This window comes from Kitasatospora sp. NPDC094015, from assembly GCF_040304075.1.
Lineage (GTDB): Bacteria > Actinomycetota > Actinomycetes > Streptomycetales > Streptomycetaceae > Kitasatospora.
The window spans coordinates 1-52,820 of the sequence record NZ_JBEOUL010000040.1 but is presented as its reverse complement, the minus strand read 5'-3'; the positions used below and the strand labels follow the sequence as shown (position 1 = coordinate 52,820).

Here is a 52,820-nt window from a genome sequence, read left to right as displayed (position 1 = left end):
CGCCGATGGTACTGCAGGGGGGACCCTGTGGGAGAGTAGGACGCCGCCGAACAATCTTTCAGAGAAGCCCCTCCGGGTCACCCGGAGGGGCTTCTCGCATTTCCCCGTCGGTCACGTGCGTTCCGGGGGTGGACCTAGCACCACCCCGGTTGTGGTCCCCGGGCCAGTGATCTCCGTGGGGCGCCCCGACAGACTGGTGGCAGCAAGGCGGACAGCAGGTACAGGGAGGACCACGGATGGCGACTCAGAGCATGCCCGTAACGGGAGCGGCCCGGGCGGAACGGTTGCGGGCGTGGGGCCGCCGCGGGCTGGAGGCCCAGGGCCGTCTGTTGGTGCTGGCCGCGCGCGCGGTGCTGGTGCCGGTGCTGCTGATCTGGGCCGGGGTCTGCGTCGCCGCGCTGACGTCGGAGTGGTCGACCCCGGAGCAGACCTTCCTGGCGTTCGTGGGGCTGGTGCTCTGGCTGCCGGCGCTGATCGGCGCCGCGCGGCTGTCCGCCCGCTGGTCGCGCCGCTCGGTCGCGGACTGGTACGGGGTGAGCGTGTCGGCCGCGTACGCCGTGGTGCCCGAGCCAACGGTGGACGAGCGGGGCCACTGGTGGACCGGCCGCTCGTACCATCGGGGCCGGTGGAGCGCCGAGGCGGTGCTGTACGCCCGGTCGGTGGCCGGCGACGCGGAGACCTGGCGGGACGTCAGGCGCCTCGCCGCGAACGTGGTGCTGGTGACGGTGCTGGCGCTGCCCTGCCTGGGGCTGCTGGCCGTCGGGGTCGGCGTGCTGCTGGCCTGGGTGGCGCAGGTACTGGGCGACTGGCAGACCGACCTGGGCAGCTTGGGTGGCCTGGTGGCCGACCTCCCGCAGCTGGTGGCGCGGGGCGTCCCGGCGACCGTCGCGATCGGGCTCGGGCTGGCCCTCGCCCCGCACGCGGTGCGGATGTACGGGGACTGGCTGCGGCGGTCGTTCGACCCGCAGGCCGGCGGGCGGCAGGAGAAGGCCCGGCTGACCCGCCGGGTCGAGCAGCTCACCGCCACCCGGGCGGACGCGGTCGGCACCCAGGCCGCGGAGCTCCGCCGGATCGAGCGGGACCTGCACGACGGCGCCCAGGCGCGGCTGGTGGCGATCGGGCTGACCCTGGGCACCATCGAGCACCTGCTGGACACCGACCCCGCCGCGGCCCGCACCCTGCTCGGGGACGCCCGGCAGTCCTCGGCCAAGGCCCTGCAGGAGCTGCGTGACCTGGTGCGGGGCATCCACCCGCCGGTGCTGGCCGAGCGCGGCCTGGCGGACGCCGTCCGCGAGTTGGCCCTGGAGGCTCCGCTGGCGACCGAGGTGACGGTGAGCCTGCCGGGCCGCCCGGAGGCTCCGGTCGAGGCGGCGGTGTACTTCTGCGTGAGCGAGCTGATGGTGAACGCGGCCAAGCACTCGGGCGCCGGGCAGGTGTGGGTGGACATCCTGTACCGGGCCGGCGAGCTGCGGGTGACGGTCACCGACGACGGCCACGGCGGGGCGGCCCCGGAGCGGGGGAGCGGGCTGCGCGGGATCGAGCGCCGGTTGGGTACCTTCGACGGAGTCCTCACGCTCGACAGCCCGTCGGGCGGCCCGACGACGATCACTCTGGAGCTGCCGTGCGAGTTGTCCTCGCCGAGGATCTCTACCTTCTCCGCGAAGGCCTGACCCGGCTGCTGGAGGCGCACGGATTCACCATCGCCGCGGCGGTGGAGACCGGGCCCGACCTGTTGCAGGCCCTGTTGGAGCACCGGCCGGACGTCGCGGTGGTCGACGTCCGGCTGCCGCCCACGCTGACCGACGAGGGGCTGCAGGCGGCGCTCGCGGCGCGGCGTCAGATCCCCGGCCTGCCGGTGCTGGTGCTCTCGCAGCACGTCCAGCAGCTGTACGCGCGCGAACTGCTCGCCGACGGCTCCGGCGGGGTGGGGTACCTGCTGAAGGACCGGGTGTTCAACGCCGACCAGTTCATCGACGCGGTCCGCCGGGTGGCGGCCGGCGGGACGGCGATGGACCCGGACGTGATCGCCAAGCTGCTGCGGAGCAACGCCCGTTCCCAGCCGCTCCAGCGGTTGTCCCCGCGGGAGCGGGAGGTGCTCGGGCTGATGGCCGAAGGCTGTTCCAACTCGGCGGTGGCCGCCAGACTGCTCGTCAGTGACGGGGCGGTGGCCAAGCATATTGCCAATATCTTCACCAAACTGGGCCTGGCGCCCGCCGAGGACGCCAACCGCCGTGTCCTGGCTGTGCTCGCGCACCTGAACGGTGCCGCCGAGGGCTAGCGGGAGCCCTGGGCGGCGGCCAGGATGAAACGCGCGTACGAGTAGTATCCGGTGGGCCGAACCGGTCCGACGCGCAGCCATCCTGCGCCCGGCAGCGATTCCGGGCCCGACGAGGATGTCGGGCCGGAGCGGATCCGGCGGCCACGGTCGCGTACGGCAGCAGCCGAGTCCCTGGGGTTGATCAACGAATGTCACGTCCATCCCTCACCCGTGCCCACCGGGTCCTGCTCGGCCTGGTGGCCGCCGGTGCCTGTCTGATCTCGGGCATCGGCTTCGCGGGCTCGTACTCGGCGGTGCGCGAACTCGCCCTGGAGAAGGGCTTCGGCACCTTCTCGTACGCCTTCCCGATCGGCGTGGACGCGGGCATCGTGGTGCTGCTGGCGCTCGACCTGGTGCTGACCTGGCTGCGGATACCCTTCCCGCTGCTGCGGCAGACGGCCTGGCTGCTGACCGCCGCCACCATCGCCTTCAACGCGGCGGCCTCCTGGGGCGACTCGCTGGGCATGGCGATGCACGCGGTGATCCCGGTGCTGTTCGTGGTCGTGGTGGAGGCGTCCCGGCACGCGGTCGGCCGGATCGCGGCGATCACCGCGGACCGGCACATGGAGTCGGTCCGCCTGATGCGCTGGCTGCTCTCGCCGGTGCCGACGTTCCGGCTGTGGCGCCGGATGAAGCTCTGGGAGCTGCGGTCGTACGACGAGACCGTCCGGCTGGAGCAGAACCGGCTGGTCTACCGCGCGCAGCTGCGCTTCCGGTACGGGCGGGGCTGGCGGCGCGCGGCGCCGTTCCAGGCGCTGCTGCCGTTGAAGCTCGCCAAGTACGGGGTGCCGCTGGACCCGAGCATCCTGGACCGGATCGACGGGCCGCTGCACGCCGTGCAGGGTGGCCAGCCCGGCCGGTCCACGCTGACCACCGCGAGCGTGCAGGCGCCGGTCGGGGCCGGGCCGGTGGCCGTGGCGCCGACCGAGGAGCCGGCCGGGGCCGAGCAGGACCAGTCGGCGGTGCCGGCGGTGTCGGCGGCCGTGGCGGTGCCGACGCTGGCCAAGCTCGCAGCCGTCCGGCTGCGGGACGCCCAGGATCCGCACGCGGACGAGCAGGCCGGCCCGGTGGTGGAGCAGAGCGAGCTGAACGTCTGGACCGCGCGCGCGGTCCGCGCCCACACCGAGCAGATGGAGGAGGCGGCCCGGACGGCCCGGGTGCCGGGGCAGGCCTCGCCGTGGTTCAAGCCGCCGCGCGGCGCCCAGCCGCACGAGCAGGTCGAGCCCCAGCCCCAGCCCCAGGCCCAGCCGCGCCGGGAGCAGCAGCCGCAGGGCCCCGGCCGCCGGATGCCGGTCGGCGCGGGTGCCCCGGTGCCGGCCGGTCCCGAGCAGCCGCAGGTGGCCGGGCAGGCGCACGGCGGCGAGCCGATCCGGATCGGCCACCGGCCGGTCCGGCTCGACGGCGAGCTGCACGCCGCGCCGGCGGCCGTGGTCGCGGAGCCGCTGCCGTTCGAGCCGGCGGAGGGCGCCGGGCCGGACGCGGAGGCGGAGGCGGCGGCCGGGCGGGCCGAGGAGCTGGACGAGCAGTGGGCGGCGGCCCGTCGGCCGGCGAACGAGCCGCTGGACCCGGACCTCTGCTTCGACGCGTTGATCAGCTACATGGACGTCTACGGGCACCAGCCGGACCCGAAGCGGTTCGCCGACTACCTGACCCGGGAGTGGGGCGTGGTCGGTTCCCGCCCGGACGGCTCGGTGAGCCACGCGGAGCTCGGCACGATCTGGCAGCACCTGCAGGACCGCTACGTCGCGACCGGCCGGGAGTAGGCCGCCGCGGGGCCGTCCCGACTGGTGGATCCGCCAAGCCGGCGGCCATTGACGCCCCTGGCCACCGCCACTACGTTCACATCAACAATCTGTTGAACGTGTCGTCGGTGCCGTGGAGGAGTCCGGATGTCGCAGGCCCAGGTGGACGGTAGCAACCCCGGAGGCGGCGCCTCGTTCTCGGCGGCCGCCCGGGCCGCGGTGGACGCGCTGCTGGCGCCCGTCGACGCGGACCTGGCCCGCCGCTACCCGGGTGACTCCGGCTCCCGCCAGCCGGTGCACACCGTGTACGTGCCGGCCGACGCCTTCGCCGCCGACACCGTGGCCTCCTGGGGCCGGCAGGCCCTGGAGGCCTTCGACACCCACGCGGCCACCCCCGCGCAGCTGGCCGGGGCGCTCGGCGTACCGGACGGTGAGCTGCTGGCGGACGTGCACGCCCGGGTGCGGGCCAAGCTGGAGCGCGAGCCGGTCGAGGACCTGCGGATCGACTTCGAGGACGGTTACGGGCCGCGCCCCGACGCCGAGGAGGACGCCGCCGCCGTGCGCGCCGCCGAGCTGGTGGCCGCCGCGGTGGCGGACGGCTCGGCGCCGCCGTACATCGGCATCCGGATCAAGTGCATGGAGGCCGCGGTCCGCGACCGGGGGATCCGCACCCTGGAGCTGTTCCTGGCCACCCTGCTGGCTTCGGGCGGCCTGCCCGAGGGCCTGGTCCTCACCCTGCCGAAGGTCACCTACGCCGAGCAGGTGACGGCGCTGGTCCGGCTGCTGGAGGACTTCGAGCGGCGGGCCGGGCTGCCGGCCGGCCGGATCGGCTTCGAGATCCAGATCGAGACCACCCAGGCGATCCTGGGCGCGGACGGCCGGGCCACGGTGGCCCGGATGATCGAGGCGGCCGAGGGCCGGGCCACCGGACTGCACTACGGGACCTTCGACTACAGCGCGGCCTGCGGGGTCGGGGCCGCGTACCAGAGCATGGACCACCCGGTGGCGGACCACGCCAAGGCCGTGATGCAGGTGGCGGCGGCGGGCACCGGGGTCCGGCTCTCCGACGGTTCGACCAACGTGATCCCGACCGGCCCGACCGAGCAGGTGCACGCCGCCTGGAAGCTCCACCACGACCTGGTCCGCCGCTCGCTGGCTCGCGCCTACTACCAGGGCTGGGACATGCACCCGGCGCACCTGCCCACCCGGTACGTGGCGGTGTACACCTTCTACCGCGAGGGTCTGGTGGCCGCGGCGGCCCGGCTCGCCGCCTACGTGGCCAAGGCCGGCGGCGACGTGATGGACGAGCCCGCCACCGCCCGGGCGCTCAGCGGCTACCTGCTGCGCGGCCTGGACTGCGGGGCCGTCGACCCGGCCGAGGTCACCGCGCTGACCGGCCTGGACCGCGGGCAGCTGGACGCGCTGGCCGGCCGCTGACCGCGGCCGCCCGGGGGCCGCAGGACGCGGGTTAGGCTGGCGGGGCCGGTCCGACCCGCCGGTCGCCCGTGTTCCCGGGCCCGGGCCGCGCCCCCGTGCGTACGGCCCGGCCCTGCACGCGGACCGCACCCCGAACGCCCCTGGAGACCCCGCACCATGCCGGAGCCCGGCCCGAAGCCGTACCTCACCGTCCGGCGCTCCGTCAGCCACGAGACCGAGATCAAGAAGTCCCGGTTCATCTGCCACCTGGCCCGGGTGGGCGACGAGGACGAGGCGCAGGCCTTCGTGGCGGGCATCCGCAAGCAGTACTGGGACGCGCGGCACAACTGCACCGCGTTCGTGATCGGCGAGGACCAGCGCCGGGAGCGCTCCAGCGACGACGGCGAGCCCGGCGGCACGGCGGGCGTCCCGATGCTGGAGGTGCTGCGGCGGCGCGGCGTGACGGACACCGTCGCGGTGGTCACCCGCTACTTCGGCGGGATCAAGCTCGGGGCCGGCGGCCTGGTACGGGCGTACGGGAGCGCCGTCTCGCAGGCGCTGGACGAGGCCGGGCTGCTGGAGCGGCGGCCGGTGGCCCTGCTGGCCGTCACCGCCGGGCACACCCGGGCCGGCCGGCTGGAGAACGACCTGCGGGCGGCCGGCTACGTGGTCCGCGAGCTGGCCTACCAGGCCGACGGGGTGCGGATCGAGGTCGGCGTCGAGCAGGACGCGGTGACGGGCTTTCACACCTGGCTGGCGGAGACCACCGGCGGCAGTGCGCACGCCGAGGCGGCCGGACGCACCTTCGTGGAGATTCCGGTCTGACCGCACCACGCCATCGGCACAGCAGGCAAGAAAAGCTCCTCGGTAACACTCGAACGAATTAACCATGCCCGGTAGCGGAACTTCCGCTCCGGGCCGATTCGTCTTCTCCCACAAGGAGTGCGGACCGGCGCGACCACCTCCGGCCCCGACCGGGCCGGTGCGGCCACCCGGCCCGCACGGACCACCGACCCACGCAGAGCAGGCCGGCCGACCGGGCCGGCCGACCCAGATGGAGGACTTCAGGCCCCACCGCCGCACCTTGGGAGGTACCGCGCATGACACCCGAGCACGCCCCGCCGCCCTATCGGATGACCGTCACCACTCCCCGGACGCACCGGGACACGGTCGCTCTGGCCGACCAGCTGCTGGCCTCGTGGCTGAAGGAGGAGGGCCACGAGGAGCCCCCGCCGCCCCCACCCCCGGCCGGGCCCGCGCCCGATGCCGCCGGGCCGCCGGGAGAATCAGGGCAGGGAAGGGCAGGACGGCCGGACGGGCCGCTCGCCGAACGCCTGCGACTGGGCGACCGGGTCCTGCTGGACCGGGACACCGGCAGCCTCCGCGGGCGGATCCCCGGAGCGCGGTACAGCCGCCGCCGGCTGCGGACCCCGGCCGCGCACGGGATCGACCAGCTCACCCTGACCGTCGCCTCGGCCGACGAACGGCCCTGCTGGCTCCGGCTGGAGGCCGAGCACCTGCCGACCGGCTCCGGGGTCCGCACCCCGAGCCGGGTCCCGGTGCCCGAGCTGGCCCGCAGCCTGCTCCCGCTGCTGGACGCCACCGACGGGCCGGTCGCGCTCTCCCCGCAGCCCCGGGTGACCGCCCGGACGGAGGTCGACGCGCTGATCGACGAGCTGTGCGACCCCGAGCGCCGGCTCCCCGTGGTGGTGGCCAGCGTCCCGCCCGCCGTCGCCATGGACACCTGGCTGGCCGAGGTGGTCCACCCGCTGCTGCGGCACCTGACCGGTCTGGCCTCCCTCTACGTGCTCGGCCATGCCGCGCTGCCGCTGTTCAACGTGGCGCTGGAGTACCACAAGGTCTACGGCGGTGCGGTGCGCACCTACCTGCCGGAGGTCGACCCGGCCTCCCGCTACGACGGCGGCCGGCACCCGGTGATGCCGCGCCACCGGATCGACGAGGACGTCCGACGGGCCGCCGCGCTGCTCGCCCGCGAGCCCCGTCGGTTCGCCGCCGAGCTGCCGCTGCCCGACCTGCTGGCCGCGGTCCCGGTGCTGCAGCCGCCGGCCGAGCCGCGTCCGCAGCCCGTCCGGCCGGCCGGGCAAGGGCCGGCCCCGGTGGCCGGCCCGGCCCGCAGCACGCTGGGCGGGGCGGACCGCTGCGAGCGGCAGACCCGGGTGGACGAGCTGGAGCGGATCCGCCGCAGCCTGGACCGCTCGCGGCGCCGCGAGGCCCGCCTGCTGGCCGACACCGACCAGCAGGACGCGGTGCTGCGCCAGGTCAGCGCACAGGTCAGGGTGTTGACCACCCGGCTGTGCACGGTGGTCGGCCCGCGCGCGGTGGACCAGGACGAGCTGGCCGCCGACGTCCGGGCGGACCAGGAGGGAGCCCCGGGCAGCTTCGGCGAACTGGTCGGCCGCTTCACCGAGTTCCCGCTGCTGGATTTCACCGGGGACGAGAAGGAGACGCTGGCGCTGGACGGCCAGTGCGACGGCTCCGGCTGGGCCCGGCTCACCTGGGAGGGGCTGACGGCCCTCCAGGAGTACGCGGCGGCCGCCGTCCAGGGCCGGGCCGGCGGGGACTTCAAGCAGTGGTGCGAGCACACCCCGGCCGGCTGCCACCACTTCCCGCCCCGCAAGGCGGTCCGCGGCGAGTCCCGGACGGTCGCCAGCCACGCCAAGTGGAAGCGCCAGCGGATGCTCCCGGTGCCGGCCTGCGTCGACTCCTCCCGCCGCGCGTTCATGGGGGCGCACCTGCGGATCGGCGGCGGTGGCACGGCGCCGCGGGTGCACTACCTCGACGACTGCTCGCGCAGCGGCCGGATCTACGTCGGCTACATCGGCCTGCACCTGACCAACACCCGGACGAACTGACCGGATCCCCGGCCCGGGAGCGCCCCGGGCCGGGCGGCCGGCGCCACGGGCTCCAGGTCCAGGTCCGGGTCCGGCCCGAGGTCCGGTGCCGGTCCGGCCAACTGCCCGGCCAACTGCCGGGCTTGGCTGACCCGCGCCCGGCGACGGTGGACAATGCTGCACAGGGCCGCCGTCGGGAGGCTCCGCCGACGGGCGCCGGACGAGCAGGGGGAACGACCGCCGATGCAGGACTCACCCGAAGGCCGCCCGGACACCACCGCCACCCTCCTCCAACCCGGCTTCCTGGCATCGGTGTTCCGGGATCTGGGGGCCGAGGTCCCGGAGCAGGCCACCGGGCCGGACGAGGACGCGGCCGCGCACGGCCGGGCGGCCGCGCTGACCCACCACCGCACGCTGACCGTCCGGGCCGAGCACGAGCGCCTGGCCGACCTGCTGCGGCGGGCCGCGCTCCCGGTCTCGGCGATGGACTTCGAGAGCCAGCTGCGCAGCTACGAGCCCCGCCCGTACCCGGTCGGCGAGCAGGGACCGCAGGCCGGCGCCGAACCGCGCTGGGCGGACTTCGCCCCGCCCGAGCCGGCCGCGGCCGACCCGGACGAGCCCGCCTCCCGCCGGCTGCTCGACTCCGGCTACCAACGGGGTCTCGCCCAGGCCCGGCTGAGCCACCAGCGGGCGCTGCGCGAGTGGCGCACCCGGCAGGCCGAGGCCGCCGACGGCGGGACCCGGGCCGCCCGGCAGGCGCACGAGCAGGCGGAGGCGGCCCGTGCCCGGGCCGTGCGCGAGTACAACGAGACGCTGGAGGAGTGCCGCCGGGCGTACCGGCAGTCCGAGCCGGCGGCCGTGGAGTCCCTGCTGGAGCGGGCGCTGGCCGCCGCCGAAGGGGCCACCCAGGACCTGCCGGCGCCGTGCCGCGCGGTGTTCCGGCCGCTCACCGACACCGCCGTGCTCGACCTGGACCTCCCGCCGCTCGATCTGGTGCCCGCCCTGGACGGCTACCGGCTGGGCCGGGACGGGGAGATCGAAGCGGTCGGGCGGGCGGCGGCGGAGCGCTCCTCGGACTACCTGCGCCTGGCCGCCCGGCTGGCACTGCGCGCCCTCCAGGCGGCGGACGCCGTGGACACCGAGGAGATCCTGGCCGGCGTGGTGCTGAACGGCTGGCTGCGGCGGCCCGGCGCCGAGCCGCTCTGCCTGCTCAGCGTGGACGCCGACCGGGACGCGCTGGCCCGGACCAGGCTGCTGCCGGCCGGCGACCCGGGCCCGACGGCGCAGCACCCGGGCGAGGCCGGCGACGGCGAGGGCGTGTACTCGGACGCCGAGCAGGACGAGGCGCTGGTCCGGCTGCGCGAGCTGGCCGCGGTGGTCACCCCGGACCCGTACGCGGGGGTGGAGGTCGAGCCGGGCGGCCGGGTCGGCGCCGCCGTACCCGCCGTCGAGGAGCTCTCCTCGAACGAATTCGCCCACCTGGTACGGCAGTTGCTCACCAGGGGCGGGCTGGCCGGGTGGAGCGTACGGCTGCGCGGGCCGGCCGGGCTGGTGGCGACCGGGGAGGGCGGGCCGGGCAGCGCGCTGCCGGGCCGGTGGGTGGTCTGGGCCTCGCGGGGGAGCGCCCCGGTGGGCCCGGACCAGCTGCGCACGCTGGCCGAGGCGGTCCGCGAGGAGGGCGCCGAGCGCGGTCTGCGGCTGACCACCGGGCGGTTCACCGAGCAGGCGCTCGACCTGGCGGCCGGCGAGACCCACCAGCACATCCACCTGATCGACGGTCCGGGCGTGCAGGAGCTCGCCCGCACCCACCTGGGCCTGCCGCTCACCACCGCGGGCTGACCGGGCCCGGCCGCGCGGGCCGTCCGGCGATCCGCCTGCGCCCGGGGCGGGCGCCTGGCACCCTGGACCGATGGGAATCGGATTCTTGGGCCGGCGGCGCGAGCGCGGCGGGCCACCGGCCGAGCCGGACGAAGGGGCTGCCGACCGGCCGGGCGACCGGCGGGCCGGCGCCGAGCGGCGGGAGTCGCTGGCCGAACTGCTCGGCGAGTGCGGGCTGCTGCGCGAGCTGGCCGGGGCGGCGGGCGTCCGGCTGGACGACGGGCCGCAGTCGCTGACCGCCCTCGACCAGCTGCTGCCCCGCTGGCGGGACGACCCCGAGGTGTCCGACTGGCTGGGCAACGACGCGGGTCTCTACCTGGGCACGGTGATCCGGCGGACGGTGCCGGGCGCGGACTGGCGCCTGGATCGCCACGGCAGGCCCCTGATGGTGCTGCCCACCGGCCTCGAACTGGACGTCACCGAGCTCGGCCACGGCTGGGCGGACCAGGGCTCGCCGCAGCTCTCCGCGGTCTACCTCGCGGCCACCGACGGCTGACCCGGGCACCCCGCGTCGCGCTCCGTCACCCCGACGGACCGCCGGGCGCGCCGCGCGGCCGCCCCGCGGGCAGGCTGGGCGCAGGTCCCGGCCCTGCCGGACCCTGGCCGGGCGGCCGCGCCCGTGGGCAGCGGTGTCCGCGACCGTCCGGCCCCGCCGCTGCGCGCCGCCGGGGGCGCGGGCCGCCGAGGCTGAGGGGAGCGCCACGATGACCGCCGTCCTGGTCGCCGCGGGCGCGTTCCTGATGACCCTGATCGGCGGCTTCGTAGCCCAGCGCACCGGCGACCGGCGGCACCTGGTGCTCGGCTTCGCGGCCGGTCTGATGCTCGGTGTGGTCGCCTTCGACCTGCTGCCGGAGGCGCTGGCGGCGGCGCCGACCGAGGTGCACGGCGTCCCGCAGGCACTGCTGATGTTCGCCGCCGGCTTCCTGCTGATCCACATCGTGGAGCGCGCGGTGGCCATCCACCGCGGCCACGAGGGCGAGTACGCGGAGCACACCCACGGCCATCCGCACGGCCACCACCACGCCGGCACCCAGCGGGTGGGCCTGGCGGCCGCCAGCGCGCTGGTCGCGCACAGCGTGATGGATGGCTTCGCGATCGGCGCCGCCTTCCAGGCCGGCAGCACGGTGGGGACGGTGGTGGCGATCGCGGTGGTGGCGCACGACTTCGCGGACGGCTTCAACACCTACACCATCACCCGGCTGTACGGGAACGACCGGCGGCGGGCGCTGACCCTGCTCACGGCGGACGCGCTGGCGCCGGTCACCGGGGCCGGGATCACCCTGCTGTTCACCATCCCCGAGCAGCTGCTCGGCCTCTACCTGGGCTTCTTCGCGGGCTTCCTGCTCTACCTGGCGACCTCGGACATCCTGCCGGAGGCGCACAGCCCGCACCCCTCGCGCTCCACGCTGCTGTGCACGCTGGTGGGGGTGGGGTTCATGTGGCTGGTGATCGGCTTCGCGAGCTGATCCGTGCGCCCCGGGCCTGCTGATCCGGGCGCCGGGAGGTGGCTCAGCCGCTCTGCGCGTCCCACCGCTCGCGCATCGCGGTGAGCGCCGCCGTGATGGCCGGGCGCCGGGAGGCCTGGGCGCGCCAGAGCGCGAAGACCCGCCGGGAGGGCTCCGGTGACACCGGCCGGGCCACCACCCCGGCGGGCAGCCGGCCGCGCCCGAGCCGCGGCACCAGCCCGAGGCCGAGACCGGCCGCGATCAGCGCGATCTGGGTCTCGAACTCGCCGACCTGGTGGACCACCTCCGGCTCCTCGCCGGCCTCCCGCATGGTCCGCACCAGCCAGTCGTGGCAGATGTTTCCCGGCGGCACGCTGATCCAGCGCCGCCCGCACAGGCGCGCCACCTCCACCGCCGCGAGCGCGGCCAGCGGGTCGTCGGCGGGCAGCAGCAGGTCGACCGGGTCGGGGCCGAGGTCCAGCCGGGCGAGCCCGGGTTGGACCGGCAGCGGCACGGTCGGCCAGTCCTGGACCAGCGCGAGGTCGACCTCGCCCCGGGCCACCAGATCGGCGGCCGGGTAGGGGTCGCTCTCCAGCAGCCGGGCGTCCAGCTCCGGGCAGCGGGCGCGCAGGTCGGCCAGCACGCCGGGCATCAGGCCGCGCGCCCCGGTGGCGAACGCGGCGATCAGCAGCCGGCCCACGGCCTGGCCCCGGCGCTCCTCCAGGGTGACCTCGGCCTGCTCCACCATCATCAGCAACTGCTGCGCGGTGTCAGCCAGTTGACGGGCGGCGTCGGTGAGCACCACGCCCCGGCCCTGGCGCTCCAGCAGCACCGTGCGGGTCTCCCGCTCCAGCTTGGCGATCTGCTGGGAGACCGCGGACGGGGTGAAGCCCAGCGCTCCCGCCGCACCGCCGATCGAGCCGTGCACCGCCACCGCGTGCAGCGCGCGCAGCCGTCCGAGATCCATCATGCGGGCCCGCTCCTCGCCGTCGTTTCAGTGTTGCTGAACGGTTCGCTTCAGTATTCATCGCTGGTGCTGCACGGTCCAGCCCCGCCATGCTCGATCCATGCCAGCGACCAGCACCACCATGCGTCCCCGTCACATCGCCCTCGCGGTGGCGATCGCCGCCGTCTGGGGCCTCAACTTCGTCCTGATCCACGTCGGTCTGGCGACCTTCCCGCCACTGCTGTTCTGCGCCCTGAGGTTCGCCGTGGTGGCGGTGCCGGCGGTGTTCCTGGTCGGCCCGCCGAAGGTGGCGTGGCGCTGGGTGGTGGCGGTCGGGGTGACCCTCGGGGTGGTCAAGTTCGGGCTGCTGTTCCTCGGCATGCACGCCGGGATGCCGGCCGGCCTGTCCTCGCTGGTGCTGCAGGGCCAGGCCGGCTTCACCGCGCTGTTCGCGGGGGCACTGCTGCGCGAGCGGCCGAACCGGCAGCGGATCGCCGGTCTGGCGATCGCCTTCGCCGGGATCGCGCTGGCCGCCCTCGACCGCGGCCCCGGCGGCCCGGTCGGCGCCTTCGCGCTGGTGATCGGCGCCGCGGTGTTCTGGGGGCTGTCCAACGTGCTGACCCGCAAGGCGGCCCCGCCGGACGCGCTGCGCTGGATGGTCTGGGTGAGCGCCGTCCCGCCGCTGCCGCTGCTCGCGCTGTCGCTGCTGTTCGAGGGGCCGGCCGCGGACCTGCGGGCGCTGGCCGGGATCGACCTGGCGGGCCTGGGCGTGCTCGCCTACGTGGGGCTGCTGTCCACCCTGTTCGGCTTCGTCGCCTGGAGCTTCCTGCTGCGCACCTACGACGCCTCGGCGGTCGCCCCGTACTCGCTGCTGGTGCCGGTGTTCGGGATGTCCTCGTCCTGGCTGCTGCTGGGCGAGCGGTTCGGTCCGCTCGCGGCCGCGGCCACCGTGCTGGTGGTGGCCGGGATCGGGCTCACCGCGCTGCGTCCCCGCCGGCCGTCCGGTGCTCCCGGCAGCGTGCCTCGAACTCCGTCTCGGCGCCGCGCAGCGCTTGCAGCAGAGCGGTCTGCTCGGCCGCGCTGACGGGCGCGAAGTACTCCTGGGCGACCTCGTGCCGGACCTGGCCGATCCGCTCCAGCGCGGCCCGGCCGTCCTCGGTCAGCACCAGCCGCACCGCCCGCCGGTCGGTCGGGTCGGGCGTGCGGGTGACCAGCCCGGCCTCCTCCAGCGCGTCCACCACGGTGGTGGCCGAGCGCGGGGCGATGTGCAGCCGCTCGGCCAGCTCGCTCAGCCGCATGGTCTCCCGGCCCTCGCAGCCGGGGGCGTGCGCGAGGGTGCGCAGCGCGCGGGCCTGGCCCGGGGTGATCCCGTAGGGCTCGAGCCGGTTCATGGTCTGCCGACGGATCCGCTTCATCGCCCGGGTCAGCGCGTCGGCGAGTTCGGCGGCGGTGTCTGCCGTCGGCGGGGTGGTCATGGCGGGCTCCGGGCTCGGCGTGCCCCGCCCAGGGCCGGGAAGGGTGGAGTCAGGGTATCCGGCGGTGCGCGGGGCCGGGTGGTCCGGAACATCCTGGGTCCGAAATATATTGAGCCAAGCTCAGCATCTGGGGTACGGTGGTCGAACTTAGGCCATCCTAACCAGGGAGTACCCATGGCTCGTTCCGAAGCCCGCGTCACCACCGACCGCCCCGGCCGCTACGGCAAGCAGCTGGCCGCCCACATGGGCCGCAAGATCCAGGCCGACTGGTCCGAGGAGACCGGCCGCGGCGCCCTGGCCTTCCGGGCCGGCACCGCGACCCTGGTGGCCGAACCCGACGCCCTGCTGCTCACCGTCGAGGGAGCCGCCGAGGACCTCGCCGGACTGGAGGACGTGGTCGGCCGCCACCTGGTCCGCTTCGGCACCCGCGACGAGCTGGTGGTCGAGTGGCACCGCGACAACGGCGAGCCGGGCCTGGTCCACCGCAACGAGGAGGAGCCCGCCGAGGGTCAGTGACGGTCGGGCGCCCGCCCGGCCGGGTGGTCGCGCCCGGTCGGCACCGCCCACCGGGCCAGCCCCAGCAGGACCAGGCCGCCCAGGCACCAGCTGGCCACCACGTCCAGCAGCCAGTGGTAGTCGCTCCACACCAGCCCCCAGCCGACGCCCGCGCAGAGCAGCGCCGTCCCCGCGTACAGCCGGCGCCGGGCCGAAGCCGCCAGGGCCCGGCCGATCAGCAGCGCGACCGTCCCGTACGCGATGGTCGAGGTGGCGGTGTGGCCGGACGGGTACCAGCCGAGCTGGTCGGCGGAGAGCGGCACGCCGAACGGGCCCGGCCGGGCGAAGAAGGCCTTGCCCGGGACGACCAGCGCCGGCACCAGCACCCCCGCCAGCGCCGCCACCGGCAGCGGCAGCCACCAGCGCGGGGTGCCGGCGCGGCGCCACAGCAGGGCGGCGAGCGCGCCGCCGAGCAGCAGCAGCGGGAAGGCCGGGACGTTGCCCCCGAAGTCCGACAGCGCGGCGCCGAGGTGGTTCACGGCGGTGCTGTGCAGCTGGTGGCGGAACTCGTAGGTGGCCCGGCGGGAGCTGCGGTCCAGCCCCAGCAGCGGGCCGTCGGCCGCCACCTGCCAGGAGATCACCGCGAGCACGGCCAGCAGGACGGCCGCCACCACCGCCACCGGGGAACGCATGAGCCGCCCCGAGGCGGGGGGGAGAGCCCCGGGGCGGCTGAGGTGATCGCCGCTCCGTGCGCCCCGGGGGGTTTGGGGCGGACGGCCGGTCGATCGGTCATGGGTGTCCGGGGCCTGTGAGCAGGCATCGGACGGGTCGGTCACTAAGTCGTCGGGCTCGCTGTCCATCTGGCATGACAGTACGTCATGGCCCGTCGGCGCAGTGCTGGTTCGGGTCATCGGCACAGCATCTTCACCACCCTCGGTACAACCTCCATGGTCGTTCGGAGGTCTGTGAAAGTTCGCCACCCGGGGACACCGGAACCGTACAGAAACGGAGCAGCCCGGTCCGTGCGGACCGGGCTGCTCGGGGCTGCTGCCGTCAGACGGCGGCGAAGGCGCTCTCGATGATGTCGAGGCCCTCGACCAGCAGGTGCTCCGGCATCACCAGCGGCGGCAGGAAGCGCAGCACGTTGCCGTAGGTGCCGGCGGTCAGCACCACCAGGCCCTCGGCGTGGCAGGCCTTCGCCACGGCGGCGGTGACCTCGGGGGCCGGCTCCTTGGTGCCCGGCTTGACCAGCTCGATCGCGATCATCGCGCCGCGGCCGCGGACCTCGCCGATGCTGAAGCGGTCGTCGCCGGCGAACTTCTCCTGCATGGCGCGCAGCCGGCCGAGCATGATCTCGCCGATCCGGCGGGCCTTGCCGTTGAGGTCCTCGGACTTCATCGTCTCGATGGCGCCCAGCGCGGCGGCGCAGGCGACCGGGTTGCCGCCGTAGGTGCCACCCAGGCCACCCGCGTGCGCGGCGTCCATGATCTCGGCGCGGCCGGTCACCGCGGCCAGCGGCAGACCGCCGGCGATGCCCTTGGCGGTGGTGATGAGGTCCGGGACGACACCCTCGTCGTCGCAGGCGAACCAGTCGCCGGTGCGGCAGAAGCCGGTCTGGATCTCGTCCGCGACGAACACGATGCCGTTCGCCTTGGCGTACTCGGCGATCGCCGGGAGGAAGCCCTTGGCCGGCTCGATGAAGCCGCCCTCGCCCTGGATCGGCTCGATGATGATCGCCGCGACGTTGTCCGCGCCGATCTGCTTGTTGATGATGTCGATCGCCTGCGCGGCGGCCTCGGCGGCGCAGTTCTCCGCACCGGTCAGCCAGCGGTAGGGGTAGGCCACCGGCACCCGGTAGATCTCCGGGGCGAACGGGCCGAAGCCCTGCTTGTACGGCATGTTCTTCGCCGTCAGGCCCATGGTGAGGTTGGTGCGGCCGTGGTAGCCGTGGTCGAACACCACGACGGCGGTGCGCTTGGTGAAGACGCGGGCGATCTTCACCGCGTTCTCCACCGCCTCGGCGCCCGAGTTGAACAGCGCGGTGCGCTTGTCGTGGTCGCCCGGGGTCAGCTCGTTGAGCTGCTCGGCGACGGCCACGTAACCCTCGTACGGGGTGACCATGAAACAGGTGTGGGTGAAGGCGGCCAGCTGCTCGGTGGCCTTGGCGACCACGGCGGCGGCGCTGTTGCCCACGTTGGTCACGGCGATGCCGGAACCGAAGTCGATCAGCGAGTTGCCGTCCACGTCCTCCAGCACGCCGCCGCCGGCGCGCGAGACGTAGACCGGCAGGGTGGTGCCGACGCCGGCGGCCACCGCGCCGAGCTTGCGAGCCTGCAGCTCCTGCGACTTGGGGCCCGGGATCGCGGTGACCAGACGGCGCTCCTGCGGGAGCGGCGTTGCAGCGCTCATGGTGTTCTCCAGATTCTCGACGCGGTCCTCGCAGGCTACGGCGGCCGCCCGCACCCGGGCATGCGCCACTCGGTAGCACTGCGCCGGACGACTTGTCCGGCGCGGCCAGTGGGCCGGGATCGGCTACCGCCCGCCCCCGCTCCACTACATTGAGCGCGGGCGTGTCGCCGGGTGGGTGACATGGGTAATGGCGGCACGGGGACGGTCGTGCAGGGTGGGCACAGGGAGCGGGGCCGGGATGGAGCTGGGCGGCGGACAGAGCCGGCAGGCGGCGCACACGGGGGAGGCGACCGCCGTACCGGCCCAGCGCGGCGGGCGGTTCGACCTGACGGCCTGGGCGACGGCGCCGCGCCCGTTCCCCGGGCCCGGCATCTTCCGGCTGGGATACCGGCAGGTGGACGAGGGACGCAGCCAGGACGCCGCGGTCCCCACCAAGGCACTGCTGCTGCGGGCGGCCGCCAACCTCGTGGTGGCCTGGTTCGTCTTCCCCTACGTCGTGCTGCTGGAGATCCTGGTGCTCGACTGGGTGGGGCTGCGTGAGCGCCTCACCTCGGAGAGCGCCAACCCCACGATCATCGCGCTCAACCTGATCGCCGCCGCCGCCGTCATCTGGTTCTTCGGTCGGCTCGGCCGCTGGGCCGAGGTGTGGCGCCGGTACGTGCTGCCGGTGCTGTCGCGCACGGTGACCCAGGAGGAGCCGGTCGCCGCGCCCGCCGGGGCGGTGGGCAGTGGTCCCGCCGACCCGTGGCAGGAGCTGCGCCCGGTGGCCCCCGCCGCCGTCGCCCGGCTGGACGCGGAGGCCGTCGGCGACGTCGACTACGTGCGGATCCGGCAGGCCTGGGATGCGGTGCTCGCGGCCCCGGAGCTGCTGCCCGACTTCACCGGGCAGGTGCTCGCCCGCGGCGCCGCCGCCTGCGCCCACCCCTCCGAGGCCCGGGACCTGCCGGGCCGCACCGCCCGGCACGACCTGCTGGTGCGCCAGGTGCGCCTGGGCACCGCGCAGGACGTGGTGAAGAACCCGGCCGCCCACCGCGCCGCCGGCTTCGCGCTCGACCCGGCGACCCTCGGCACCTCGCTGCTCGCGGTCGGCCCGGCCGGCACCGGCAAGACCACCGCCCTGGTCCGCCCGCTCGCCGAGGCGCTCTGCCTGCAGGCGCTGGCCGGCACGGCCTGCGCGGTGGTGGTCGGCGCCGCCGACAGCGACCTCGGCCCGGACTCCTGGTACGACGTGGTGATCGCGCCGGGCGACCCGGCCTCCCCGTACGGCCTCGACCTGTACGGGGCCGCCCGCACCACCGACGAGGCGGCCGCCCGGCTGGCCGACGCCCTCCTGCCGGACGAGCTGGTGCTGCGCGCCGAGAGCGCCCGCACGGCGCTCCAGCAGGTGGTCGGCCCGTTCCACGCCGCGCACGACCGCTACCCGGGCGTCCGGGAGCTGCGCGCGCTGCTCGCGGGGGACGAGGACGGCTGGGCGGAGCTGGCCGAGGCGCTGCGCAAGGCCGGCCGGGACACCGCCTTCGCGGCCGACCTCCAGCAGCGGGCCCGCCAGCACGGCCGGGCCGACGACCCCGGGATGCTGCTCGCCGACCGGCTGGCGCTGCTGGACCGGCCGGTGTTCGCGGACTGCTTCGCGGGCGCGCCCGGGGCCAGGCCGGCCTTCGCGATGCGCGCGCTGGACCACCCGCTGCGGGTCCGGGTGAAGCTGCCCGAGCGCAGCCACCCGGAGGCCGCCCGGATGCTGTCGCGGCTGGTGGTCGGCCAGTTCCTGCAGGCCGCCGCGGTGCGCGAGGAGCGCACGCTGTTCGCCGGACTGGTGGTGGACGACGCCTCGGCCGCCGTGGATCAGCACGCGGTGCGCGGCCTGCAGCGGATCCGCGGCCTGAACGCCGGCGTGGTGCTGGTGCTGCGCACCCTGGTCGACCTGCCCGAGGCGCTGCGCGCCCCGCTGTTCGGGGCGGTGGGCTGCCGGATGGCGTTCCCCGGCATCGCGCCCTGGGACGGCCGGCTGTTCTCCGAGGCCTGGGGCACCCACCTGGTCACCGAGACGGCGGTCACGCACACCCCGGACACCTCCGGCGGCCTGGTCCGCAAATCGGCCCGCGGGCTGCGCAAGGCGCTGTCCGGCACCGCCGCGCAGACCCAGAGCGTCACCACCCGGGACGTCGAGCGGCACCGCTGGTCGCCCTCGGACCTGGCGCACGCGCTGCCGACCGGGCACGCGGTGATCTCGCTGTCGACCGTGCAGGGGGAGCAGGTACCGCCGCTGCTGGTCGATCTGCGCAGCTGACGGCGGAAAGAGGCCGTTTCGGCAGGAGGCACCCCGGAGCCGCTGACTCCGCTCCGGTGGATTCGGCGCGGCCGGTTGTCCGGGCCGTACATAATGGGGAGCAGAAGCCCCTGTCGCCCGGCCGCAACGGCGCGGCCTGGTCGAACCACCGAAGGTGCCATGCCCCCCACACTCGCCTCCGTCGTCCGCAACACCGCGCTCCACCTCACGGTCCTGGCCGGCGCGGACCACCTGGAGCGGCCGGTCCGCTGGGTGCACACCAGTGAGCTGGACGACCCGACGCCCTTCCTGGAGGGCGGCGAACTCCTCCTCACCACCGGCATCAAGCTCGGCAAGAGCGCGGCCCGCCTCCAGGCGTACGTACACCGGCTGGCCGACGCCGGCGTGGTGGGGCTCGGGCTCGGCGTCGGGCTCTCGCACACCGAGGTGCCGCAGGCCCTGGTGGACGCGGCCGCCCAGCGCGGGCTGCCGCTGCTGCGGGTGCCCGAGGCGACCCCGTTCATCGCGATCTCCAAGGCGGTCTCCGCGGCGCTGGCCGCCGAGCAGTACGAGGCGGTCACCACCAGCTTCGAGGCGCAGGAGGAGCTGACCCGGGCGGCGCTCGGCAAGGACGGCACCACCGCGGTGGTCCGCCGGCTGGCCGCCCGGCTCGGCGGCTGGGCCGCGCTCTACGACGGCTCCGGCGCGCTCTCCGCGGTCGCCCCCGACTGGGCGGCCCGCCGGGCCGGCCGGCTGGCCGCCGAGGTGGACCGGCTGCGCCGCCGTCCGGCCCCGTCCAGCGCCGCGCTGCAGGGCCGCTCCCCGGGCATCGACACCGCCGACGAGGACTACGTGGTGGTCCAGTCGCTGGGCGCCGACCGGCGGGCCCGCGGATTCCTCGCGGTCGGCACCGAGGACCGGATCACCCCGACCGAGCGGTACGTGCTGAACGCGGCCGTCGCGCTGCTGACGCTGACCCTGGAGCGCTCCCGCGAGCTGCGTCAGGCCGAGGAGCGGATGGGCGCCGCGCTGCTGCGGATGGTGCTGGCCGGCGAGGTGGTCACCGCCCGGAAGGTGGCCTCCGGCCTGTTCGGCGGGCTGCCGGAGGGGACGATCCGGGTGCTGGTCGCCGGGGCTGCGGCCGGCCCGGAGGCGGCCGAGGCGCTGAGCGAGCTCGGCGACCGCGCCGAGCAGGCCGGCGGCAAGGTCGGTGAGCGGCTGCTGGTCTCCCGGGAGGAGGGCCCGCACGGCCCGCGGCTGATGGTGCTGGCGCTCGACAACGGCGCCGCGCACCGGGCCTGCCTGGGCGCGGTCGAGGAGCAGGAGGGACTGTCGCTCGGTGTCTCCGCGCCGGCCGCGCTGGAGGACGCGGGCACCGCGTACGCGCAGGCCGAGCGGGCGCTCGCGGTGGCGCAGCGCGGCGGCCGGCGCTCGGTCGACCACGAGGAGGTCGGGGCGGGCTCGCTGCTGCCGCTGCTCGGCGAGGAGGCGGTCACCGCCTTCGCCGAGGGGCTGCTGCGCCCGCTGCGCGACCACGACCGGACCGCCCGCGGCGACCTGGTGGCCAGCCTGCGCGCCTGGCTGTCGCGGCACGGGCAGTGGGACGCGGCCGCCGCCGACCTGGGGGTGCACCGGCACACCCTGCGTTACCGGATGCGCCGGGTCGAGGAGCTGCTGGGCCGTTCGCTGGACGACACCGATGTCCGGATGGAGCTCTGGCTCGCCCTGCGCGCCGGGGAGGACTGACCCCCGGCGCGGCAGCCGCCGGAGCCCCGCCCGGGATCTGCCACCGTGGAGTGGCCGGGCGGGGTTCCGCTCCTCCGCGTCCAATCCGGTTCGGGCCGTCCGGGTCCTACCGTGGGTGGCAGGCTCCCCGTCCGTGGAGCCGCAGACGACGAGGAGAGGGCCGGTACGACCGTGACCACCACGCATGAGTTCTGGCTGGCCGGCCGCAAGGCGAGCGGCGACGGGGACTTCGAGGTCCGCCACCCGTACGACGGCAGCCTGGTGGGCAAGGTCAGCGTGCCCACCGACGCCCAGGTGGAGGAGGCGGTCGCGGTCGCCGCCGCTGCCGCGCCGGTCTTCGCCGCCACCCCCGCGCACGTCCGCGCCGCCGCGCTGGACCAGGTGTCCAAGCGCCTGGCCGAGCGCACCGAGGAGATCGCCCGTCTGATCACCGCGGAGAACGGCAAGCCGATCAAGTGGGCGCGCGGCGAGGTCGGCCGGGCCGTTTCGGTGTTCCGCTGGGCCGCCGAGGAGGCCCGCCGGACCAACGGCGAGACCATGCGGCTGGACACCGACCCGGGCGGCACCGGCCGCTTCGCGGTGGTGCGCCGCTTCCCCAAGGGCGTGGTGCTGGGCATCGCCCCGTTCAACTTCCCGCTGAACCTGGTCGCCCACAAGGTCGCCCCGGCGATCGCCGTCGGCGCCCCGATCATCCTCAAGCCCGCCCCGGCCACCCCGCTGTCCGCGCTGGTGCTGGGCGAGATCCTGGCCGAGACCGAGCTGCCGGCCGGCGCGTGGAGCGTGCTCCCGGTGCCGAACGAGAAGATGCCGGCGCTGGTCCAGGACGAGCGGCTGCCGATCATCTCGTTCACCGGCTCCGACAAGGTCGGCTACCAGATCATGGACTCGGTGCCGCGCAAGCACGTCACCCTGGAGCTCGGCGGCAACGCCGCGGCGCTGGTGCTGGCGGACTGGTCCTCGGAGGCCGACCTGGAGTGGGCGGCCACCCGGATCGCCACCTTCGCCAACTACCAGGGCGGCCAGTCCTGCATCTCGGTGCAGCGGGTGATCGCGGACGCCGCGGTCTACGACGCGCTGGCCGAGAAGGTCGTCGCCAAGGTCCAGGCCCAGGTCACCGGTGACCCGGCCGACGACGCGGTGGACGTCGGCCCGCTGGTGGACGAGAACGCCGCCAAGCGCGTCGAGGCCTGGGTCGAGGACGCCGTCGCCAAGGGCGCCAAGGTGCTCACCGGCGGCACCCGGGACGGCGCCAGCTACGCGCCGACCGTGCTCGCCGAGCTGCCCGCCGACGCGATCCTGGCCACCGCCGAGGCCTTCGGCCCGGTCCTGTCGCTGCACCGGGTGGAGTCCACCGAGGAGGCCTTCGCCGAGGCCAACAACTCCGCCTTCGGCCTCCAGGCCGGCGTCTTCACCCACGACGTGCAGGTCGCCTTCCGCGCCCACCGGGAGCTGGAGGTCGGCGGCGTGGTGATCGGCGACGCGCCCTCCTACCGGGCCGACCAGATGCCGTACGGCGGCGTGAAGGACTCCGGCGTGGGCCGCGAGGGCGTCCGCTACGCGATGGACGACTTCACCTACGAGCGGGTCCTGGTGCTCACCGGCCTGGATCTCTGAGACCCGGCCCTCGACGCCCCGTCACCGCGCGCCGGTGGCGGGGCGTCGGCGCGCCCACCGGACCGCACGCCCACCCGGGCCGCGAGCCGTGCCGGGAACCGTGCCCGATCGGTCCTCCGGACGGGGGGAGCGGCCACGGCGCCCCGGCGGGCAGGACACAATGGGCTCCATGAACTCGCTCGCCCACCCGCAGCTGCGCTTCACCCCGACCGTCCAGGACCCCGCCGGCCCGCGGGAGCTGGTGATCCTCGGCTCCACCGGGTCGATCGGCACCCAGGCCATCGACGTGGTGCTGCGCAACCCGGACCGGTTCAAGGTGGTCGCGCTGTCGGCGGCCGGCGGCCGGGTCGCGCTGCTCGCCGAGCAGGCGCTGCGCCTGGGCGTGCACACGGTGGCGGTGGCCGACGAGGCGGCCGTGCCCGCGCTGCGCGAGGCGCTGGCGGCGCGGGCGCCGGGCGGCGCGCTGCCGCGGATCCTGGCCGGCCCCGAGGCGGCCACCGAGGCGGCCCGGATCGCCTGCCACTCGGTGCTCAACGGCATCACCGGTTCGATCGGCCTGGCGCCCACCCTGGCGGCGCTGGAGGCCGGCCGGGTGCTGGTGCTGGCGAACAAGGAGTCGCTGATCGTCGGCGGCCCGCTGGTGAAGGCGCTGGCGAAGCCGGGGCAGATCGTGCCGGTCGACTCCGAGCACACCGCGATCTTCCAGGCGCTGGCCGGCGGCACCCGGGCCGAGGTCCGCAAGCTGGTGGTCACCGCCAGCGGCGGCCCGTTCCGCGGCCGCACCCGCGAGCAGCTGGCCACCGTCACCCCCGCGGACGCGCTGGCCCACCCGACCTGGGCGATGGGCCCGGTGATCACGATCAACTCCGCCACCCTGGTGAACAAGGGCCTGGAGGTGATCGAGGCGCACCTGCTGTACGACGTGCCGTTCGACCGGATCGAGGTCGTGGTCCATCCGCAGTCCGTCGTCCACTCGATGGTGGAGTTCTCGGACGGCTCCACGCTGGCCCAGGCGAGCCCCCCGGACATGCGGATGCCGATCGCGCTCGGCATCGGCTGGCCGGACCGGGTCCCGGACGCGGCCCCGGGCTGCGACTGGACCAAGGCCGCAACCTGGGAGTTCTTCCCGCTCGACGACGAGGCCTTCCCCGCGGTGGAGCTGGCCCGCGAGGTGGGTACGCTCGGCGGCACGGCCCCGGCGGTCTTCAACGCGGCCAACGAGGAGTGCGTGGACGCTTTCCTGAAGGGCCGGCTGCCCTTCACCGGGATCGTGGACACTGTGGCCAAGGTGGTCGCCGAGCACGGCGCCCCCGCGGGAACTTCGCTGACCGTGGCGGACGTACTCCACGCGGAGGACTGGGCCCGGGCCCGCGCCAGGGAGCTGGCAGCGGGTTGAGCGGCACGGACGGCGAGCGGAACGGCATGACGGAGGATCAGCGGTGAACAACCTGATGTGGGTGCTGGGCATTCTGATCTTCCTGGTCGGCCTGCTCTTCTCGATCGCCTGGCACGAGCTCGGCCACCTCTCCACGGCCAAGCTGTTCAAGATCCGGGTGCCGCAGTACATGGTCGGCTTCGGGCCGACCGTCTGGTCCCGCAAGAAGGGCGAGACGGAGTACGGCTTCAAGGCGATCCCGCTCGGCGGCTACATCCGCATGATCGGGATGTTCCCGCCCGGGGCCGACGGCCGGATAACCAAGCGCAGCAGCTCGCCCTGGCGCACCATGATCGAGGACGCCCGGGAGGCCTCCTACGAGGAGCTCCAGGAGGGCGACGAGGACCGCCTGTTCTACACCCGCAAGCCGTGGCAGCGGGTCATCGTGATGTTCGCCGGCCCGTTCATGAACCTGATCCTGTCGGTCGCGCTCTTCCTGGCCCTGTTCATGGGCATCGGCCAGCAGATCGCGGTGCCGGTGGTCGCCTCGGTCAGCCAGTGCGTGGTCAAGACCGGCGAGCGCACGGACGTCTGCCCCGCCGACGCCCCGCTGTCCCCGGCCAACAAGGCCGGCCTGCACAACGGCGACCGGGTGCTCTCCTTCGGCGGCGATCCGATCTCCACCTACCGCCAGCTCCAGGACGACATCCGCGACGCGGCCGGGCGCACCGTGCCGATCGTGGTGCAGCGCGACGGCGCGCAGGTCACGCTCTCCGCCGAGATCGCCACCAACACGCTGCCGGTGATGGACAAGGACGGCTACGCGGTCAAGGGGCGGACGGTCGAGGCCGGCTTCCTCGGGATCACCCCGGCCGAGGGCGTGCACCACCTGTCGGTCGGCGAGAGCGCCGACCAGATGGTCGCGATGGCCGAGCACGGCGTGACCTCGCTGGCCGCCCTGCCGAGCAAGATCCCCGGGCTCTGGCACGCGGTGGTGGACGGGACCCCGCGCTCCACCGACGACCCGATCGGGATGGTCGGCGCGGCGCGCCTGGGCGGCGACGTGTTCGCGATGGACCTCCCGGCCACCCAGCAGCTCGCCTTCTTCGTCCAGCTGCTGGCCGGCATCAACCTCTCGCTGTTCCTGTTCAACATGCTGCCGCTGCTGCCGCTGGACGGCGGGCACATCGCGGGCGCGCTCTGGGAGTCGGTCCGCCGCCGGTTCGCCGCCCTGGTGCGCCGGCCGGACCCGGGTCCGTTCGACGTGGCCCGGCTGATGCCGGTGGCCTACGTGGTGGCCGGGATCTTCATCTGCTTCACGGCGCTGGTGATGGTCGCGGACATCGTCAATCCGGTCAAAATCAATTAAGTCTTGTCCGCCACGGCCGAGTGTGCTCCGCCGCTCGGCCGTGGCGTACCTTTGTAAGCCGGGCGCGCCCTTCCGCGGCCTGCCCGGCCGGGCCCGACCCGTCGGCCCGCTCACCCAAACCTCGACCTGGGGAACCCTGCGCACATGACCGCGATCTCGCTCGGTATTCCGTCCCTGCCGCTCAAGCCGTTGGCCAAGCGCCGCGTCTCGCGCCAGATCATGGTCGGCAACGTCCCGGTCGGCGGCGACGCCCCGATCTCGGTCCAGTCGATGACCACCACGCTGACGTCCGACATCAACGCGACGCTGCAGCAGATCGCCGAGCTGACCGCCTCCGGCTGCCAGATCGTCCGGGTCGCGGTGCCCTCCCAGGACGACGCCGACGCGCTGCCGATCATCGCCAAGAAGTCCCAGATCCCGGTCATCGCGGACATCCACTTCCAGCCGAAGTACGTGTTCGCCGCGATCGACGCCGGCTGCGCCGCCGTCCGCGTGAACCCCGGCAACATCAAGGCCTTCGACGACAAGGTCGGCGAGATCGCCAAGGCCGCCAAGGCCGCCGGCGTCCCGATCCGGATCGGCGTCAACGCCGGCTCGCTCGACAAGCGCCTGCTGGAGAAGTACGGCCGGGCCACCCCCGAGGCGCTGGTGGAGTCCGCGCTGTGGGAGTGCTCGCTGTTCGAGGAGCACGACTTCCGCGACATCAAGATCTCGGTCAAGCACAACGACCCGGTCGTGATGATCAACGCCTACCGCCAGCTGGCCGCTGCCTGCGACTACCCGCTGCACCTCGGCGTCACCGAGGCCGGCCCGGCCTTCCAGGGCACCATCAAGTCCGCGGTCGCCTTCGGCGCGCTGCTCGCCGATGGCATCGGCGACACCATCCGGGTCTCGCTCTCCGCCCCGCCGGCCGAGGAGATCAAGGTCGGCAACCAGATCCTGGAGTCGCTGGGCCTGCGCGAGCGCGGCCTGGAGATCGTCTCCTGCCCGTCCTGCGGCCGTGCCCAGGTCGACGTCTACAAGCTCGCCGAGGAGGTCACCGCCGGCCTCGAGGGCATGGAGGTGCCGCTGCGGGTCGCCGTCATGGGCTGCGTCGTGAACGGCCCGGGCGAGGCTCGTGAGGCCGACCTCGGCGTCGCCTCCGGCAACGGCAAGGGCCAGATCTTCGTCAAGGGCGAGGTCATCAAGACCGTCCCCGAGTCCAAGATCGTCGAGACCCTGATCGAGGAGGCGCTCAAGCTCGCCGAGCAGATGCAGGCCGACGGCATCGCCTCCGGCGCCCCGGTCGTCACGGCCGCCGAGTAACCGCCGCCGGGCCCGCCGGCCGGGTCCCGCGCTGGGGCCGTCCGCCCACGGACGGCCCCACAGCCTTGTCTGCGTCCCTCAGGGGAGTAGGGTGCCGCAGAGTTGTACCAGAGAGGTGCCCGTGCTCGATCGAGGTGTGATGCTCCCCGGCCCGTTCCAGGTCGCCCGGGCCCTGTCGGCCACCCGCGTGCTGGAGGCCCAGGACCTCCCCGAGGCCCTGGAGATCCTCCACCGCGACCCGGTGGCCAATGCCTTCGTCGCCACCCGGGTGGAGGCGGTCGGGCTCGATCCGTGGCGGCTCGGCGGCGAGATGTGGGGCTGGACCGGCGAGGACGGCCGGCTCGGGGCACTCTGCTACGCCGGGGCGAACCTGGTACCGGTCAACGCCGGTCCGGAGGCCGTCCGGGCGTTCGCCGAGCGGGCCCGCCGGCAGGGCCGCCGCTGCTCCTCCATCGTCGGGCCGGCCGAGTCCACCGCCACCCTGTGGGCCCTGCTGGAGCGCAGCTGGGGCCCGGCCCGGGAGGTCCGCGGCCACCAGCCGCTGATGGCCGCCGAGGCCCCCGCCACCGAGGTGGCGCCGGACCCGCTGGTGCGCCGGGTGCGCAAGAACGAGATCGAGAACCTGATGCCGGCCTGCGTGGCGATGTTCACCGAGGAGGTCGGCATCTCCCCGCTGGCCGGCGACGGCGGCCTGCTCTACCAGGCCCGGGTGGCCGAACTGGTCGGCGCCGGGCGCTCGTTCGCCCGCTTCGACGAGGACGGCGGGGTGGTCTTCAAGGCCGAGATCGGTGCCGTGACCGCCGGCGCCTGCCAGATCCAGGGCGTCTGGGTGGCCCCCGAGCACCGCGGCCGGGGCCTGTCCGAGACCGGCATGGCGGCCGTCCTGGAGATCGCGCTGCGCGAGGTCGCCCCGACCGTCTCGCTGTACGTCAACGACTACAACGTGCGCGCCCGGGCCGCCTACCGCCGGGTCGGCTTCCGCGAGGTCGGCGCCTTCATGAGCGTGCTGTTCTGACCCGGTGGCCGGCCGGCCACCGCCCGGTGTCCGGAGGGGCACCACCCGGCGTCCGGCCGATCGCCCGGGGATCGGGTGAAGTAGTAACGTCCGGGGCATGAAGCAGCTGACCGAGGTGACGATCGAGGCCATCGATCTGGCCGCGTGGGCGCCGGCGGCGCTCGAGGTGCAGGCGGTCGCCTTCGGCCTGGGCCCGGCGGAGGTCGCGATCCGGCTGCCGCTGGTCGGCCGGCATGCGCTCCAGCCCGGGGTGATGGCGCTCGGCGCGATGTCCGCCGGCCGGCTGGTGGGCTTCGGCTACGGGATGCCCAACCACCGCGAGCACTGGTGGAGCACCGTGATCGAGCCCTACCTGGAGGCCGCCGGCCACGGCGACTGGCTGGACGGCGTCTTCGCGATCACCGAACTCCACGTGCTGCCCGAGTTCCAGGGCCGCGGCGTGGGCAGCACGCTGATCCGGACGCTGTGCGAGCGCTCCGGCAAGGACCGCTCGATCCTCTCCGCGATCGACGCCGAGACCCCGGCCCGGCGGCTGTACCGCGCGCTCGGCTACCGGGACCTGGCTCGCGCGGTGCGCTTCCCCAACACCCAGCGCCCGTACGCGGTGATGGGCGCCCCGCTGCCGCTGCGGCCGGGTCACAGCCAGGACGCGAACTCCAGGTAGAGCTCGGCCTGCTCCCGGGCCCCGGTGGACAGGTGCCACAGACCCGCCTCCACGGTGCGGAACAGGGTCCAGCCGCGCAGCCGGTCCTGGTCCACCTCGACCGCGCCGGCCAGCTGCTGCAGCCGGCGGCGCAGCGCCCCGCGCTGGCCGGGGGAGCCGGCCAGGGTGTCCAGCCGGTCCCGGGCCAGCCGGGCGAGGTCGTAGGCGCGCTCGCCGACCAGCGGCCGCGGGTCGATCGCCAGCCAGGGCGAGCGGTCGGCGGCGAGCACGTTGCCGTGGTGGAAGTCGCCGTGCAGCAGCAGCCGTTCGGGCTCGTCGGCGAGCAGGCCGGCGGCCGTCTCCAGCGCCTCGTCGATCAGCGGCCGGGCCGCGGCGGCCTCCGGCAGCCCGCGCCGCTCGCGGATCAGCTCGGACAGGCCCGCCACCCGTTCGCCGACCGAGGTGAACGGATGGCCCTCGCCGGGCGGCACCCAGAGCCGCTGGAGCAGTCCGACGGCCTCCAGCATCGCCTTGGCCTCGGCCAGCGAGCGCAGCGGGATGTCGCCGTGCAGGCGCTCCAGCACCAGGACCCCGTGCTCGGGTTCGGCGGCCAGCAGCAGGACCGCCCCGCGCCCCGCCCAGTGGGCCAGCGCCGCGTGCTCCTGGTCGGTCTCCCGGTTGACCACGCCCAGCTTCAGCACGGCCGGGGCCAGGTCGTCGGCGCGGTGCACGTAGCCCACCAGGCTGATCCGGCCGCCGGGTTCGCAGATCCGTTCCAGCACCAGCCCCCGGCGGGCGAGCTGGTCGGCGAACCGGCCGGGCAGGTCGGCCAGCCAGGCCAGCCCGGCGTCGCCCTCCCAGAGCCGGACGGTCCCGGTCAGGCGCTCGGGGACGGTGATCCGCCCTGGCTGTGCCGTCATGCTGGCCTTTCGCTGGGTCCGTCCCTCCCGGTGTGCCCGCCCATTCTCGGGCATCGGGTCGATTCTGCTGGTCAGGCGCTCGGTGCCGGGCCGGTCAGTGGCTCGGCGAAGCGGCGGCGGAGGCCGAGGTCGGGGCCGGGACGGAGCCCGAGGGGGAGCCGATGGCGGGTGCGGGCAGGCCGGGCAGGGCCGGCGGTTCCGCTCCCCAGTGCTGGGCCCGCAGCGCGCTCTCCCGCAGGGCGTCGGCGGCCTGCAGCCGCAGCGGGCCGGTCCCGGTGCCGACCAGATCGGCGTAGACCGTGGTCAGCCGGGTCTCGATGTGGGCGGCGAGCTGCCCGGCGGTGGCCCCGTCCTTGACCTGGAGCGGCAGTCGGTAACCGGCCGCGGCCGGGGTGGGGCTGGCACCGCCCGCCCCGAGCAGGCGCTGCCAGCCGTCCCGCCGGGCCTGGTGGGCGAGGTAGTCGGTGCGGCCGTCGTCGCGGGGCTTGCCGACCGGGAGGAAGGCGCAGACCACGCCGTAGCCGTACACCGCGGCGTGCTCGGCGGCCAGCGCCGACTGGGCGCCGGCGGCGCCGGTCGACGGCAGGGCCGAGGGCTGGGCGGAGGGCGCCGCGCTCCCGCCGGCCGGGGCGCCGGCCGGGGCGCTGGTGGGGGCGGTGCCCGGGGCGGTCGTCGGGCCGGTGGGCGAGGCCGCGCCGGAGGGGGCGGCCGTGGCAGGGGCGGTGGCGGGGCCGACCGGGCCGGTGTCGCCGAGCCGGCCGGCGTGCACCGCGCCGGCCGCGGAGACCGAGGCCAGCAGCTTGGCCAGCGCGGGGGAGGCGGCGGCCAGGTCGGCGAGCCGCGCGGTCGCGGTCTGCCGCTCGGCGGCGGCCAGCGCGGCCACGGTGGTGACCGGTGCGGTGCTGGCCGGTGCGGAGGCGGGCGGTGCGGTGGTGGCCGGTGCGGTGGTGGGCGATCCGGCCGCGGCGGAGGCTGCGGGGGTCCCGGTGGCCGTGGGCAGGCCCTCGGCGAGCGCGGCCCGGTGCTGCACCACCTCGGCCCGCAGCTGCTTCAGCAGGTCGGCCCGGCCGGCCGCGCCCGGGCCGGCGAGCACGCCGTCGTAGCCGGCCAGCAGCGCGTCGGTGGCGGCCACCGCCCGGGTGCGCAGCGGCAGGTCCTGGTCCGCCCGGTGCTGTTCGCCGTCGCCGTCCTCGTGGTGCCCGCCGGTGCAGGCGCACAGCAGGTGGCTGCCGGCGAGGGCGCCGAGGATCAGGAACGCCCGCCGGGTGGGGGACAGCATCGAACGGCTCCCGTCTGCCGGACGGGGAGCCGGTCGCCCCCCTCCGCTCCGTGAATCATTACCGGACCCACACAACGCCGAGTCCGGATGGACGCTATCCGTCCACTGTGACCTTGCTCGCAGCGGGGTCCGTCGGGCGGCCCGCGGTCAGGTCGGAATCGGCGTTTCGGGGGTCGGCCCGATAGGCTCTGCTCTCAGTTAGCACCTTCGACAACAGCAGACGCGCCCGAGGAGTCACCCGGATGAGCACCACCCAGACCGATCGGTTGCGCGCGCTGCTGGAGCCCCTGGCCGCCGAGGCCGGGCTGGACCTCGAAGCCGTCACCGTCACCCAGGCCGGCAGCCGCCGCCAGGTGCAGATCGACGTGGACGCCGACGGCGGTGTCGACCTCGACGCGATCGCCGAGTTCAGCCGCCACGTGGGCCAGGTGCTGGACGAGTCCGACCTGATGGGCGCCGCGCCCTACCTGCTGGAGGTCGGTTCCCCGGGTGCCGAGCGCCCGCTCTCCGAGCCCCGCCACTGGCGCCGGGCCGAGGGCCGGCTGGCCAAGGTGCACCTGACCGACGGCAAGGAGATCGTCGCCCGGGTCCTGGAGAGCGACGAGGACGGCGTGCTGGTCGAGGTCCAGCCGGTGAAGGGCCGCGGCCGTCCCAAGGAGCGCCGGCTGGCCTGGGCGGAGATCGACCGGGCCCGGGTGCAGGTCGAGTTCAACCGCAAGGACGACGAGCTGCTGGACGCGGCCGAGGACCTGGTGGACGACGCGGACGACGCCGACACCGACGGCGCGGACTTCGAGGACGACGACGCCTCCGCGGGGGCGGACGAGGGTGCGGACCGGTAGTCACCGGTCGACGAGCACTGTGAACCTGATGAGTGAAGAGGAGGCGTAGCCGTGGACATCGACATGAGCGCCCTGCGTGGGCTGGTTACCGAGAAGGGCGTTCCGTTCGACCTGCTGGTCGAGTCGATCGAGTCGGCGCTTCTCATCGCGTACCACCGCACCGAGGGCTCGCGCCGCCGGGCGCGGGTGGAGCTGAACCGCAAGACCGGTCACGTCACGGTGTGGGCGCTGGAGGACCCGGCGGAGCTGGACGAGGGCGTGGAGCCGAAGGAGTTCGACGACACCCCGAGCGGGTTCGGCCGGATCGCCGCCTCCACCGCCAAGCAGGTGATCCTGCAGCGTCTGCGGGACGCCGCGGACGACCAGACCTTCGGCGAGTACGCGGGCAAGGAGGGCGACATCGTCACCGGTGTCGTCCAGCAGGGCAACGACCCGAAGAACATCCTGGTGGACATCGGCAAGCTGGAGGCCATCCTGCCGCCGCAGGAGCAGGTCCCCGGCGAGGACTACCGGCACGGCACCCGCCTGAAGTGCTACGTGGTGGGCGTGCGCCGCGGTGTCCGCGGGCCGTCCGTGACCCTGTCGCGGACCCACCCGAGCCTGGTGAAGCGCCTGTTCGCGCTGGAGGTGCCGGAGATCGCCGACGGTTCGGTGGAGATCGCGGCGATCGCCCGCGAGGCCGGCCACCGCACCAAGATCGCCGTGTGGTCCCGCCGTGCGGGCCTGAACGCCAAGGGCGCCTGCATCGGCCCGATGGGCGGCCGGGTGCGCAACGTGATGGCCGAGCTGCACGGCGAGAAGATCGACATTGTCGACTGGTCGGAGGACCCGGCCGAGATGGTCGCCGCCGCGCTGTCGCCCGCACGGGTGACGAAGGTGGAGATCGTGGACCTGGCCCAGCGCTCCGCCCGGGTGATCGTGCCGGACTACCAGCTGTCGCTGGCGATCGGCAAGGAAGGGCAGAACGCCCGCCTGGCCGCCCGCCTCACCGGCTGGCGGATCGACATCCGCCCGGACACCGAGGTGCCCGCCGGCGAGGACCGGGAATAGCGCCGCGTACCCCGCGCTTCACCACCCGTGCTCCCCGCCCTCGGCCGGCGGGGCGGCGGCATGTCCCTTCGGAGGGGTAGACTTGATTCTGTCTGGCCGGACGCATGTCCGAGCATGCCCGGAACGCACCTGCGTGGGCTGCCGCAAGCGAGCGGCCAAGCACGAGCTGTTGCGTGTCGTTGCGGTCGAGGGCGTGTGCGTCCCCGATCCGCGCGGCACACTGCCGGGCCGGGGTGCGCATCTGCACCCCGAGCCGGGCTGCCTCGACCTCGCGGTACGCCGCCGGGCGTTCCCCAGGGCCTTCCGGCTCCAGGGTCCGCTCGACACCGACGCACTGCGGGCCTGTGTCGAGGCCCGGGCGGGCGGTTCGCCGACGCCCTGAGGAGACAGATCACCCGTAACACGCACACAGCGCACGGCGGCGGCACGCCGTGCGTCACGTCAGGTACCTCGCGAGTTGGAAGTAGGTCGAGATTGCGATGAGCACTCGATGAGTACGCGATGAGTACGCCCATGAAGTAGCGACAGTCCGGCGGACGACCACCCCGGACTCATAGACAGGAGTGAAGTGGCTAAGGTCCGGGTATATGAACTCGCCAAGGAGCTTGGCTTGGAGAGCAAGGCCGTCATGGCCAAGCTCACCGAGCTCGGCGAGTTCGTCCGTTCGGCGTCCTCGACGATCGAGGCGCCGGTCGTGCGCAAGTTGACTGATGCTCTGGGAGCGACGCCGCCGTCCGGTGGCGCGTCCGCCAAGCCCGGCCCGCGGAAGCCCGCGGCGCCCCAGCCCGCCGCCGGCGCCTCCGCGCCGCGTCCGGGCGCCCCCACCCCCGGCCCGCGGCCCGCCGCGACGCCGGGTCCCCGTCCCACCCCCGCGGCCGCCGCCCCGGCGCCGGCCGCCCCCGCGCGTCCCGCCGGTGCTCCGGCACCCGGCCCGCGCCCGGCCGCCCGTCCGGCCACGCCGGCCCCGGCGGCTCCCGCCGCCCCGGCAGCTCCGGTCGCTCCCGCGGCCGAGTTCTCCTCGCCGGCCCCGGCCGGTGGCGAGGCCGCTCCGGCGGCCCCGGCGGCTCCGGCCGCCCGTCCGGCCGCCGCGCGTCCGGCCAACCCCGCGGCCCGTCCGGGCCCGCGTCCGGCCGGCCCGCGTCCGGGCAACAACCCGTTCACCTCGAGCAACACCGGCATGGCCCGCCCCGGCGCGCCGCGTCCGGCGGGCCCGGGTGGCGGCGACCGTCCGCGTCCCGGTGGCGACCGTCCGGCCCGTCCGGGCCAGGGTGGCGCGCCGGGTGCCGGCGAGCGTCCCCGTCCGACCGGTGACCGTCCGGCCCGTCCGGGCCAGGGTGGCCCCGGTGGCGCCCCGCGTCCCGGTGGCGACCGTCCGCGTCCCGCGGCCGGCCCCGGTGGCGCCCCGCGTCCCGGCGGCGACCGTCCGCGTCCGGACGGCATGCCCCGTCCGGCCGGTCCGCGCCCCGGCGCGCCCAGCCCGTCCGGCATGCCGCGCCCGAACCCGGGCATGATGCCGCAGCGTCCGGCCGGTCCCGGCCCGCGTCCGGGCCCGCGCCCGGGTGGCGGCCCCGGCGCCCGTCCCGGTGCGCCCGGTGGCGGCGGCGCCCGTCCCGGCTTCGCCGGTCGTCCGGCCGGTCCGGGCTCGCGTCCGGCCGGTGGCGGCGGCGGCTTCGGCGGCCCCCGTCCGGGTGGCGGCGGCGGTGGCGGCGGCTTCGGTGGCGGCGGTGGCCGTCCCGGTGGCTTCGGCGGCCGTCCCGGCGGCCCGGGTGCCCGTGGTGGCACGCAGGGTGCCTTCGGCCGTGGCCCCGGTGGCCGTCCGGCCCGTGGTCGCAAGTCGAAGCGGGCGAAGCGCCAGGAGTACGAGGCCATGCAGGCCCCGTCCGTCGGTGGCGTGATGCTGCCCCGCGGCAACGGACAGACCGTCCGCCTGTCGCGTGGTGCCTCGCTGACGGACTTCGCGGAGAAGATCAACGCCAACCCGGCGGCGCTCGTCTCGGTGATGTTCAACCTCGGTGAGATGGTGACCGCGACCCAGTCGGTCTCCGACGCGACCCTCGAGATGCTGGCCCAGGAGATGGGCTTCATCCTGGAGATCGTCAGCCGGGACGACGAGGACCGCGAGCTGCTCGAGTCGTTCGACATCGACTTCGGTGCCGACGAGGGCGACGAGGACATGCTGGAGGCGCGCCCGCCGGTCGTCACCGTCATGGGTCACGTCGACCACGGTAAGACCCGCCTGCTGGACGCCATCCGCAAGACCAACGTGGTGGCCGGCGAGGCCGGTGGCATCACCCAGCACATCGGTGCCTACCAGGTGACGGCGACGGTGAACGGCGAAGAGCGTCCGATCACCTTCCTCGACACCCCCGGTCACGAGGCGTTCTCCGCCATGCGTGCCCGTGGTGCCAAGTCCACCGACATCGCGATCCTGGTGGTCGCGGCCAACGACGGTGTCATGCCGCAGACGGTCGAGGCGCTCAACCACGCCAAGGCCGCGGGTGTGCCGATCGTGGTCGCCGTCAACAAGATCGACGTCGAGGGCGCCGACCCGACCAAGGTCCGCGGTCAGCTGACCGAGTTCGGTCTGGTGGCCGAGGAGTACGGCGGCGACACCATGTTCGTCGACATCTCCGCGCGCCAGGGTCTGAACATCGACCAGCTGCTGGAGGCGGTCGTGCTGACCGCCGACGCCTCGCTCGACCTGCGGGCCAACCCGGAGCAGGACGCGCAGGGCATCGCGATCGAGGCCCACCTCGACAAGGGCCGCGGCGCCATGGCGACCCTGCTGGTCCAGCGCGGTACCCTCCGCGTCGGTGACTCGATCGTGGTCGGCGACGCCTACGGCCGCGTCCGCGCCATGCTCGACGAGAACGGCAACAGCCTCGCCGAGGCGGGCCCGTCCCGTCCGGTGCTGCTGCTCGGTCTCACCTCGGTGCCCCGCGCCGGCGACAGCTTCATCGTCGTCGACGAGGACCGCACGGCCCGCCAGATCGCCGAGAAGCGTGCCGCTCGCGACCGCAACGCGTCCTTCGCGCAGCGCCGCGTCCGGGTCTCGCTCGAAGGCTTCGAGGCGGCCCTGGCGGCCGGCAGCATCGAGAAGCTCAACCTCATCATCAAGGGTGACGTCTCCGGTTCGGTGGAAGCCCTCGAGGACGCCCTCGTCAAGCTGGACGTGGGCGAGGAGGTCGAGCTCCGGATCCTGCACCGCGGTGTGGGTGCCATCACCGAGTCCGACGTGGACCTGGCGATGGGCTCGGACGCCATCATCATCGGCTTCAACGTGCGCGCCGAGGGGCGTGCCCGTACCGCGGCCGAGCGCGAAGGCGTCGACATCCGGTACTACTCGGTCATCTACCAGGCGATCGAGGAGATCGAGGCGGCCCTCAAGGGCATGCTCAAGCCGGAGTACGAGGAGGTGCGCCTCGGTTCCGCGGAGATCCGCGAGGTGTTCCGTTCCTCCAAGTTCGGCAACATCGCCGGTGTGCTCGTCCGCGAGGGCATCATCCGACGCAACACCAAGGCCCGCCTGCTGCGCGACGGCAAGGTCGTGGCGGAGAACCTCAACATCGAGGGTCTGCGCCGCTTCAAGGACGACGCGACCGAGGTCCGTGAGGGCTTCGAGGCCGGTGTGACCCTCGGGTCGTTCAACGACATCAAGGTCGAGGACGTCATCGAGACCTACGAGATGCGCGAGAAGCCGCGCTCGTAGCGGGTGCGTACGGGGCCGGTCGACGGGGGGTGAATTCCCGTCGACCGGCCCCGCTCTCGCTGTGTAGGGTCCACGTACGTCCGCCCCTCGTGGGCGGTCCCTACGAGGCCTCCAGGTCGGCGAGACCTGCCTTACATGTTCGTGGGAACACTCACCTTCGACCTGCTCCTGGGCGACGTCCACTCGCTCAAGGAGAAGCGTTCGATCGTGCGGCCGATCGTGGCCGAACTGCAGCGCAAGTACAGCGTGTGCGCTGCCGAGACAGGGAACCAGGAGCTGCACCGCAGGGCCGAGATCGGCCTGGCGGTGGTGTCCGGCGAAGCCGGGTACGTGACCGAGATCCTGGACAGCTGTGAGCGGCTCGTCGCCGGCCGCCCCGAAGTGCAACTGCTCTCCGCCCGGAGACGGTTCCACAACGACGACGATGACTGAGAGCGGCGACGGTGGTGCCCAGGCGCCACCGTCACAGAGCCGAGGACCGAGAGCGCCCACAAGGCTGGGCGCGGGCAGGTACTTTGGGGCATGGGCCCCGCCGGGCGAGTGTTGTCCCGGATACCGAGCCCACCGCACGAGGAGGCAACGTGACCGACACCGCTAGGGCGCGCAAGCTCGCAGACCGCATCCAGGTGGTCGTGGCCGAGACCCTGCAGCGCCGGATCAAGGACCCGCGGCTGGGCTACGTGACCATCACGGACGCCCGGGTCACCGGGGACCTGCGCGAGGCCACCGTCTTCTACACCGTCTACGGGGACGAGACCGAGCGCCAGGCCAGCGCCGCGGCGCTGGAGAGCGCCAAGGGCGTGCTCCGCTCCGAGGTCGGCAAGCAGACCGGGGTGCGCTTCACCCCGACGCTGACCTTCGTGGCCGACGCACTGCCCGACAACGCCAAGAACATCGACGACCTGCTCGACCGGGCGCGTCAGTCCGACGCGGCGGTCCGCACCGTCGCCGCCGGCGCCAGCTACGCCGGGGAATCCGACCCGTACCGGGTGCCGGGCTCCGAGCGTGACGACGCGGACGAGGACGAGTAGTCATGGCGGGCGAGCCGGCAGTGGCCGGCACCACCCCGGGGGCGACCTCCACCAGTACGGTGGAGGGCGCCCTCGCGGTGCTTCCGGGCCCGCGGGCCGAGGCACCGGGGCTGGAGCACGAGTGGCAGCGGGCGGTGGCGGCGATCGGCCGCGCCTCGGTGATCGACCTGATCTGCCACATCAACCCGGACGGTGACGCGCTCGGCTCCGCCCTGGCGGCCGGCCTCGCGCTGCGCTCGCTCGGCCACCGGGTCCGGGTGTCCTTCGGCGACGACCCGCAGGTGATCCCGGAGTCGCTGTCCTTCCTGCCCGGCCAGGAGCTGCTGGTGCCCGCCGCCGAGGTGCCCGAGGTGCCGGAGCTGGTGCTCTGCTTCGACGTGGCCGCCGAGAGCCGGCTCGGGCTGCTGCACGCCAAGGCCTTCGCCGCCCCGGTGCTGGTGGTCATCGACCACCACGCCTCCAACCCCGGCTTCGGCACCCACCGGCTGATCGACCCGACCGCCCCCGCCACCGCGGTGCTGGTCGACGAGCTGCTGCGCCGCCTCGGCGTGCCGCTCGACCAGCAGCTGGCGACCTGCCTGTACACCGGCGTGGCCACCGACACCGGCTCCTTCCGCTACGCCGCCACCACGCCCGCCACCCACGAGCTGGCCGGCCGGCTGCTGGCCACCGGCATCCGCCACGACGAGATCTCCCGGCAGCTGTGGGACACCTCGTCCTTCGGCTACCTCAAGGTGCTCGGCGCCGCGCTCGACCGGGCCCGCTACGAGCCCGAGCAGGCCGGCGGCCGCGGGCTGGTGTGGACCTGGGTGCCGTACCAGGACCTGGTGCTGTACGGCGTCACCGTCGAGGAGCTGGAAGGCCTGATCGACGTGCTGCGCCGCCCGGCCGAGGCCGAGGTCGCCCTGGTGCTCAAGCAGGACCCGGACGGCACGCTGCGCGGCTCCAGCCGCTCCCGGGGCACCGTGGACGTGGCCGCGGTCTGCGCCGAGCTGGGCGGTGGCGGGCACGTCTACGCAGCCGGGTTCGCCGCCCGCGAGGACGTGCCGGCCACCATGGACCGCTTCCGGGCGGCGCTCGACCGGCAGGGGTAGCCCTCCTCGGCGCTCCCGCGCCCCCGGATGCCCCGACCCGCCCCGTCCGGTGCCGGGGGTGCTTCCGGCGGCAGCCCGCGCGCCCCGCGCGTCCGCACGCGCCCCCGACCGACCCCGCACGAACCGCCCGTCCCCCGTACCGCCCGTACAGAGAAGAGCCCATGAAGCGCAAGGGAACCGGCCCCGACGGCCTGGTCATCGTCGACAAGCCGGAAGGCATCACCTCGCACGGCGTGGTGGCCAAGCTGCGCTGGCTGGCCGGCACCAGGAAGGTCGGCCACGCCGGCACCCTGGACCCGATGGCCACCGGCGTGCTGGTGATCGGGGTGGAGCGGGCCACCCGGCTGCTCGGGCACCTGATGCTCACCGCCAAGACCTACGAGGCCACCATCCGGCTCGGGCAGACCACCGTCACCGACGACCGGGAGGGCGAGGTGACCGCCTCCGCCCCGGCCGGGGAGGTCACCGCCGAGGCCGTCGATGCCGGGATCGCCGCGCTCACCGGCGAGATCATGCAGGTGCCGTCCAAGGTCAGCGCCATCAAGATCGACGGCAAGCGCTCCTACGCCCGGGTGCGCGAGGGCGAGGACTTCGAGCTGGCCGCCCGGCCGACCACCGTGCACTCCTTCACCGTGCACGAGCGCCGCCCCGCCGTCGCCGAGGACGGCACCCCCGTGCTCGACCTGGACGTCACCGTCGAGTGCTCCTCCGGCACCTACATCCGGGCGCTCGCCCGCGACCTGGGCGAGGCGCTCGGCGTAGGCGGCCACCTGACCGCGCTGCGGCGCACCAGGGTCGGCCCGTACGGCGTGGAGTCCGCCCGCACGCTGGAGCAGCTGGAGGAGAAGCTGGAGGTGCTGCCGATCGCCGAGGCGGCCGCCGCGGCCTTCCCGCGCTGGGACATCGACGCCGAGCAGGCCCGGCTGCTCTCCAACGGGATGAAGCTCAAGGCCCCGGGCCTGGACGTGCCGGGCCCGATCGCGGTCTTCGACCCGGACGGGCGCTTCCTGGCCCTGGTGGAGGAGCACGGAGCGACCGCCCGGCCGGTCGCCGTCTTCGTGGGCTGACCGTCCGGCCGGTCGCCGTGCTCATCGGCCGACCACCCCGTCGAGGCCGCCGTCCGGATCCCGGGCGGCGGCCTTCCGCCTGTCCGCAGCCCCCGCCACCCGCCCGTTTTCACCCCCACGAGGGAGCGCGCGAGGTGAAACACCGTGGTGAACGGCGTGGGCGCGGTGGTGCGCCCGCCGCGCGGGGCAGGCTCCCCGCGGCGGTTACGGCAGCCACGGCGGGCCCGGTGCGGCGCCCGACCGGCCGGTGCGGGAGGCGGAAACGGGGATGGCCGGAAGGTGTTCCGGTGCGGCGGCGGATCCGGCGCAGGCACTGCTGCTGGTCCGGGATCCGGACGGACGGCTGCGCGGGCTCGGGTTCCTCGCGGACCGCCAGGGCACCGTGGTCACCGCCCACGAGACCGTGGCCGGCCTCGACCGGGTGGTGCTGCACACCCCCGGCGGCCAGAGCCGGGTGCTCGGCGCGGACAGCATCGATCCGCTGCCCGACCACGCCCTGGCGCTGCTGCGGACGGAGTCGGTGGGCGGCCTGCCCGGCCCGGCACTGCCGATCGCGGCCCGCGCGGGGGAGTGGCCGGTGCTGGTGGTCCGGGACGGCGGGAGCCCGCCGCTGCCGGGCGGGGTGCTCGGCCGGGCCGCCGCCGGCTACCCCTGGGAGGAGCACTTCCTGACCGTGCCCGGGGCCCTGCTGCTCCAGCCGGACCGCCCCGGTGCCCCGCCCCCGCTCGCCGGCGCGCCGGTGCTGGACGCCGAGACCGGCGCCGTGCTCGGCGTGGTCGCGCCCGGCCTGCGGACCAGCCGCCCCGGTGTCCTGGTGGCCGCCCCGCTGGGCCCGGCCGGCCACCCCGCGGGGCCGCCGGCCGGGCTGCTCGCCGAGCTGCTGGAGCGCAACGCGGCGCAGGTGCCGGCCTTCGGGCGGGCGCTCAACCTGGCCGGGCTGCTCCAGCTCGGGTCCGTCCAGCTCGGCACGGCGACCGCCGGGCCCGGGCGGATCGCGGCGCTCGCGGCGGACCGGGTCGACCGCTGCGACGGGATCTGCGGGGAGGAGCCCCAGCTGCCCGTCACCGTCCTGCTCGGCGCCCCGGGCAGCGGGCGGACCACCGAACTGGCCGCCCTCGTGGTGCGGCGGACCGGCGGCCCCCGGCCGCTGCCCACGCTCTGGCTGCGCGGCGCCGACCTGGACCGGGCGGACGGGTCGCCGGCCGCTCCGGTCGCCCGCGCGCTGGCCCGGGCCGCCGGGTTGCTCGGGGTGCCCGCGCCGGATCCCGACGAGGCGGCCCGGATCGCCGCGCGGGCCGGGCGTCCGCTGCTGGTGGTGCTGGACGCGCCGGAGGAGGCGCCGGACACCCCGCCGCCCGGCTGGCTGGCGGCCGGCGCCGAATGGCTCGCCGACACCGGCGCCCGGCTGCTGACCGCCGCCGGCCCGGACGGCTGGGAGCGGCTGGCCGCCGGCCGCTCCGGGGCCCGGGTGCACTGGCTCGGCCCGCTGCCCGCCGACGCCGCGGCCCGCGCCGCCCGCCGCTACGGCGTGCCGGCCGACCGGCTGGGCCCGGCCGAGGCGGTCCACCCGCTGGCGGTCCGGCTGGCGGGGGAGCTGGCCGCGGCCGGGGTGGCGGGCCCGGTGCCGGGGCGGGACGACCTGTTCGCCGCCCACCTGGACCTGCAGTGCCTGCGGGTGGCCCGCCGGCTCGCCGCCGGGGCCCGGGCGCGGCGCTCCGGGGCGCACCGCCGGGGCGCCCCACCACCGGCCGGGGAGGACACCGGACGGGTCCGGCGGCTGGCCGCGGTGGTGGCCGGCCGGGTGCACGAGGCGGCCCGGACGATGCTCGGCACCGGCCACGGCGGGCTGGCCGCCGAGGAGTTCGACCGGCTGTTCCCGACGGCGGGCGGCTGGAGCGCGGCCGTCCTGTCCGAGGGGCTGTTCGTGCCGGCCGGCCCGGGTTTCCGGATGCCGCACGAGGAGGTGTCCGACTGGCTGCAGAGCCTGCACCTGGACCTGGACGGCGCGCTGCGGCTGCTGCTCGCCGACGGAGCTCCGCACGAGCCGGCGGACGCGCACCAGCCCGCCGATCGGGACCAGCCTGCAGACCGGCACGAGCCCGCCGACCGGCACGAGCCCGCCGACCCGCACCAGCCGCCCGACGCGGACGGCCCGGCCGACGGCAGCCCCGGCCCGGCGTCGCACGGCGTCCCCCGGCACCGGATCGGTCCGGTGGCGGCGGCGCTCGGCCGGCTGGCCGCCACCGACGGGGCGCCGGCCCTGGACGCCTGGCTGCACCGCCTGAGACAGGCCCTGGAGGCCGCCGAGCCCGGCAGCGAGCGCGACTGGTGGGCCGGGCGCCTGCTCGCCGAGGTGCTCCCGGCCAGCCCCGAACCCGCGGTCCACCTGGCCCTGCTCGACCTGCTCGCCGAACGGGCCCCCCGGGACCCGCGGTTCGGGCCCGCCTTCTGGTCGGCGCTGGCCCTCGCCCCGCCCGAGCGGCTGGCGCTGATCGGCCGCCTGGTCCGGGCGGACGGCCCCGGGCAGCCCTTCGCCACCGTCGCCGCCGAGCTGCTGATGGCGTCCCCGCGCACGGTGATCCCGCTGCTCTGCGCCTGGTTCGAGGGCTCCGGGCCGGCCGCCGACCTCGCCGCCGAGCTGCTCCTCGCCCACCGCCGCCTCGCGCTGGACGACCTGACGGAGGCTCTGGTGGCGGCCGCGCACCCCAGGGCCGACGTGCTGCTCGGCCGGCTCGCCGCCGAGGAGCCGTCCGCGCTCTGCCGGGCGGTCGACCGCTGGAGCCACGACCCGCGCCCGGAGCGGCACGTCGCCGCCGCGGTGCACGCGCTGCGCACCGCGCCGCACGCGAGCGGCTCGGGGCAGCGGCTGCTGCGGCACACCGCCCGGGTGCTGCTGGCCCGGGAGGAGGAGCCGGCGCTGCACGGGGCCGCGCTGGCCCTGCTGGTCCAGGACGAGGTGACCCGGGCCGAGGTGCTGGCCGGGGCGCTGGCGGCGTACCGGGCCGACGACCCGTTCGTCACGGCGCCGGTGCTGGCGGGGGCGCTGGCGGAGCGTCCCGAGGCGGTGCTGACGGCCTTTCGGGAGCGGCTGGGCAGGCCGGGGGCGGCGACGGGGCCCGCGCTGCGGGTGCTGGCCGAGGCGGCCGAGCCCGCGGTGGCCCGCCAGGGCATGCTGCTGGTCGCCGAGCTGCTCCGGGACCGGCCGGGCCGGGCCGGGCTGCTGGCCGACTACCTGGACGGGCTGCTGGCGCGCGGCCGGGACGTCCGGCCGCTGGTGGCCGAGGTGATCACCGCCCCGCCCGCCGCCCGGCGGGCCCTGGCCCTGCTGCTCGCGGTGCCCGCGGACCAGGAGCGCGGGCGCCTGCTGGACGCCCTGCTGGCCGCCGAGCGGGACCAGCAGGTGCTCACCGCGGTGCTGGAGGCCCTGGTGGAGCGGGCCGGCGAGTACCGGCCGGGGCGGCTGCGGGAGCTGGTCCGGCGGATCGGTGGCCGCTGGTCCGGGGCGGACGCGCTGCTGGTGCGCTGCGCGGGTCGCTCGGCCGCCTTCGCGCTGCTGCTGGCCGAGTGGCCGGCGGCGGAGCCACCGCCGCCCGGCGGCCCGCTGCTGGCCCGGATGCGGGCGCTGGCGGCGGCCGGGCGCGACCCGCAGTACGCCGCGGCCCAGGCGGAGCGCGGCGGCCCGCTCCCGGCGCCGCGCTCAGCGGCCGTTCCGGTGCCGAAGCCGGGACGGGCGCATGGCACGCTATAGGGGATCAGGTTTGGGTGTTCGAGTGCGCCGGGCGTGCAAGGCACGGCGACCACGGCAGAGGAACAAGGAGCGGTCAGGGTGCAGCGCTGGCGTGGCCTGGAGGAGATCCCCGGGGACTGGGGGCGCAGCGTCGTCACCATCGGATCGTTCGACGGTGTGCACCGCGGGCATCAGCTGATCATCAGCCGGGTGGTGGAGCGCGCCCGCGAGCTGGGCGTCCGGTCGGTGGTGGTGACCTTCGACCCGCACCCCAGCGAGGTGGTCCGGCCGGGCAGTCACCCGCCGCTGCTGGCACCGCAGCCCCGCCGCGCGGAGCTGATCGAGGAGCTCGGGGTGGACGCGGTGCTGGTGCTGCCGTTCACCCTGGAGTTCTCGAAGGAGTCGCCGGAATTCTTCGTCCAGCAGGTGCTGGTGGACGCGCTGCACGCCCGGCTGGTGGTGGAGGGGCCGAACTTCCGCTTCGGTCACCGGGCCGCCGGCAACGTGGAGCTGCTCGCCGAGCTCGGCCGGGCGGACGACTTCGAGGTCGAGGTGGTGGACCTCCAGGTGCGCGGCGCGGCCGGGGGCGGTGAGCCGTTCTCGTCCACCCTGACCCGCCGCCTGGTGGCCGCCGGTGACCTGGTCGGCGCCGCCGAGGTGCTCGGCCGGCCGCACCGGGTGGAGGGCGTCGTGGTGCGCGGGGCGCAGCGCGGCCGCGAGCTCGGCTACCCGACCGCCAACGTCGACACCGTCCCGCACAGCGCCGTCCCCGGGGACGGCGTGTACGCGGGCTGGCTGGTGACCGACGGACCCCTGCTGCCGGACGGCGGCCAGGGCGGCCGGATGCCGGCGGCGATCTCGGTCGGCACCAACCCGACCTTCGACGGCACCGCGCGCACCGTCGAGGCGTACGCCATCGACCGGGTCGGGCTGGACCTCTACGGCCTGCACGTCGCGGTGGAGTTCCTCACCTACCTGCGCGGGATGGAGAAGTTCGACTCGATCGACGCGCTGCTGGAGCGGATGGCCGACGACGTGAAGCGTGCCCGCGAGCTGACCGAGGCGCCCTGACCCCGGCTCAGGACGCACGAAGGCCTCGGCCCGCCGGACGGATCGTCCGGCGGGCCGAGGCCTTCGTGGCTGCCGCTACTGCTGCTGCGGGTAGCCGTACCCGGGCGGGGGCGGCTGTTGGCCCTGGTCCTGCGGCGGCGGGTACCCGTAGCCGGGCTGGCCGGGGCGGCCCTGCTGGAGCCACTCCTGCGGCGGCTGCTGGGACCCCTGCTGCGGGTGGCCCTGCTGCTGCGGGTAGCCCGGCGGCGGGGCCTGGCCGGGCTGCGGCGCCCACGGCGCGCCGGGGGCCGGGGCGCCGGGGTAGCCGCCCTGCTGGGGGTAGCCCTGCTGCTGCGGGTACCCGGGCGGGGGCTGCTGCTGCGGGTAGCCCTGCTGGGGGTAGCCCTGGGCCTGCCAGCCGCTGCCCTGCTGGGCCCGCGCGATGTCCTCGCCGACCAGGGTGGCCAGCTCGAAGTAGGCGTCCCGGACCTTCGGCCGCATCATCTGCAGGTTGACCTCGGCGCCGGCCGCCAGGCTCTCGTCGAAGGGCACCACCACGACGCCGCGGCAGCGGGTCTGGAAGTGCGCGACGATGTCCTCGATCTTGATCATCTTGCTGGTCTCGCGGACCCCGGAGACCACCGTGATGCTGCGCTGCACCAGGTCCGCGTAGCCGTGCGCGGACAGCCAGTCCAGCGTGGTGGAGGCGCTGCTGGCACCGTCCACGCTTGGGGTGGCGACCACGATCAGCTGGTCGGCGAGGTCGAGCACCCCGCGCATCGCGCTGTACAGCAGGCCGGTGCCGGAGTCGGTCAGGATGATCGGGTAGTGCTGGCCGAGCACCTCGATGACCTGGCGGTAGTCCGAGTCGTCGAAGGTGGTGGAGACCGCCGGGTCCACGTCGTTGGCGACGATCTCCAGGCCGGAGTTGAGGTCCTGCGAGGTGAACTGCCGGACGTCCATGTAGCTGCGCAGGTGCGGGATGGCCGTCACCAGGTCGCGGATGGTCGCGCCGGTCTGGCGCTTGATCCGGCGGCCGAGCGTGCCGGCGTCCGGGTTGGCGTCGATCGCCACCACCTTGTCCTGCCGCTCGCTGGCCAGGGTGGCCCCGAGCGAGGTGGTGGTGGTGGTCTTGCCGACGCCGCCCTTGAGGCTGATCACCGCGATCCGGTAGCAGGTCATCACCGGGGTGCGGATCAGCTCCAGCTTGCGCGCCCGGTCGGCCTGGGCCGCCTTGCCGCCGAACTGGAACCGCGGCTGCTGCCGCTGCGCCTTCGGCTGGCCGCGCAGCAGCCGGTCCGAGGAGAGCTCGACCGCGGCGGTGTAGCCGAGCGCCGCGCCGTGCGCGGTCGGCTGCTGGCCGCCGCCCTGGAACGCGGCCGGGGCCTGCGGCATGCCCTGCTGCTGCGGGTATGCCGGCGGCGGCTGCTGCTGGTACTGCGCGGGCTGCGGCCAGCCGCCCTGACGCGGGTCCGCGACCGGGGGCGCCGGCTGCTGCTGGGGCGCCTGCTGCTGCGGCGCCCACGGCTGGCCCTGCTGGGGCTGCCCCTGCTGCGGGACGTGCTGGGGCGGGACCTGCTGCGGGTAGGGCTGGCCCTGCTGGACCGGCGGCACCTGCACCGGCGGCTGCTGGTACGCCTGCGGCGGACCGGCCTGCGCGGCCTGCGCGGCCTGGTCGGGGGTCGGCCAGGCCTGCGGAGGCTGCTGCTGCTGCTGCGGGGCGGGCGCCGGCACCGGAGCGGGCGCCGGCTCTTCGGGCGCGGCCTGCGGCGGCACCGCGGCGGTCGCGGTGGCGGCCGGGGGCTGCTCCGCCACCGCGGGCGCCGGAGCGGGGACGGGCGCGGGGGCCGCGACTGCCTCCGGCGCGAGGGGCGTCGGGGCGACGGGGGCCGGAGCGGGAGCGGTCGGAGCGGGAGCGACCGGGGCCTGGGCGACGGGTTCGGCGGTGACCGGGGCCGGCGTGACGGGGGCCGGCGCGGCCTGCTGCTGCGGCACCGCGACCGGCGGCGCCGCGGCCTGCGGCGGGGCGGCGGCCTGCGGGGCCGGGGCCGGCGCGGGCACCGGAGCCGGGGCGGGAGCGGGGGCCGCGGGCGCACCGTCCGAACTCTGGGTGTACCAGGACGGTGGCGTGTAGTCAGGGGCGTCGGACCAGTCGTCGTCGTCCTCCGCCGCGTTGTCGCCGACGTAGACGCCGTCCCGATCGCTGCTCACTTTGGCTCCCTCGTTTTCGCCGCCGCTGTGCGCGGTACCGTCGGCAACAAGACTAGGACGTGATCCGTGGTCATCAGAAGGCGGTATCCATCTCACCTCGTGCCGGACGGGCCGGGAACGGGCTCCGCGGACGGACCGCACCGGTGCCCGTCCGGCTGGCCAAGCACCCGTGCCGGCCCGCCTGAGGGGGCGGGCCGGCACGGGTCGGGCCGTCGTGCGGGGCGCCGGGTCAGTCCATCCGGCGCGGGGCGCCGAGCACCTGGGCCTCGGCCTCACCCGGGTTGGTCATCACGTACTGCCGGCGCATCCTGGTCGCCCACAGCGTGATGTTGTCGCCGAGCGTCGGCAGCGCCTCGACCTCCGCGGTGCCCAGCGACAGCAGCCGGCCGACCAGGTCGGCCTCCTGCGGGGAGATCCGCTGCAGCCCGACCAGGTCCGCCGCGTTCAGCACCCGGGAGGCGTTCGGACCCAGGTACGGCAGCAGCGTCAGGGTGGTCTGCCACGGCGTGGCGGACAGCCGGCTGCGCGCCGGGCGGGCGCCGAGGTCGCGGACCACCAGCACCGGCGAGGCCACCGAGGCGCCCTGCGCGCCGAGCCGGCCGACCTGGTGCACCGTCACGCACGGCTGCCCGCCGCCCGCCGCCTGCGCCATCGGCGCCCAGGCCTGCGGACGACCGGTCTCCACCGCGACCCGGGCGCCGGTGGCGGCCGCCCGCAGCGCGACGATCTGCGCCGTCCACATGCCGCCGACCAGCACCACCTCGTACGAGGAGGGCCGGAACAGCCCGATCACGGCGGGCTGCTGCTGGGGGTCGACGCCGATCAGCACCCCGTCGTCGCCGACCGGGAACGCCAGCGCCCCCAGGTCCTCGGTGGTCAGGACGTGCTTCTCCCGGCTGGGACCGCGCAGGCCGAAGCCGGGACGGATCCGGGGCGCCGGCGGCTGGTCGGCGCCGGGCTGCGGCGGGGCCTGGGTGGGGTAGTTCTGATAAGCCATCAGGAAGTCCCTCCCAGGGGCAGCGTGGCGAGCAGGCCGGGCGCCTGCTCCAGGTCGAGGCGGGTCAGGCCGACGCCGGCGCTCTGCGCCCGCGACTCCACCAGACGACCGATCTGGGCGACCTCGCTCTCGCTGCGCCCGGTCACCCGGACGTGGCCGCTGATCGCCACCGAGCCGCCCAGCCCGCGACCCGCGGTCAGGCTGAAGGTGCTGGCCAGCGCGGGCGAGCCGGTGACCAGGTTGACCAGGTCGGGGGCGGAGATCCGGCCGGGCGCGCCACCGGGGCGGCTGAGCTGCGGCCACTTGGAGATCCAGTACGTGCTGTGCCAGCGGTCGTCGATCCGCCAGAACTTGCCGCTCTCCTGGGTCCGGCGGGCGCCGAGGCCGCCGCCGCCGGTGCCCTGCCGGCCCGCCACCGCCATCGGGTTGGCGCAGATCGAGATGGCGAGCGCCGCGATCAGCTCGCGCTCGTCCAGCACGGTGGCGGTGAACCCGGCGCTGTTGAGCCGGCCGGCCAGCTGGTCGGTGACCCGCTGGAGCGCCTTGCGGGCGCCCTCCTCGCCGCCGCCGCGGGCCAGCACCGCGTCGGCCGCCTGCTCCGGGTCGAGCTTCAGGGCGACCCAGGTGAGCCGCAGGCCCGGGGTGGTCAGACCGTCCGGCAGCTGGTGGTAGGCGCGGGAGGCGAGCGACTGCTCCGGCAGGTGCGGGGCCGGCGCCGGCTGGGTGTGCTGCACCAGCTGCACCGACTCCAGGTTGATGTCGTCCACCTGGAGGGCCGAGCAGACCACGTCCAGCGGCAGCGGCAGCGCCGTCCGGTGCGGGCGCAGCGGCTGGTCCTTGGCCTGCACCAGCAGCACCGAGGTCAGGAACGTGCCGTCCCCGACCATGCCGGTCTCGCGGCGCATCGGGCGGCCGTCGCCGAGGTCGGTCTCGGTCGCGTGGGTGTAGGTCCGCAGCGCCGGCTCCAGTTCGAGCGCGGGCGCCAGGGCCGGGTCGGTGCCGGGCGGCGGCACGTTGTACTGCGCCTCGCGGCGGCGGGACTTCAGGGCGAGCCGCACCCGGATGCCCTCGCCGGCGGGCCGGCCGGCCAGCGGCAGCAGGGCCACGACCACCAGCAGGACGGCGGGCACCGCGAAGGCGCCCGCCATCATCGGGCTGATCGTCCAGCCGACCGCGACCAGGGCGGCGGCGACCTCGAGCAGCACGAGCTGCTGCAGCCGCAGGCGGCTGGTCAGCAGCCCCGGTCGCGGGTGGACCTTCGGCGTGACCGCGCCGGTCGGCGCGGGAGCCGGCCGGCTCCTCCGGCCGTGGTCACGGTCGCCCGACGTTCGGCCGTGCGATGTGCTGCGTCGCGCAGGAGCGGACTGGCTTGGCATCCCCCGAGTGGCCCTCTCTGATCAGATATCACGGCCCGGTTGGCCGGTCGGCGAACCGTACCCGTACCGTACTCACCGTCTGCTGCCGCATCGTAGAGGGTTGGCCGGGGCACTCGCCCGCCGGGTGGCAGACTCGCGCACTGCGGACGAGTGCTGACGAACGCACAGATGTCGGTCATACAGGGGAGACGACAAGCATGGCATCACGCCGGGACGAGCTGAACGCCTACACCTTCGCACGCAAGCGGATGGTGGGTGCCTTCCTGCAGCCCAGCGGCGGCGGGAACGACGAGGACGCGCCCCGGCCGGTGCGGGCGGTGCTGCCGAGCTTCGTGGTGGCCGCGGTGGCGGTGGCCGGCTTCGGCATGTGGGGTGTGATCAAGCCCGCGGCGCCGGTGAACTGGGACAGCGGCAAATACATCATCCAGGCCAAGGAGTCCACCACCCGGTACGTGGTGCTGAAGGACCCCAAGAACGGCGACATGGTGCTGCACCAGGTGCTCAACATGTCCTCGGCCCGGCTGGTGCTGCCCGCCGGCGCGACCGTGATGCCGGTCGCCGACAGCGTGCTGGACAAGTACAAGAACCGCGGCGCGACCATCGGCATCCCCTACGCGCCGGACCGGCTGCCGAAGGCGGACGACGCGGGCAAGGCCAAGAAGTGGTCGGTCTGCGACCGCCCGGGCAACGCCGACGACGCCCAGGTGGCGATCGGCCAGTCGGTGTTCGTCGCCGCCGGCCAGGAGTCCGAGGAGCTGGCCAAGCCGGGCGAGATGCTCGCCGACGGCGAGGCGCTGTTCGTCCAGGAGCCCGGCCAGCCCGGCAGCAAGTACCTGGTGGACGCCAAGGGCGTGCGTCACGCGGTCGGCCGGGCGGGGGCCACCGACAGCGACCAGACGGCGATGGAGGCGGCGCTGTTCGGCGGCAACTCCAAGCCGCAGCAGGTCACCGCGGAGTGGCTGGCCACGCTGGAGAACGGCAAGGCCGTGACCTTCCCGGTGATCCCGGGCTACGTGACCGGCAAGACCACCCCGTCCTCGGTGCCGGTCTCCGACAAGGCCGAGCGCCGGGTCGGGCGGGTGCTGCAGTTCCAGGACCGGTACTTCGTGGTCGGTGTCGACCAGCTGTACACGGTGACGCCGTTCCAGGCCGAGCTGCTGCTCAACTGGCCGGGCCTGGCGACGGCGTACGACCAGAAGGCGCCGAAGCCGTTCCAGCTCACCCCGGCCGACCACGCGGAGCTGACCCCGCTGATGGACGCGACCCGGATGGCGGCGACGCCGGACATGCCCACCACCAAGATCGAGAAGGCGGCCAACTCCGGGACCGGCAGCGGCTCCCGCTCGGTGATCTGCAGCACCTTCGAGGGCATCGAGAAGAACACCGTCAAGCGCTCGGTCTGGGCCGGCACCTCGTACCCGGCCACGGTCGCCGCCGGCTCGCTCAGCGCGCACGTGACGCCGGGCCACGGGCTGCTCTACCGCGCCGTCGACAACGTCGGCCAGGACAGCTCGGGCAGCGACTTCCTGATCACCGAGACCGGCCTGCGCTACTCCCTGCCGAACAACAACGACGGCCCCACCGGCACCGCCGCCAACCCGTCCGCCTCTGCGGCCGCGGCCCCGCCCGGGGACAAGACCGAGGGCAACGAGGCGCAGGCGCGGCTCGGTTACAAGGACGTGGCGCCGATCCTGGTGCCGGTCGCCTGGTCGAAGCTGGTGCCGGGCGGCGGTGTGCTGAACACCTTCGCGGCCACCCAGCCGCAGAACGCGTGACGAAGCGTCACTCCACGCGTGGGCGTTGTGTCATGGTCTGGTAACTACCCGCCTCCCGGTGTTGGGGGTATTGCGCCGGAGAGCTAAAGTTCTCTGGGACATCACGCCGTGGTGTCCGACGGGTAGACCGTGCCAGGACTATCCGGATGAAGTCTGTTCTCATGGGGGACGGTGGATCATGGCTGGTCAGTTCAGGACGACCGCTGAGGAGATGAACGCGTTCGCCAACCGCATCGGCGAGGTGAACGCGCAGGTGCAGGGTGAGATCGGGAAGCTGAACTCGCTCGTCGACCAGATCGCTTCCGGCTGGCAGGGTGCGGCCGCCGCCGCCTACCAGCAGATGCAGTCGCGGTTCAACGAGGACGCGAACGCGCTGAACAAGGTGCTCGACGAGATCAAGCAGGCGATCGAGGCCACCACGAAGCTCTACGCCGCGACCGAGCAGGACCAGCAGTCCTCGCTGTCCGGCATCGGTGGCTGAGCCCTCCCGGGCGTACCGCATCCCAAGCCATGACCGCGGAGCCCGCGCCGGGCTCTGACGGTCGCATCGACAAGGAGAGACCATGTCCGGGAACAACGGCATTCTCGTCAATTTCTCGACCATCCAGAACGCGAGCTCCGAGGTCCGGCAGACCGCCGCGCGCATCCAGTCGCAGCTCGACGACCTGAAGTCCGGCGTGCAGCGCATCGCGTCCAGCTGGGAGGGCTCGGCCCAGGAGGGCTACCAGGCCCGCCAGGCGCAGTGGGACGCCAAGGCCGCCGACCTCCAGCAGGTGCTCGGCCAGATCGCCACGGCGCTGGACAACGCGGCGCAGAGCTACCAGGCCACCGAGCAGAAGAACGCCTCGGTCTGGAGCTGACGCGCGGTCCCCGGGCCGGGGCCGGGGGACAGCACAGGCTCGACGGTAGGGCGGGCGTCCGGCAGGGCGCCCGCCCTTCGCGCGTCGCACCGGCGCGCACGGCATCGTGTGGAACAGAGGGGTGGACAGGTGTCGTTGGGTACGTACCGCAGGGCGGCCTCGGTGTGCGTGGTGCTGGGAGTGGTCGGCGCGCTCGCCGCCGGGCCCGCCTGCGCGGCACCGTCGGACACCCCGGCGGCCGGCGGGGGCGCGCCGATCTCCATAGCCGCGGCCGGTGACTGCACCTTCCCGTCGCAGGTGGTGGCGAGCACCCCGTGGGCCCTGCAGCGGGTGCTGCTGGACGAACTGTGGAACGCCGGCACCGGTAACGGGGTCTCCGTCGCGGTGATCGACACCGGGGTGGACAACGCCAACCTCCAGCTCAAGGACAAGGTGGTCGACGGCGGTTCGTTGCTCAAGGACCGCCAGACCGGGGCCTCGGACGGCGGCAACGGCTTCTCCGACAAGGTCGGCCACGGCACGAAGGTGGCCGGCATCATCGCCGCCCGGCCGATGAACGGCACCGGCTTCGTCGGCCTGGCGAAGGACGCCACGATCCTGAGCGTCCGGCAGAACGACAGCGACGGCAACGGCGACGTCAGCTCGCTGATCGCGGCGATCGACATCGCGGTCGCCAAGGGCGTCAAGGTCATCAACATCTCGCAGGACGTCCGCGCCACCGGCGAGGAGGGCACCTTCGCCTTCAAGGACGACCTGAAGGCGGCGCTCCAGCGGGCCGAGGCTCAGAAGATCGTGGTGGTGGCCTCCTCGGGCAACGACGGGCACGAGGGCGACACCTTCCCGGCGGCCTTCGACACCGTGCTCGCGGTGGGCGCCTCGGACCGCAACAACGAGCGGGCCCAGTTCTCCCAGTACGGCAAGTTCCTGGACGTGGTCGCGCCCGGGGTGGACATGCTCTCCACCGTGCCGGCCGGCGGCCACTGCGTGGACAACGGCACCAGCTTCTCGACGCCGTACGTGGCGGGCGTCGCCGCGATCCTCAAGGGCATGTACCCGGACTGGACGGCCGCGCAGGTCCGGGCCCGGATCGAGCAGAGCGCCCAGCGCAACGAGCGGGGCTGGAACAAGTTCATCGGCTGGGGCGTGGTCGACCCGGTCAAGGCCGTCCAGGGCGGCGCCCAGCAGGACCCGGTGCCGCACGAGGACGCCGCGGTCAAGCTGGACTCGGCGCCGATCGTGGCGCAGCCGCTGGGACTGGCGGAGACCCAGGCCGACCGGGACCGGCGGACCGGCACCTTCGTGCTGGCGTCCGGCGCGCTCGTGGTCGCGGGCCTGGCGGGCGGTTCGGTGGTGCTGCGGGACTTCCGCCGCCGCCAGCGGGCCCAGCAGGGCTGAACCTCGAACGGCCGGGGGGGGGGGCCCCCCCCCGGGGGGGCGGGGGGGGGGGGGGGGGCGCCGCCGCCCGCCGAGCGGCGCGCGGCGCCGGGGGAGTGCAAAGCCAGGCGGCCCACGCCGCGGGGGGCC

42 protein-coding genes are annotated in these 52,820 nt (G+C 75.0%); 33 read left to right on the top strand and 9 right to left on the bottom strand.

Annotated elements, in window-relative coordinates:
- Positions 1-236: 236 nt before the first annotated feature.
- From ABT014_RS30955 to ABT014_RS30915, 9 genes are all read left to right on the top strand, one after another.
- Complete coding sequence (locus ABT014_RS30955) at positions 237-1,670, top strand: sensor histidine kinase (protein ID WP_350642606.1); 1,434 nt, start codon at positions 237-239, stop codon at positions 1,668-1,670.
- Positions 1,622-2,278, top strand: a complete 657-nt coding sequence (locus tag ABT014_RS30950; RefSeq protein WP_350642605.1) for a response regulator transcription factor — start codon at positions 1,622-1,624, stop codon at positions 2,276-2,278. Before ABT014_RS30955 ends, ABT014_RS30950 begins: the two co-directional genes overlap by 49 nt.
- A gap of 188 nt (positions 2,279-2,466) precedes the next feature.
- Positions 2,467-4,080: a DUF2637 domain-containing protein gene (locus ABT014_RS30945; RefSeq protein ID WP_350642604.1), complete on the top strand. Its 1,614-nt coding sequence runs from the start codon at positions 2,467-2,469 to the stop codon at positions 4,078-4,080.
- A gap of 126 nt (positions 4,081-4,206) precedes the next feature.
- The gene (locus tag ABT014_RS30940; protein WP_350642602.1) at positions 4,207-5,496 is read left to right on the top strand and encodes a DUF6986 family protein; all 1,290 of its coding nucleotides are present in this window, start codon (positions 4,207-4,209) and stop codon (positions 5,494-5,496) included.
- 156 nt (positions 5,497-5,652) lie between these two features.
- The gene (locus ABT014_RS30935) at positions 5,653-6,300 is read left to right on the top strand and encodes a YigZ family protein (protein ID WP_350642601.1); all 648 of its coding nucleotides are present in this window, start codon (positions 5,653-5,655) and stop codon (positions 6,298-6,300) included.
- A gap of 275 nt (positions 6,301-6,575) precedes the next feature.
- Entirely contained in the window at positions 6,576-8,348 is a 1,773-nt protein-coding gene (locus tag ABT014_RS30930) for a hypothetical protein (RefSeq protein ID WP_350642599.1), read from the top strand.
- A gap of 222 nt (positions 8,349-8,570) precedes the next feature.
- A complete protein-coding gene (locus ABT014_RS30925) occupies positions 8,571-10,166 on the top strand; it encodes a restriction endonuclease (protein ID WP_350642598.1) in 1,596 nt (531 codons plus the stop codon).
- 70 nt (positions 10,167-10,236) lie between these two features.
- On the top strand, positions 10,237-10,701 hold the full coding sequence (locus tag ABT014_RS30920) for a DUF6278 family protein (RefSeq protein WP_350642597.1): 465 nt from the start codon (positions 10,237-10,239) through the stop codon (positions 10,699-10,701).
- A gap of 208 nt (positions 10,702-10,909) precedes the next feature.
- A complete protein-coding gene (locus ABT014_RS30915) occupies positions 10,910-11,671 on the top strand; it encodes a ZIP family metal transporter (RefSeq protein WP_350642595.1) in 762 nt (253 codons plus the stop codon).
- A 43-nt stretch (positions 11,672-11,714) separates the two neighbouring features.
- On the opposite strand, the gene ABT014_RS30910 is transcribed toward ABT014_RS30915, so the two are convergent.
- Positions 11,715-12,620 carry a LysR family transcriptional regulator gene (locus ABT014_RS30910; protein ID WP_350642594.1) on the bottom strand — a complete coding sequence of 302 codons (906 nt, stop codon included), beginning with the start codon at positions 12,618-12,620 and terminating at the stop codon, positions 11,715-11,717.
- A 118-nt stretch (positions 12,621-12,738) separates the two neighbouring features.
- On the opposite strand from ABT014_RS30910, the gene ABT014_RS30905 reads away from it, so the two are divergent.
- Positions 12,739-13,680, top strand: coding sequence for an EamA family transporter (locus ABT014_RS30905; protein ID WP_350642612.1), 942 nt, complete (start codon positions 12,739-12,741; stop codon positions 13,678-13,680).
- On the opposite strand, the gene ABT014_RS30900 is transcribed toward ABT014_RS30905, so the two are convergent.
- Positions 13,571-14,071, bottom strand: coding sequence for a MarR family winged helix-turn-helix transcriptional regulator (locus ABT014_RS30900; RefSeq protein WP_350642592.1), 501 nt, complete (start codon positions 14,069-14,071; stop codon positions 13,571-13,573). The genes ABT014_RS30905 and ABT014_RS30900 overlap by 110 nt on opposite strands.
- A 174-nt stretch (positions 14,072-14,245) precedes the next feature.
- On the opposite strand from ABT014_RS30900, the gene ABT014_RS30895 reads away from it, so the two are divergent.
- A complete protein-coding gene (locus tag ABT014_RS30895; RefSeq protein ID WP_350642590.1) occupies positions 14,246-14,587 on the top strand; it encodes a DUF2218 domain-containing protein in 342 nt (113 codons plus the stop codon).
- On the opposite strand, the gene ABT014_RS30890 is transcribed toward ABT014_RS30895, so the two are convergent.
- Positions 14,581-15,258: a phosphatase PAP2 family protein gene (locus ABT014_RS30890; protein WP_350642588.1), complete on the bottom strand. Its 678-nt coding sequence runs from the start codon at positions 15,256-15,258 to the stop codon at positions 14,581-14,583. The genes ABT014_RS30895 and ABT014_RS30890 overlap by 7 nt on opposite strands.
- A 361-nt stretch (positions 15,259-15,619) precedes the next feature.
- Positions 15,620-16,975, bottom strand: coding sequence for a 4-aminobutyrate--2-oxoglutarate transaminase (gene gabT / locus ABT014_RS30885; RefSeq protein ID WP_350642587.1), 1,356 nt, complete (start codon positions 16,973-16,975; stop codon positions 15,620-15,622).
- A 214-nt stretch (positions 16,976-17,189) separates the two neighbouring features.
- Between gabT and ABT014_RS30880 the strand changes: the two genes are divergently transcribed.
- From ABT014_RS30880 to ABT014_RS30845, 8 genes are all read left to right on the top strand, one after another.
- The gene (locus ABT014_RS30880; protein WP_350642586.1) at positions 17,190-19,262 is read left to right on the top strand and encodes an ATP-binding protein; all 2,073 of its coding nucleotides are present in this window, start codon (positions 17,190-17,192) and stop codon (positions 19,260-19,262) included.
- 159 nt (positions 19,263-19,421) lie between these two features.
- Positions 19,422-20,987: a PucR family transcriptional regulator gene (locus tag ABT014_RS30875; protein ID WP_350642585.1), complete on the top strand. Its 1,566-nt coding sequence runs from the start codon at positions 19,422-19,424 to the stop codon at positions 20,985-20,987.
- A 171-nt stretch (positions 20,988-21,158) separates the two neighbouring features.
- Positions 21,159-22,601 carry an aldehyde dehydrogenase family protein gene (locus ABT014_RS30870; protein ID WP_350642584.1) on the top strand — a complete coding sequence of 481 codons (1,443 nt, stop codon included), beginning with the start codon at positions 21,159-21,161 and terminating at the stop codon, positions 22,599-22,601.
- A 169-nt stretch (positions 22,602-22,770) separates the two neighbouring features.
- Positions 22,771-23,997, top strand: a complete 1,227-nt coding sequence (gene dxr / locus ABT014_RS30865; protein ID WP_350642583.1) for a 1-deoxy-D-xylulose-5-phosphate reductoisomerase — start codon at positions 22,771-22,773, stop codon at positions 23,995-23,997.
- A gap of 43 nt (positions 23,998-24,040) precedes the next feature.
- The gene (locus tag ABT014_RS30860) at positions 24,041-25,345 is read left to right on the top strand and encodes a M50 family metallopeptidase (protein ID WP_350642582.1); all 1,305 of its coding nucleotides are present in this window, start codon (positions 24,041-24,043) and stop codon (positions 25,343-25,345) included.
- A gap of 144 nt (positions 25,346-25,489) precedes the next feature.
- Positions 25,490-26,650 (top strand): flavodoxin-dependent (E)-4-hydroxy-3-methylbut-2-enyl-diphosphate synthase, encoded by a 1,161-nt coding sequence (ispG, locus tag ABT014_RS30855; RefSeq protein ID WP_350642581.1) that lies wholly within the window; start codon positions 25,490-25,492, stop codon positions 26,648-26,650.
- Between the two features lie 139 nt (positions 26,651-26,789).
- Positions 26,790-27,665 (top strand): GNAT family N-acetyltransferase, encoded by an 876-nt coding sequence (locus ABT014_RS30850; protein ID WP_350642610.1) that lies wholly within the window; start codon positions 26,790-26,792, stop codon positions 27,663-27,665.
- Positions 27,666-27,762: 97 nt separating this feature from the next.
- Positions 27,763-28,329, top strand: a complete 567-nt coding sequence (locus ABT014_RS30845; protein ID WP_350642580.1) for a GNAT family N-acetyltransferase — start codon at positions 27,763-27,765, stop codon at positions 28,327-28,329.
- Here ABT014_RS30845 and ABT014_RS30840 read toward each other — a convergent pair.
- Entirely contained in the window at positions 28,302-29,228 is a 927-nt protein-coding gene (locus ABT014_RS30840; protein WP_350642578.1) for an aminoglycoside phosphotransferase family protein, read from the bottom strand. The genes ABT014_RS30845 and ABT014_RS30840 overlap by 28 nt on opposite strands.
- 94 nt (positions 29,229-29,322) lie before the next feature.
- Entirely contained in the window at positions 29,323-30,507 is a 1,185-nt protein-coding gene (locus ABT014_RS30835) for a ferritin-like domain-containing protein (protein ID WP_350642576.1), read from the bottom strand.
- A gap of 242 nt (positions 30,508-30,749) precedes the next feature.
- On the opposite strand from ABT014_RS30835, the gene rimP reads away from it, so the two are divergent.
- The 10 genes from rimP to ABT014_RS30785 all read left to right on the top strand — a co-directional run bounded on the left by rimP (position 30,750) and on the right by ABT014_RS30785 (position 44,098).
- Positions 30,750-31,349 carry a ribosome maturation factor RimP gene (gene rimP, locus ABT014_RS30830; protein WP_350642574.1) on the top strand — a complete coding sequence of 200 codons (600 nt, stop codon included), beginning with the start codon at positions 30,750-30,752 and terminating at the stop codon, positions 31,347-31,349.
- A gap of 51 nt (positions 31,350-31,400) precedes the next feature.
- Positions 31,401-32,399, top strand: coding sequence for a transcription termination factor NusA (gene nusA, locus ABT014_RS30825; RefSeq protein ID WP_350642573.1), 999 nt, complete (start codon positions 31,401-31,403; stop codon positions 32,397-32,399).
- Positions 32,400-32,487: 88 nt separating this feature from the next.
- Positions 32,488-32,781, top strand: a complete 294-nt coding sequence (locus ABT014_RS30820) for a YlxR family protein (protein WP_350642608.1) — start codon at positions 32,488-32,490, stop codon at positions 32,779-32,781.
- Between the two features lie 186 nt (positions 32,782-32,967).
- Positions 32,968-36,108: a translation initiation factor IF-2 gene (infB, locus tag ABT014_RS30815; protein WP_350642572.1), complete on the top strand. Its 3,141-nt coding sequence runs from the start codon at positions 32,968-32,970 to the stop codon at positions 36,106-36,108.
- A 135-nt stretch (positions 36,109-36,243) separates the two neighbouring features.
- A complete protein-coding gene (locus tag ABT014_RS30810; RefSeq protein WP_350642571.1) occupies positions 36,244-36,540 on the top strand; it encodes a DUF503 domain-containing protein in 297 nt (98 codons plus the stop codon).
- A 149-nt stretch (positions 36,541-36,689) separates the two neighbouring features.
- The gene (rbfA, locus tag ABT014_RS30805; protein WP_350642570.1) at positions 36,690-37,139 is read left to right on the top strand and encodes a 30S ribosome-binding factor RbfA; all 450 of its coding nucleotides are present in this window, start codon (positions 36,690-36,692) and stop codon (positions 37,137-37,139) included.
- 2 nt (positions 37,140-37,141) lie between these two features.
- Positions 37,142-38,233 carry a DHH family phosphoesterase gene (locus ABT014_RS30800; protein ID WP_350642569.1) on the top strand — a complete coding sequence of 364 codons (1,092 nt, stop codon included), beginning with the start codon at positions 37,142-37,144 and terminating at the stop codon, positions 38,231-38,233.
- Between the two features lie 161 nt (positions 38,234-38,394).
- The gene (gene truB / locus ABT014_RS30795) at positions 38,395-39,300 is read left to right on the top strand and encodes a tRNA pseudouridine(55) synthase TruB (protein ID WP_350642568.1); all 906 of its coding nucleotides are present in this window, start codon (positions 38,395-38,397) and stop codon (positions 39,298-39,300) included.
- A gap of 268 nt (positions 39,301-39,568) precedes the next feature.
- Positions 39,569-43,048 carry a serine protease gene (locus ABT014_RS30790; RefSeq protein ID WP_350642566.1) on the top strand — a complete coding sequence of 1,160 codons (3,480 nt, stop codon included), beginning with the start codon at positions 39,569-39,571 and terminating at the stop codon, positions 43,046-43,048.
- A 78-nt stretch (positions 43,049-43,126) separates the two neighbouring features.
- Positions 43,127-44,098 carry a bifunctional riboflavin kinase/FAD synthetase gene (locus ABT014_RS30785; protein WP_350642565.1) on the top strand — a complete coding sequence of 324 codons (972 nt, stop codon included), beginning with the start codon at positions 43,127-43,129 and terminating at the stop codon, positions 44,096-44,098.
- Positions 44,099-44,173: 75 nt separating this feature from the next.
- Here ABT014_RS30785 and ABT014_RS30780 read toward each other — a convergent pair whose 3' ends face one another.
- The 3 genes from ABT014_RS30780 to eccE form a co-directional block, all read right to left on the bottom strand.
- Positions 44,174-46,288, bottom strand: coding sequence for a nucleotide-binding protein (locus tag ABT014_RS30780; RefSeq protein WP_350642563.1), 2,115 nt, complete (start codon positions 46,286-46,288; stop codon positions 44,174-44,176).
- Positions 46,289-46,517: 229 nt separating this feature from the next.
- Positions 46,518-47,285, bottom strand: a complete 768-nt coding sequence (locus ABT014_RS30775) for a hypothetical protein (RefSeq protein ID WP_350642562.1) — start codon at positions 47,283-47,285, stop codon at positions 46,518-46,520.
- Positions 47,285-48,490: a type VII secretion protein EccE gene (eccE, locus tag ABT014_RS30770; RefSeq protein ID WP_502895131.1), complete on the bottom strand. Its 1,206-nt coding sequence runs from the start codon at positions 48,488-48,490 to the stop codon at positions 47,285-47,287. The genes ABT014_RS30775 and eccE overlap by 1 nt, the downstream gene beginning before the upstream one ends.
- Before the next feature lie 368 nt (positions 48,491-48,858).
- Here eccE and eccB point away from each other — a divergent pair, with 368 nt between their 5' ends.
- From eccB to mycP, 4 genes are all read left to right on the top strand, one after another.
- On the top strand, positions 48,859-50,436 hold the full coding sequence (gene eccB, locus ABT014_RS30765) for a type VII secretion protein EccB (protein ID WP_350642558.1): 1,578 nt from the start codon (positions 48,859-48,861) through the stop codon (positions 50,434-50,436).
- 178 nt (positions 50,437-50,614) lie between these two features.
- Complete coding sequence (locus ABT014_RS30760) at positions 50,615-50,917, top strand: WXG100 family type VII secretion target (protein WP_350642556.1); 303 nt, start codon at positions 50,615-50,617, stop codon at positions 50,915-50,917.
- Positions 50,918-50,999: 82 nt separating this feature from the next.
- Complete coding sequence (locus tag ABT014_RS30755; RefSeq protein ID WP_350642554.1) at positions 51,000-51,296, top strand: WXG100 family type VII secretion target; 297 nt, start codon at positions 51,000-51,002, stop codon at positions 51,294-51,296.
- Positions 51,297-51,425: 129 nt separating this feature from the next.
- A complete protein-coding gene (gene mycP / locus ABT014_RS30750; RefSeq protein ID WP_350642552.1) occupies positions 51,426-52,691 on the top strand; it encodes a type VII secretion-associated serine protease mycosin in 1,266 nt (421 codons plus the stop codon).
- The last annotated feature ends 129 nt before the right edge of the window (positions 52,692-52,820 follow it).

Excerpts from the sequence above, each read along its gene's own strand:
- ABT014_RS30945 (WP_350642604.1), top strand. The coding sequence starts at position 2,467 with ATGTCACGTCCATCCCTCACCCGTGCCCACCGGGTCCTGCTCGGCCTG.
- ABT014_RS30810 (WP_350642571.1), top strand. The coding sequence starts at position 36,244 with ATGTTCGTGGGAACACTCACCTTCGACCTGCTCCTGGGCGACGTCCAC.
- ABT014_RS30930 (WP_350642599.1), top strand. The coding sequence starts at position 6,576 with ATGACACCCGAGCACGCCCCGCCGCCCTATCGGATGACCGTCACCACT.
- ABT014_RS30920 (WP_350642597.1), top strand. The coding sequence starts at position 10,237 with ATGGGAATCGGATTCTTGGGCCGGCGGCGCGAGCGCGGCGGGCCACCG.
- ABT014_RS30915 (WP_350642595.1), top strand. The coding sequence starts at position 10,910 with ATGACCGCCGTCCTGGTCGCCGCGGGCGCGTTCCTGATGACCCTGATC.
- ABT014_RS30925 (WP_350642598.1), top strand. The coding sequence starts at position 8,571 with ATGCAGGACTCACCCGAAGGCCGCCCGGACACCACCGCCACCCTCCTC.
- ABT014_RS30845 (WP_350642580.1), top strand. The coding sequence starts at position 27,763 with ATGAAGCAGCTGACCGAGGTGACGATCGAGGCCATCGATCTGGCCGCG.
- dxr (WP_350642583.1), top strand. The coding sequence starts at position 22,771 with ATGAACTCGCTCGCCCACCCGCAGCTGCGCTTCACCCCGACCGTCCAG.
- ABT014_RS30900 (WP_350642592.1), bottom strand. The coding sequence starts at position 14,071 with ATGACCACCCCGCCGACGGCAGACACCGCCGCCGAACTCGCCGACGCG.
- ABT014_RS30775 (WP_350642562.1), bottom strand. The coding sequence starts at position 47,285 with ATGGCTTATCAGAACTACCCCACCCAGGCCCCGCCGCAGCCCGGCGCC.
- ABT014_RS30755 (WP_350642554.1), top strand. The coding sequence starts at position 51,000 with ATGTCCGGGAACAACGGCATTCTCGTCAATTTCTCGACCATCCAGAAC.
- eccB (WP_350642558.1), top strand. The coding sequence starts at position 48,859 with ATGGCATCACGCCGGGACGAGCTGAACGCCTACACCTTCGCACGCAAG.
- ABT014_RS30835 (WP_350642576.1), bottom strand. The coding sequence starts at position 30,507 with ATGCTGTCCCCCACCCGGCGGGCGTTCCTGATCCTCGGCGCCCTCGCC.
- ABT014_RS30760 (WP_350642556.1), top strand. The coding sequence starts at position 50,615 with ATGGCTGGTCAGTTCAGGACGACCGCTGAGGAGATGAACGCGTTCGCC.
- rimP (WP_350642574.1), top strand. The coding sequence starts at position 30,750 with ATGAGCACCACCCAGACCGATCGGTTGCGCGCGCTGCTGGAGCCCCTG.
- ABT014_RS30905 (WP_350642612.1), top strand. The coding sequence starts at position 12,739 with ATGCGTCCCCGTCACATCGCCCTCGCGGTGGCGATCGCCGCCGTCTGG.
- truB (WP_350642568.1), top strand. The coding sequence starts at position 38,395 with ATGAAGCGCAAGGGAACCGGCCCCGACGGCCTGGTCATCGTCGACAAG.
- ABT014_RS30940 (WP_350642602.1), top strand. The coding sequence starts at position 4,207 with ATGTCGCAGGCCCAGGTGGACGGTAGCAACCCCGGAGGCGGCGCCTCG.
- ABT014_RS30850 (WP_350642610.1), top strand. The coding sequence starts at position 26,790 with ATGCTCCCCGGCCCGTTCCAGGTCGCCCGGGCCCTGTCGGCCACCCGC.
- ABT014_RS30895 (WP_350642590.1), top strand. The coding sequence starts at position 14,246 with ATGGCTCGTTCCGAAGCCCGCGTCACCACCGACCGCCCCGGCCGCTAC.
- ABT014_RS30790 (WP_350642566.1), top strand. The coding sequence starts at position 39,569 with ATGGCCGGAAGGTGTTCCGGTGCGGCGGCGGATCCGGCGCAGGCACTG.
- ABT014_RS30890 (WP_350642588.1), bottom strand. The coding sequence starts at position 15,258 with ATGCGTTCCCCGGTGGCGGTGGTGGCGGCCGTCCTGCTGGCCGTGCTC.
- ispG (WP_350642581.1), top strand. The coding sequence starts at position 25,490 with ATGACCGCGATCTCGCTCGGTATTCCGTCCCTGCCGCTCAAGCCGTTG.
- ABT014_RS30875 (WP_350642585.1), top strand. The coding sequence starts at position 19,422 with ATGCCCCCCACACTCGCCTCCGTCGTCCGCAACACCGCGCTCCACCTC.
- ABT014_RS30910 (WP_350642594.1), bottom strand. The coding sequence starts at position 12,620 with ATGATGGATCTCGGACGGCTGCGCGCGCTGCACGCGGTGGCGGTGCAC.
- ABT014_RS30840 (WP_350642578.1), bottom strand. The coding sequence starts at position 29,228 with ATGACGGCACAGCCAGGGCGGATCACCGTCCCCGAGCGCCTGACCGGG.
- ABT014_RS30935 (WP_350642601.1), top strand. The coding sequence starts at position 5,653 with ATGCCGGAGCCCGGCCCGAAGCCGTACCTCACCGTCCGGCGCTCCGTC.
- gabT (WP_350642587.1), bottom strand. The coding sequence starts at position 16,975 with ATGAGCGCTGCAACGCCGCTCCCGCAGGAGCGCCGTCTGGTCACCGCG.
- ABT014_RS30800 (WP_350642569.1), top strand. The coding sequence starts at position 37,142 with ATGGCGGGCGAGCCGGCAGTGGCCGGCACCACCCCGGGGGCGACCTCC.
- ABT014_RS30955 (WP_350642606.1), top strand. The coding sequence starts at position 237 with ATGGCGACTCAGAGCATGCCCGTAACGGGAGCGGCCCGGGCGGAACGG.